Annotated in this window: 54 protein-coding genes (1 of these 54 running past the window's edge); 23 read left to right on the top strand and 31 right to left on the bottom strand. The window is 54.3% G+C overall.

The features are described from left to right. Both mgtA and VLV32_06505 read left to right on the top strand, forming a co-directional pair. Window positions 1-1,531, top strand: the 3' portion of a protein-coding gene (gene mgtA, locus VLV32_06510) for a magnesium-translocating P-type ATPase (protein ID HUL41537.1). It extends 1,082 nt beyond the left edge of the window; the window shows 1,531 of its 2,613 coding nt (coding positions 1,083-2,613); the start codon falls outside the window, past its left edge; the stop codon is at window positions 1,529-1,531. A gap of 71 nt (window positions 1,532-1,602) precedes the next feature. Then, window positions 1,603-2,355, top strand: coding sequence for an outer membrane beta-barrel protein (locus VLV32_06505; GenBank protein ID HUL41536.1), 753 nt, complete (start codon window positions 1,603-1,605; stop codon window positions 2,353-2,355). Between the two features lie 543 nt (window positions 2,356-2,898). Here VLV32_06505 and VLV32_06500 read toward each other — a convergent pair. From VLV32_06500 to VLV32_06485, 4 genes are all read right to left on the bottom strand, one after another. Then, window positions 2,899-3,366 carry a DUF2231 domain-containing protein gene (locus VLV32_06500; protein HUL41535.1) on the bottom strand — a complete coding sequence of 156 codons (468 nt, stop codon included), beginning with the start codon at window positions 3,364-3,366 and terminating at the stop codon, window positions 2,899-2,901. A gap of 418 nt (window positions 3,367-3,784) precedes the next feature. Continuing rightward, window positions 3,785-4,408, bottom strand: a complete 624-nt coding sequence (locus VLV32_06495) for a phosphatase PAP2 family protein (GenBank protein ID HUL41534.1) — start codon at window positions 4,406-4,408, stop codon at window positions 3,785-3,787. A 227-nt stretch (window positions 4,409-4,635) separates the two neighbouring features. Then, complete coding sequence (locus tag VLV32_06490) at window positions 4,636-5,274, bottom strand: response regulator transcription factor (protein HUL41533.1); 639 nt, start codon at window positions 5,272-5,274, stop codon at window positions 4,636-4,638. Continuing rightward, window positions 5,261-6,769: an ATP-binding protein gene (locus VLV32_06485; GenBank protein HUL41532.1), complete on the bottom strand. Its 1,509-nt coding sequence runs from the start codon at window positions 6,767-6,769 to the stop codon at window positions 5,261-5,263. The genes VLV32_06490 and VLV32_06485 overlap by 14 nt, the downstream gene beginning before the upstream one ends. 157 nt (window positions 6,770-6,926) lie before the next feature. Between VLV32_06485 and VLV32_06480 the strand changes: the two genes are divergently transcribed. Together VLV32_06480 and mltB are read left to right on the top strand one after the other, a co-directional pair. Then, window positions 6,927-7,085 carry a hypothetical protein gene (locus VLV32_06480; GenBank protein ID HUL41531.1) on the top strand — a complete coding sequence of 53 codons (159 nt, stop codon included), beginning with the start codon at window positions 6,927-6,929 and terminating at the stop codon, window positions 7,083-7,085. A 23-nt stretch (window positions 7,086-7,108) separates the two neighbouring features. Next, window positions 7,109-8,113 (top strand): lytic murein transglycosylase B, encoded by a 1,005-nt coding sequence (gene mltB / locus VLV32_06475; GenBank protein ID HUL41530.1) that lies wholly within the window; start codon window positions 7,109-7,111, stop codon window positions 8,111-8,113. A 193-nt stretch (window positions 8,114-8,306) separates the two neighbouring features. On the opposite strand, the gene VLV32_06470 is transcribed toward mltB, so the two are convergent. From VLV32_06470 to pqqB, 6 genes are read right to left on the bottom strand one after another with little or no spacing between them, the layout of a single operon-like run. Further along, window positions 8,307-9,116 carry an ABC transporter permease gene (locus tag VLV32_06470; protein HUL41529.1) on the bottom strand — a complete coding sequence of 270 codons (810 nt, stop codon included), beginning with the start codon at window positions 9,114-9,116 and terminating at the stop codon, window positions 8,307-8,309. A gap of 14 nt (window positions 9,117-9,130) precedes the next feature. Then, on the bottom strand, window positions 9,131-10,084 hold the full coding sequence (locus tag VLV32_06465) for an ATP-binding cassette domain-containing protein (protein ID HUL41528.1): 954 nt from the start codon (window positions 10,082-10,084) through the stop codon (window positions 9,131-9,133). Then, a complete protein-coding gene (gene pqqE / locus VLV32_06460; GenBank protein HUL41527.1) occupies window positions 10,081-11,250 on the bottom strand; it encodes a pyrroloquinoline quinone biosynthesis protein PqqE in 1,170 nt (389 codons plus the stop codon). Before pqqE ends, VLV32_06465 begins: the two co-directional genes overlap by 4 nt. Further along, window positions 11,213-11,506, bottom strand: coding sequence for a pyrroloquinoline quinone biosynthesis peptide chaperone PqqD (pqqD, locus tag VLV32_06455; protein HUL41526.1), 294 nt, complete (start codon window positions 11,504-11,506; stop codon window positions 11,213-11,215). Before pqqD ends, pqqE begins: the two co-directional genes overlap by 38 nt. Then, entirely contained in the window at window positions 11,503-12,219 is a 717-nt protein-coding gene (gene pqqC / locus VLV32_06450; GenBank protein ID HUL41525.1) for a pyrroloquinoline-quinone synthase PqqC, read from the bottom strand. Before pqqC ends, pqqD begins: the two co-directional genes overlap by 4 nt. Window positions 12,220-12,235: 16 nt before the next feature. Then, window positions 12,236-13,150, bottom strand: coding sequence for a pyrroloquinoline quinone biosynthesis protein PqqB (pqqB, locus tag VLV32_06445; GenBank protein HUL41524.1), 915 nt, complete (start codon window positions 13,148-13,150; stop codon window positions 12,236-12,238). A gap of 458 nt (window positions 13,151-13,608) precedes the next feature. Between pqqB and VLV32_06440 the strand changes: the two genes are divergently transcribed. From VLV32_06440 to VLV32_06420, 5 genes are read left to right on the top strand one after another with little or no spacing between them, the layout of a single operon-like run. After that, complete coding sequence (locus VLV32_06440; protein HUL41523.1) at window positions 13,609-14,340, top strand: energy transducer TonB; 732 nt, start codon at window positions 13,609-13,611, stop codon at window positions 14,338-14,340. Next, complete coding sequence (locus VLV32_06435) at window positions 14,318-15,277, top strand: MBL fold metallo-hydrolase (GenBank protein HUL41522.1); 960 nt, start codon at window positions 14,318-14,320, stop codon at window positions 15,275-15,277. The genes VLV32_06440 and VLV32_06435 overlap by 23 nt, the downstream gene beginning before the upstream one ends. Then, complete coding sequence (pip, locus tag VLV32_06430) at window positions 15,274-16,239, top strand: prolyl aminopeptidase (protein ID HUL41521.1); 966 nt, start codon at window positions 15,274-15,276, stop codon at window positions 16,237-16,239. The genes VLV32_06435 and pip overlap by 4 nt, the downstream gene beginning before the upstream one ends. After that, entirely contained in the window at window positions 16,236-17,963 is a 1,728-nt protein-coding gene (locus VLV32_06425; protein HUL41520.1) for a PAS domain S-box protein, read from the top strand. Before pip ends, VLV32_06425 begins: the two co-directional genes overlap by 4 nt. After that, window positions 17,963-18,610 carry a response regulator transcription factor gene (locus tag VLV32_06420; protein HUL41519.1) on the top strand — a complete coding sequence of 216 codons (648 nt, stop codon included), beginning with the start codon at window positions 17,963-17,965 and terminating at the stop codon, window positions 18,608-18,610. The genes VLV32_06425 and VLV32_06420 overlap by 1 nt, the downstream gene beginning before the upstream one ends. Before the next feature lie 583 nt (window positions 18,611-19,193). On the opposite strand, the gene VLV32_06415 is transcribed toward VLV32_06420, so the two are convergent. Both VLV32_06415 and VLV32_06410 read right to left on the bottom strand, forming a co-directional pair. Then, entirely contained in the window at window positions 19,194-20,621 is a 1,428-nt protein-coding gene (locus tag VLV32_06415) for a sigma-54 dependent transcriptional regulator (protein HUL41518.1), read from the bottom strand. Then, window positions 20,621-22,078 carry an ATP-binding protein gene (locus VLV32_06410; GenBank protein ID HUL41517.1) on the bottom strand — a complete coding sequence of 486 codons (1,458 nt, stop codon included), beginning with the start codon at window positions 22,076-22,078 and terminating at the stop codon, window positions 20,621-20,623. Before VLV32_06410 ends, VLV32_06415 begins: the two co-directional genes overlap by 1 nt. Window positions 22,079-22,608: 530 nt before the next feature. Between VLV32_06410 and VLV32_06405 the strand changes: the two genes are divergently transcribed. The 5 genes from VLV32_06405 (at window position 22,609) to VLV32_06385 (ending at window position 27,625) form a co-directional block, all read left to right on the top strand. Further along, window positions 22,609-23,886: a hypothetical protein gene (locus VLV32_06405; protein ID HUL41516.1), complete on the top strand. Its 1,278-nt coding sequence runs from the start codon at window positions 22,609-22,611 to the stop codon at window positions 23,884-23,886. A gap of 146 nt (window positions 23,887-24,032) precedes the next feature. Beyond that, entirely contained in the window at window positions 24,033-25,061 is a 1,029-nt protein-coding gene (locus VLV32_06400) for a beta-propeller fold lactonase family protein (protein ID HUL41515.1), read from the top strand. Window positions 25,062-25,224: 163 nt separating this feature from the next. Beyond that, a complete protein-coding gene (locus VLV32_06395) occupies window positions 25,225-25,758 on the top strand; it encodes a cytochrome b (protein ID HUL41514.1) in 534 nt (177 codons plus the stop codon). Window positions 25,759-25,794: 36 nt separating this feature from the next. After that, a complete protein-coding gene (locus tag VLV32_06390; protein HUL41513.1) occupies window positions 25,795-26,739 on the top strand; it encodes a patatin-like phospholipase family protein in 945 nt (314 codons plus the stop codon). Between the two features lie 31 nt (window positions 26,740-26,770). After that, window positions 26,771-27,625 carry a secretin N-terminal domain-containing protein gene (locus VLV32_06385; GenBank protein ID HUL41512.1) on the top strand — a complete coding sequence of 285 codons (855 nt, stop codon included), beginning with the start codon at window positions 26,771-26,773 and terminating at the stop codon, window positions 27,623-27,625. Window positions 27,626-28,048: 423 nt separating this feature from the next. Here VLV32_06385 and VLV32_06380 read toward each other — a convergent pair whose 3' ends face one another. From VLV32_06380 to VLV32_06350, 7 genes are all read right to left on the bottom strand, one after another. Next, entirely contained in the window at window positions 28,049-28,351 is a 303-nt protein-coding gene (locus tag VLV32_06380) for a cupin domain-containing protein (protein HUL41511.1), read from the bottom strand. A gap of 2 nt (window positions 28,352-28,353) precedes the next feature. Continuing rightward, on the bottom strand, window positions 28,354-29,286 hold the full coding sequence (locus tag VLV32_06375) for a GGDEF domain-containing protein (GenBank protein ID HUL41510.1): 933 nt from the start codon (window positions 29,284-29,286) through the stop codon (window positions 28,354-28,356). A gap of 307 nt (window positions 29,287-29,593) precedes the next feature. Continuing rightward, window positions 29,594-30,628 carry a methyltransferase gene (locus VLV32_06370; protein ID HUL41509.1) on the bottom strand — a complete coding sequence of 345 codons (1,035 nt, stop codon included), beginning with the start codon at window positions 30,626-30,628 and terminating at the stop codon, window positions 29,594-29,596. A gap of 89 nt (window positions 30,629-30,717) precedes the next feature. Then, a complete protein-coding gene (locus tag VLV32_06365) occupies window positions 30,718-31,476 on the bottom strand; it encodes a hypothetical protein (GenBank protein ID HUL41508.1) in 759 nt (252 codons plus the stop codon). A gap of 14 nt (window positions 31,477-31,490) precedes the next feature. Next, window positions 31,491-32,135, bottom strand: coding sequence for a carbonate dehydratase (can, locus tag VLV32_06360; GenBank protein ID HUL41507.1), 645 nt, complete (start codon window positions 32,133-32,135; stop codon window positions 31,491-31,493). A gap of 286 nt (window positions 32,136-32,421) precedes the next feature. Further along, window positions 32,422-33,828, bottom strand: coding sequence for a serine/threonine-protein kinase (locus VLV32_06355; protein ID HUL41506.1), 1,407 nt, complete (start codon window positions 33,826-33,828; stop codon window positions 32,422-32,424). A 43-nt stretch (window positions 33,829-33,871) separates the two neighbouring features. Then, window positions 33,872-34,345: a DUF2269 family protein gene (locus VLV32_06350; protein ID HUL41505.1), complete on the bottom strand. Its 474-nt coding sequence runs from the start codon at window positions 34,343-34,345 to the stop codon at window positions 33,872-33,874. A gap of 369 nt (window positions 34,346-34,714) precedes the next feature. On the opposite strand from VLV32_06350, the gene VLV32_06345 reads away from it, so the two are divergent. Both VLV32_06345 and VLV32_06340 read left to right on the top strand, forming a co-directional pair. Beyond that, the gene (locus VLV32_06345; protein HUL41504.1) at window positions 34,715-36,619 is read left to right on the top strand and encodes an ATP-dependent DNA helicase; all 1,905 of its coding nucleotides are present in this window, start codon (window positions 34,715-34,717) and stop codon (window positions 36,617-36,619) included. Continuing rightward, a complete protein-coding gene (locus VLV32_06340) occupies window positions 36,616-37,176 on the top strand; it encodes a pentapeptide repeat-containing protein (protein ID HUL41503.1) in 561 nt (186 codons plus the stop codon). The genes VLV32_06345 and VLV32_06340 overlap by 4 nt, the downstream gene beginning before the upstream one ends. Window positions 37,177-37,293: 117 nt before the next feature. On the opposite strand, the gene phaR is transcribed toward VLV32_06340, so the two are convergent. Continuing rightward, a complete protein-coding gene (gene phaR, locus VLV32_06335) occupies window positions 37,294-37,926 on the bottom strand; it encodes a polyhydroxyalkanoate synthesis repressor PhaR (GenBank protein ID HUL41502.1) in 633 nt (210 codons plus the stop codon). 248 nt (window positions 37,927-38,174) lie between these two features. Between phaR and VLV32_06330 the strand changes: the two genes are divergently transcribed. After that, window positions 38,175-38,714, top strand: coding sequence for a phasin family protein (locus tag VLV32_06330; GenBank protein HUL41501.1), 540 nt, complete (start codon window positions 38,175-38,177; stop codon window positions 38,712-38,714). Between the two features lie 84 nt (window positions 38,715-38,798). Here the strand turns inward: VLV32_06330 and VLV32_06325 are convergent, their stop codons facing one another. The 4 genes from VLV32_06325 to rluD all read right to left on the bottom strand — a co-directional run bounded on the left by VLV32_06325 (window position 38,799) and on the right by rluD (window position 43,450). Continuing rightward, window positions 38,799-39,545 (bottom strand): beta-ketoacyl-ACP reductase, encoded by a 747-nt coding sequence (locus VLV32_06325; GenBank protein HUL41500.1) that lies wholly within the window; start codon window positions 39,543-39,545, stop codon window positions 38,799-38,801. Window positions 39,546-39,583: 38 nt separating this feature from the next. After that, window positions 39,584-41,329, bottom strand: coding sequence for a class I poly(R)-hydroxyalkanoic acid synthase (phaC, locus tag VLV32_06320; GenBank protein ID HUL41499.1), 1,746 nt, complete (start codon window positions 41,327-41,329; stop codon window positions 39,584-39,586). A gap of 355 nt (window positions 41,330-41,684) precedes the next feature. Next, window positions 41,685-42,431, bottom strand: a complete 747-nt coding sequence (gene pgeF / locus VLV32_06315) for a peptidoglycan editing factor PgeF (GenBank protein HUL41498.1) — start codon at window positions 42,429-42,431, stop codon at window positions 41,685-41,687. Then, entirely contained in the window at window positions 42,428-43,450 is a 1,023-nt protein-coding gene (gene rluD / locus VLV32_06310) for a 23S rRNA pseudouridine(1911/1915/1917) synthase RluD (protein ID HUL41497.1), read from the bottom strand. Before rluD ends, pgeF begins: the two co-directional genes overlap by 4 nt. Before the next feature lie 30 nt (window positions 43,451-43,480). Between rluD and VLV32_06305 the strand changes: the two genes are divergently transcribed. Continuing rightward, window positions 43,481-44,260, top strand: a complete 780-nt coding sequence (locus tag VLV32_06305; protein HUL41496.1) for an outer membrane protein assembly factor BamD — start codon at window positions 43,481-43,483, stop codon at window positions 44,258-44,260. Window positions 44,261-44,315: 55 nt separating this feature from the next. Here VLV32_06305 and VLV32_06300 read toward each other — a convergent pair whose 3' ends face one another. The 5 genes from VLV32_06300 to VLV32_06280 all read right to left on the bottom strand — a co-directional run bounded on the left by VLV32_06300 (window position 44,316) and on the right by VLV32_06280 (window position 50,603). Further along, entirely contained in the window at window positions 44,316-45,176 is an 861-nt protein-coding gene (locus VLV32_06300; GenBank protein HUL41495.1) for a DMT family transporter, read from the bottom strand. A 79-nt stretch (window positions 45,177-45,255) separates the two neighbouring features. Further along, window positions 45,256-46,761 (bottom strand): lysine--tRNA ligase, encoded by a 1,506-nt coding sequence (gene lysS / locus VLV32_06295; protein ID HUL41494.1) that lies wholly within the window; start codon window positions 46,759-46,761, stop codon window positions 45,256-45,258. Then, window positions 46,762-47,866 (bottom strand): peptide chain release factor 2 gene (gene prfB / locus VLV32_06290; GenBank protein ID HUL41493.1). Its coding sequence is split into 2 segments (ribosomal slippage): window positions 46,762-47,784 and window positions 47,786-47,866, totalling 1,104 coding nucleotides; the frame shifts between segments, so codons are not numbered across the junction. Window positions 47,867-47,880: 14 nt separating this feature from the next. Beyond that, entirely contained in the window at window positions 47,881-49,590 is a 1,710-nt protein-coding gene (recJ, locus tag VLV32_06285; protein HUL41492.1) for a single-stranded-DNA-specific exonuclease RecJ, read from the bottom strand. Further along, window positions 49,587-50,603 (bottom strand): hypothetical protein, encoded by a 1,017-nt coding sequence (locus VLV32_06280; protein HUL41491.1) that lies wholly within the window; start codon window positions 50,601-50,603, stop codon window positions 49,587-49,589. The genes recJ and VLV32_06280 overlap by 4 nt, the downstream gene beginning before the upstream one ends. A gap of 132 nt (window positions 50,604-50,735) precedes the next feature. On the opposite strand from VLV32_06280, the gene VLV32_06275 reads away from it, so the two are divergent. The 3 genes from VLV32_06275 (at window position 50,736) to VLV32_06265 (ending at window position 53,107) form a co-directional block, all read left to right on the top strand. Next, complete coding sequence (locus VLV32_06275) at window positions 50,736-51,980, top strand: lipoprotein-releasing ABC transporter permease subunit (protein HUL41490.1); 1,245 nt, start codon at window positions 50,736-50,738, stop codon at window positions 51,978-51,980. Between the two features lie 32 nt (window positions 51,981-52,012). Beyond that, window positions 52,013-52,699: a lipoprotein-releasing ABC transporter ATP-binding protein LolD gene (gene lolD / locus VLV32_06270; protein HUL41489.1), complete on the top strand. Its 687-nt coding sequence runs from the start codon at window positions 52,013-52,015 to the stop codon at window positions 52,697-52,699. A 90-nt stretch (window positions 52,700-52,789) separates the two neighbouring features. Then, window positions 52,790-53,107 (top strand): hypothetical protein, encoded by a 318-nt coding sequence (locus VLV32_06265; protein ID HUL41488.1) that lies wholly within the window; start codon window positions 52,790-52,792, stop codon window positions 53,105-53,107. A gap of 22 nt (window positions 53,108-53,129) precedes the next feature. Here VLV32_06265 and VLV32_06260 read toward each other — a convergent pair whose 3' ends face one another. Further along, entirely contained in the window at window positions 53,130-53,750 is a 621-nt protein-coding gene (locus VLV32_06260) for a DNA-3-methyladenine glycosylase (protein HUL41487.1), read from the bottom strand. Between the two features lie 10 nt (window positions 53,751-53,760). Beyond that, a complete protein-coding gene (locus VLV32_06255) occupies window positions 53,761-54,321 on the bottom strand; it encodes a DUF2062 domain-containing protein (GenBank protein HUL41486.1) in 561 nt (186 codons plus the stop codon). 74 nt (window positions 54,322-54,395) lie between these two features. Here VLV32_06255 and VLV32_06250 point away from each other — a divergent pair, with 74 nt between their 5' ends. Continuing rightward, window positions 54,396-56,792, top strand: coding sequence for a DNA internalization-related competence protein ComEC/Rec2 (locus VLV32_06250; protein HUL41485.1), 2,397 nt, complete (start codon window positions 54,396-54,398; stop codon window positions 56,790-56,792). 76 nt (window positions 56,793-56,868) lie between these two features. Next, on the top strand, window positions 56,869-57,671 hold an 803-nt coding region (locus tag VLV32_06245; GenBank protein HUL41484.1), incomplete at its 3' end, for a class II fumarate hydratase.

Below are 57,671 nucleotides of genomic sequence, written 5' to 3'. Positions count from 1 at the left end.
GCAACACCTCGACGCCATGGGCCAGGAAAGTACGAGGGCGCTGCAGCTCGCCTATTTGACGAGCTATTTTGCGAGCGGGCTGAAGAACCCGCTCGACATCGCCATTCTGGAGCATCAGCATATTGACACGACGACGTGGAAAAAGATTGACGAAGTTCCATTTGACTTTGAGCGCCGCAGAGTATCGGTTTTGCTGGATAACGGCGAGCGCCGGGTCCTGGTTGTCAAAGGCGCTCCTGAAGATGTTATGCGTACGTCGACCCGCTATGAGGAAAGCGCAGGATCAATCCGCGAGCTTGATGCCGCCACACTTGAATCGATACAAACACGATATGGCGCGCTTGGCGGAGAAGGCTTGAAAGCGGTTGCTGTCGCCTGGCGCGAGATTGCACGCGATCGGGAAAGTGCCACACGTGACGATGAAAGCCAACTGGTTTTCGCCGGTTTTGTTGCGTTTTATGATCCGCCCAAAAAAAGCGCTGCCGCGGCACTTGCAGCTCTGGCGCAAAGCCGCGTGCAACTCAAGATCATAACTGGCGACAACGAGCAGGTTACAAAGCATCTGTGCGTGCAACTTGGAATCAAGGTAACGGAAGTGTTGATGGGCGGGCAGATCGCTGCAATGGACGACAGCGCGCTGCAGGCAGCGGTGGAATACGTGAATCTTTTTTGCCGGGTGACACCTGGAGAAAAAAGCCGCATCATCCAGGCCTTGAGAGCGCGCGGCCATGTTGTGGGCTATCTTGGCGATGGCATTAATGACGCGCCGCCGCTGCATTCAGCCGATGTCGGGTTATCCGTGAGCTCGGCCGTGGATGTGGCCAAGGATGCGGCCGACATGATCCTCCTAAAGCGCGATCTGAACGTATTGCACGACGGTGTCGAGGAAGGGCGCAGGACATTCGCCAATATCATGAAGTACATCATGATGGGCACGAGCTCAAATTTCGGCAACATGTTCAGCATGGCGGGAGCGAGCTTATTCCTGCCTTTCCTGCCGATGCTGCCGACGCAGATACTGCTTAACAATATACTTTACGATATTTCGGAAGTGGCGATTCCGCTGGATAGCGTCGATGCCGAGGCAGTCGAAAAGCCGCGCCACTGGGATACCAAATTCATCAGAAATTTCATGGTGGTCGTAGGCGCGGTGAGCTCACTGTTTGACTTTCTCACCTTTTACGTGCTGCTGGAAATCATGCGCGCGGACATGGCGTTGTTTCAGACAGGTTGGTTTGTCGAATCCCTGGCGACACAGGTCCTGGTCATTTTCGTGATCCGCACGCGCGCAAGTCCCTTCGCCAATCGCCCGCACCCGTTACTGGCGGCGAGCTCGATTACAGTTGTTGTTTTGGCCGCTGTGCTCCCTTTCATCCCAATAGGCGCTTATTTTGGCTTTGTCCAGCTTCCCGGTTGGTTCTTTTTGATATTGGGGGGTATGGTGGCTGCCTATCTGTTGCTGGTGCAATGGGTAAAAAGATTCTTTTATTTACGTTTAGTTCCGAACCAAAAGAACGCTGGTTTAATCTAAGTTAAAACAGATTCCGCGAATTGGGCCAATTTTTAAAAGCCTGAGCGGCATCTCAGTTGAGCTGGCAAAGCATGTTGAAATCTTTGCAAAGCTTGTTGCTTGCAGTTATGGCCTTGCTGCTCGTCATGCGGGGCGGGGTGGCTGTGGCCGAAACCACACTATCCGTGTATGGCGGTTCGTCTTGGACCCTCAATAGCGACATTCACCTGCAACAGCCCGCCGTGGGCACCAATGCCACGTTCCACGACGTAAGTTGGGACAGCAAGCCTTTCAGCGCACCGCCCTATTACGGGGCTAGAATCAATTATTTTTTTGAACGCTGGCCAAACTGGGGCTTCGGCTTGGATTACACCCACAATAAGGTTTACGGACAAACCGGCCAAGTGGTGCAGGTTTCAGGCACCATCAAAGGCGTGCCGGTCAATCAATCGGTGCCCATGAACACGTACGTGCAGCAGTTCCAGATTACCCACGGCGTGAATACCATTGCACTCGACTTTATCTACCGCTGGACGGGGAATTTCGCCAGTGCTGCTTACCCCAACGGCCGCCTGCAGCCGTATTTCGGTGTCGGGCCGACTTATTACGTCCTGCACCCGGAAAATACTGTCGACAATATGGAAAACCACCAAATTTACAGGGAATCCGGATTTGGTTATCAGGTGTTGGGCGGGGTGCAATACTGGGTGTTACGGCACGTCGGATTGTTCGCAGAGACAAAATTTAATAGCGGTCGAGCACAGGTGAGCACCGCAGAGAATGGAACAGCAACCACAGATCTGGATAGCTTCCAGCTAATCGGCGGGTTGAGCATTGGATTCTAAGCGGTGCAGGCTCCCACCGCCGGTAGTATTTGGTTTAGGAAATCATTTCGCGGCAGACGTGCTTAGAAGATTTTTTAACTTCCGCGATGAATCCGTGAGGGCAGGACACTCGATACAACGTATTGTCTCGGGAATGGGCGTATCAACCGGTTAGCGTAGCCAGTGCGTTCGAGGACGATCGCAGTTTTAGAGCTGCGGCCGCGACAGCTCTCGACATAACTGAAATCTATTTGCTATCAACAAAGGTGATTAAAAATCGACCCGTACGCCAACCGTGATCCAGGCCCCGGCTTGGCACCTTCCATTAAATGCGGGTCCAAACGAACCTGAGCAGTCGAACCACGGATACGACACAATATGGGACCAGAACGATAGCTGCTAAACTTTCGTAGGTAAAATAGTGCCCCGAACCGGTCCATGCTTCAAATGCAGGGTTGTCGATCAAATAAAATAAACCTGCGAATAACCAGCCGGCAACCAGTAGCGGTACCGCGATGATGATTTCTTTCTATGCGTGAATTCTCGGCTTCATATGCCTTGCAGTCACGGCTTAACTGGCGCAACATTGACGCCGATCTTGTATACGAGTTCACCGCCAAAGTACGCTGCGGTAATAAGAACCGCGACGCCAGCTACTCCAAGACCACACAAGACCCAGCTCGGCCAGCCGTTCAACGAAAAACGGCGCCACCAAGCCACGGCCCTAACGGCTGTAAGACCGATAAAAATCCACATCGTCGCGAGGCCGAATTCTTCGTGCTGCTCCAAAGGAGCGCGGGGGAAACCGAGCTCGACCGCTTTGTCCAGCGCAATATCGCCAAACATCGCGGCGGCCACAGCAAACAACGAGCCCAGAAACAAAGCACCCAACGCGAGCAGCGGAAGGCATTGACCCTCACTTAGATCACCTCGGTGGCTGAGGTTAAAGATATCTAGCACAACGGCCACAATGAAAAGAACAATTGGAAAATGCACGAGAATGGGATGGACGCGCGCAACATCGATAATCATGGTTCGACCTTTATTTGTTTCGCCCTTAGGATATGAGCAGCACGCAGGCCCAATCTAAATATTACCTTTGCAAAAAAATGATTGACTTAGATCAAAACTTGAATAGGTCATTCCAATTTCACTTTTGTTTCATCGATGAATCCCGAATTATTCCTGGAACAACATGGTCGGAAGCGAATTATGCTTAAGGTGCTTGAACTTTTACTTCAGGCATTAAGCGTTCCCTGTAAAAGTCCGACTCAGTCGCGCGAAAATCCGATACACGCCGAGGTTTAAGAGACGACGCGAACAGGCCAGTCGCCGACACGGGTGAAACGTTAAATCCAGGTTGCCCCGGAGTTCGCGCCCCGTTCGATTTCCAATGGAGAGATTCCGGTCGAATGAATGCGCCTTTCCCAAGTAGCATCAGACCTGACAGTTAAAACGATTTTTTGATGCCCACCATAAATCCGTGAGGCAGGACGTTCAGTATCAGCGGATTGTCCCTGGAATGGGCATACCAGCCGGTTAGCGTACCGAGTGCCCAACCGGCGAGCACGTCGGTTTGCCAGTGCGCCTGGGATTTCATCCGCGCAACACCGTCGTAAATCGGAAGGAGCTCGAGCAGGTAAACAGCAGGATAGTCTTTATGGTATTCGAAAACAAAAGGCGTGATGACCGCGCTCACCTCAGTCACTTCGCCGCTAGGAAAGCTGTTGTGGGACCCGCCTTGAAACCAGGCATTGGGGTCGTTTCCCTGACTCGGGCGGGCGCGCGTGAATATCATCTTCATGCTTTGCGCTGACGCTGCGCCAAGCACCTGTGAGTCAAGCGATTGCCAAAACGTCTTGCCAAGCCGGGATTCGCCTCCCAACCAAACTGCGCCAAGAACCGTCCCGCTCGCCAAGGAATAAAGCACGAAATTTTGAACGTCACGGTTATAGATTCCGTGCGCATCGTTGTTCCAGCGGTGGTCGATTCCCAGAAATCCCCCCCCTGCACTCGCAGATGCGCTCCAAAACATCGATAGACAAACCGCTACCGCGATTGCACGGGAAATCATAGCGGAGCAAAGATATCCGGAGATAGCAAAATTTCAACCAGACTAGGATGGATTGTTAGGGCCATAGATCGCGATGCTAATTTCAGACGGCCGTCTTTACTATTGGGAAAAACCCGCAATAGGAAGCAATCGCCAGCCAGTGCATGGCTGCATGAAATGAGAATGATTACAAGCTGCGGAAAACTAGGCGGTGCGGCAGTGCTATTTAGAGGAAACCGTTTCGGCAGTCAAAATCGGTCCTGATGGTCGAGGTTGCGCAGCCGTTCATGGGCGACTAACTGAACCAGCTCAGCAACTGAATTGGCCTCCATTTTATCCATAACTTTGGAGCGGTGCGCTTCTACGGTCTTGACCGTAATGCCTAAGTGCTCTGCTATGAGTTTATTTGATTTGCCCGCGATCACGCACTCCATGACCTCAAGCTCCCTGGCGGTCAGCTTCGCTAAACGCGAGTGAATCATGGCATGTTGACTGTCTGCTTCGCGCCATTGCGCGTCCAGCAGCAGGGCTTTGGCAATAAGCTCCAGCATCGCAGTTTCATTAAACGGCTTTTCAATAAAATCTATTGCACCTCTTTTTACCGCGTTTACCGCCATCGGAATGTCACCATGGCCCGTCACAAATATAACCGGCGTGCGAACTCCTTTTTTATTGAGTGTTTCCTGTAATTCCAGGCCCGTCATTCCCGGCATGCGGATGTCCAGCACCACGCAGCCCGGCTTTGCAGAATTAAAGCAATTGAGGAATTGCTGGGCACTGGCAAAAAGCTCGGTCTCGAAGCCGTTCGACTCCAACAACCAGCGTAAGGAATCGCGAAACGCCTCATCGTCATCTACGATATATATTTTTGGGTCAAGCTCCTGCATGCTGATGGCCTGCGGCAGGTAAAGTAAAATTAAACGTGCTACCGCCCCCAAGATTTGCGCTCGCCCACAGCCTCCCGTCGTGGAACTCAATTATGGAGCGGCAAATATTGAGTCCCATGCCCATACCATCCGGCTTGGTGGTAAAAAACGGCAAGAATAAATTTTCGCGCAACTCTTCGGGCAATCCATGTCCGTAATCGCGGATCGAAACTTCCACAGCGTTGTTTCCGTTTAAGGCCGAGCGAACCAAAATTTTCCGATTACCAGACGGTGTGTCGCCCATTGCCTCGCGAGCGTTTTTCAAGAGATTCAAAATGACTTGCTCGATCATGCCACGGTCGATCGATACCGAGGGAAGGTCCGCCGCGAGATCGAGCAGCAGCTTGATACCGGATTTCTCGTCCTGGAACTCAAGCATGCCGGCCAAGTCGCTAATGATATCGTTGATACGGCTCGGCACCCGATTTGGCTCTCTTCTGTTCACCAACTCCCGCACGCGACGAATAATTCCTCCGGCGCGTTCGGCCTGGGCGCGAGTTTTCTCCATCGCTTCCAGCACATCTTCCAGGTTCCACTTGCCGGAGCACAGCCGCCGTATACTTCCGGTATTGTAATTCGCGATGGCCGCAAGAGGCTGGTTTAATTCGTGCGCCAGCGTTGACGCAATCTCATTCGCGGCAATAAGGCGTGAAGTCAGCTCAAGCCTTTCGCGTTGGCGCCGCGCGAGATCCTCGGCTAGCTTTCGGTCGGTAATGTCGGTAACCACCGAAATAAAGCCTGTGACTACCCGCTGCTCGTTGCGCTTATAAACCCAGTCTACTTGGATGTCGGCCAGCGCACCGTCTTTCTTTTTGATTTTTGTGAAATAGGGTGTTGAGTTGGGTTGCAAGCCGAGATGATCTTGCAAGTCGCGCTTTGCCTTTTCGCACTCGGCGTCGGAAGAAAAAAAATCGTAAATTCTTTTTCCATACAATTCTCCTTCGGCATATTCCAGTATCCGGTGAAAGGCCGGATTAGCCAAGGTAATTGTTCCTGATAAATCAGATTCATATATGCCGTAGGGCACCGCCGTGACCAAAGTTTGATAACGCCCTTCGCTCCGGTGCAGCGCAGTCTGCGTTTTGTTTTGCGCTTCTTTCAGCTTGGCGATGATGATAACCACCACACTGAAAGTGACGATAATGCTTATCCAACTCCAGAAAAAATAAAACGGGAACGTATCATGACCCACATAGCGGTCGGTTAACCACCAAACTCCGCTGGCGGTCAGCGCGGTCACCAATCCGGCGTTACGGCCCGATGCCCACGTTACCAGCGCGATTGGCAGCAGATATAAAACTTCAAGGTCAAATTTATCGCCAGTTATATAATCCAGAGTCCCGATCGCCGCGAGCATGGCAAAAGTACACGCAATGCGTGCCGCTTCGCTCCGGCCCGCAAAGTAAGAGGTAAGTTTGTGAATTTCTGTTGCCAGTTTTCGTTGGTCGTTCGGCATAAAATTATTCTCGCATAAAATGAGAAAAAGTCATGCTGTTTGTAGTAGAAATGACTACACAATGTGGAAAATTGTAAGGCATGGACTTTATGAGCTATATTAGGAAATGCAAATCATCACTAATAGTCAATAATATCCAATTTCCTCGCAGCTCACGGTGAGCATCGGTGTGCCAACCTTCCTGGTGCGCGGCGAAGTGTATTTCTGGGGCTCGCTCATGGGTGCGTGCCTAATAGTGAGGATTCCGATGGCCATACTGTATAATTCCTTTGTCGACCGCTTTGTGGCGGGCTTTACGGTAGGAGCCGTCAAATAATCGCAAAGGTAAAACGTTTCGCCTTGCTGCTTTGCTCGGTGTTGTTTGTACCGGGCATCGGTCATGCTGCGCGTTTGGATCCTGAAATCGAAACCTTTATCCACAAGATGGCCGAAAAATATCATTTCAATCCACGCGAGCTGCGCAACATTTTCAGCCAGGTAAAACCTGATCCAGAGGTCCTTGAGGCGATTTCCATGCCCGCGACCTCAATGTCCTGGGATGATTTCAGCGCACGGTTCATCAATCCGACACGCATCGACGAAGGGGTTAAATTTTGGGACGACAACGCGGAGGCACTCGCGCGCGCGCGCCAGCAGTACGGCATTCCCGAAGAAATCGTCGTCGCGACCATAGGCGTAGAAACGCGCTACGGCAGGAGCACCGGGGCTTACCGCGTGCTGGATAGCCTGACCACATTGGCCTTCGATTACCCGCAGCGCGCCGGTTTTTTCAAACAGGAGCTTGAACAGTTCCTCCTGCTCACGCGCGAAGACCGCATCGATCCACTGGGCATCAAAGGCTCTTATGCCGGGGCGATGGGCTTGCCGCAGTTTATTCCCAGCGTCTATCGGCGCTATGCTGTGGACTTCAACGGCGACGGCACGCTGAATCTGTGGGAGGACCCCGCGGATGCCATCGGTAGCATCGCGAATTACTACAAGGCTTACGGCTGGCAACCCGGTCAGCCGATCGCGGTGGCCGTGGTGGAGAACGGCGATGAATTAGCGCCTTTGCTGTCGCCAGATGTCAAGCCGCGCGTGCCGGTGGCTGAATTGCAAAAGATGGGCGTTACACCCGAGCAGGAAATTCCCGATGAAATTCTGGCAAGTTTATTCGTATTGGGCGACGGTGATGAAGCTCAGTACTGGCTTGCGCTCAACAATTTCTACGTGATTACACGCTATAACCGCAGCGTCAATTACGCCATGGCCGTGTTCGAATTAAGCCGCGAAATCCGCCGGGCACGGGAAGCCCGAACCGCAAACAATCGCGCAGACCGGAATAACCGAGGCACGATAATGTGAGGCAGCTTTTGCGGTTTCGCACGCAATTTATCGGCTCACAAGTGCGGACTTGCGGAGCTCCCCTAACCGAAGGCAAAAGCTATGCTCGATTTTTTTGTGCTTCTGGCCGGGTCTAAAACGGCAGCTGCCGGGAAACACGGTTGAAATTTTCAAACCCGAAATCTGGAGGTTTTTCCGGCGCGCGTAGCCGCGATCAATCCTCGCGCTTACGCGCCAGTATGTGAATCAGCGGCTCGTACGCAGTGTCGCGCGAGAAACGCAGGCATGCGATCACGGTTGAAAGCAGGACAAAGCCCAGCAGTACGGCTATATCGAGCGGAACCCCGAAATCCGGATGGAAGGAACTTTCCTGCAGTGCCGGCACCGCATGTTTAAGGAGATCCACGCCATAGGTGTAGGGATTGATGCTGGCGACAAATCGTAGCACGCTCGGTAAATGCTGCACCGGATAAAGCGAGCCGGATAGAAAAAACACCGGGAAAATCACCAGGTTCATCATCACCGCAAAATTGTCGAGCGTCCGGGTCCAGGCGGCGATCAGCATCCCCAGGCTGGCGCATACCAGCGATGTGCATACGATACCCGAAGCCAGAAGCGGCAGCCTTACGCCATTGCTCAAGTAGCCGAGCAAAAACAGCAGCACCAGAACCATGAGCGCCTGGAGCGCGGCGGCAAGCGCTGCACTTAAGGTCTTGGCTATCACAATCCAATAATGCTCGAACGGTGCAATCACCAGCATGCGCATCACCCCGGACTCCTTGTCGTAAACTGTGGAAAGAGCGGCGAGCATCGCGCCGAACAGCATGGACATTCCTAGTACTCCTGGAACGAGAAAATACTGGTAGCTCAAATTGCCGGAACGGCCAAGCATGGCGTCAAAGCCTGCGCCGATAACCAGCAGCCAGATCATCGGCCGCACCATCGCCGCGAGCAAGCGGGAGCGCTGGCGGAAGAGTTTCAACACTTCGCGTTCAATCACGGCGTAAACGGGGCGTAAAACCATTATCTGGCATTCCTCTAGGTTTTTCTGACCTGCCATAATTCAGTTTCATTGATCCATAAAAACACGTCATTCAGGTTTGGGCGGCGCCAACGCATGCTGATCACCTTGTTGCCCAATTCGATTTGCAGCATGACTAGCGGGCTGATGTCCTTGCCGGTAAAGCGGAAACAAGCCTTGTCGCCGTCGATGAGGCTCGGGCCCAAGCGCGGTGTCAGGCTTTCTACCAAAGCGCGCAGATTTTCACTCTCGATCTCAATGATGTAGGCTCCCAGCCCGTCAATCAGATCATGCGGCGGCCCGATCTTGACGATGCGCCCCTGTTTGATAAATGCCACCTTGTCGCAATCCGCGGCTTCTTCCAAGTAATGGGTGGTAAGAAATACCGTCACGTTAAACTCCGCGCGCAGGCGTTCTATAAAGCGCCATATTTTGCGGCGGTTGGGAACGTCCAGCCCAATGGTGGGTTCGTCCAGGAACAGGATTTGCGGGCGGTGAATTACGCCGCGCGCGATATCGAGAGCGCGGCGTTGGCCTCCGGAGAGGGTTCCCACCGCTTGGTTGCGTTTTTCCTTGAGACCGAAGAGTTCAAGCAACTCGCCGGAGCGCTCCCTGATTTGCGCGACGGGAAGATTGTGCAGCAGCCCTGCAAAACGCAGGTTTTCCGCAGCCGACAAGGTGCGATCCAATGCGGATTCTTGAAACACCACGCCAATCGCAGCGCGCACCTGCAAACCGGCGCGCCTGACATCATGTCCTACGATCTGTGCGCGCCCCTGGCTGGGGCGGATCAGCGTGGAGAGCATGTGAATGGTGCTTGTCTTGCCCGACCCATTCGGGCCCAACAGGCCGAAAAACTGACCGGCAGGGATTTCGAGGTTTAATCCATCTACCGCAAGGGTGCTTCCGTAACGCTTGGTCAAGCCCTCCGCCTGGACGGCTGGCACTGCGTCAACGATGTCACGCCTCATGGCAGCGCGACAGCTTTTTCGCTCAAGGCGCGCGAGTTTTTGTCGTCGCGGAACAGTATTGGGTGTGTAGTTGCCGGTTTAATGCTGGCCCGCTGTGCTTTGGCGACAGCTTCGGCAATCAGGTGGTGGTGGGGCGATAGATCGCAAACCGGGTCCGCATTACGCGCGTCACCCGTGAGCATATAAGCCTGGCAACGACAGCCGCCGAAATCCTTCACTTTTTCCGGGCAAGAGCGGCACGGCTCTTTCATCCATTCATCACCGCGGAAGGTGTTAAAGCCTGGCGAGTCGTACCAAATCCACTTCATGTCATGTTCGCGTACATTGGGGAAGGTGAGCCCCGGGAGCATGCGCGCTTCGTGACAGGGAAGCACCACGCCGTCGGCGGTCACCGTGATGAAAACCGAGCCCCAGCCGTTCATGCAGGCCTTGGGCCGGGTTTCGTAATAATCGGGCACCACGAAGTAAATCTTCATCTTTTTGCCGACCCGCTCACGAAACTTATTGGTGACCTCTTCAGCGCGCTGCAGCTGCTCTTTGCTGGGCAAAAGCTGGTCGCGGTTCACATACGCCCAGCCGTAATACTGGGTGTTGGCGAGTTCGACATACTCCGCCTCCATCGATTCAGCCATTTCCAGGATTTGCTGGACGTGGTCGATGTTGAGCCGGTGCAGTACTACATTGAGCACCATCGGGTACTGGTATTTCTTGATAAGCCCCGCGGTCTTCGACTTGAGTTCGAAGGTCCGAGTACTTGTCAGGAAGTCATTGAGCTCGCGGGTGGAATCCTGAAAGGAAAGCTGGATATGGTCGAGGCCGCCTTCCTTAAACGCCGCGATGCGCTTTTCGTTGAGCCCGACGCCGGAGGTAATCAGATTGGAGTAATAACCCAGCTTGTGCGCCTCGGCGACCATGATCTCAAGATCATCCCGCCCCAGCGGCTCGCCCCCTGAAAAACCGAGTTGCGTTGCGCCCAGCTCGCGCGATTGACGCAGCACGCGCAACCAATCGTCGGTGGATAACTCCTGTCCATAGCGCGTGTAGTCCACCGGGTTGTAGCAAAACACACAGTGCAGCGGGCACTTGTAAGTGATTTCGGCAAGCAGCCACAGCGGATTGCTGACCGGTTTAGCTTGCTTGCTTGGGGTGGATCCAACCGCGTTCATAAGCGACCTCTAGAAAATTTATTACATCTTGATGCAAGTTCGCATTGGGAAATGCTCCTTCCAGATTTTTGACAATTCCGGCAACCGAGAGTTTTCCATCGATGCGTTTCAATATTTCACCTGCGCTCTGCGACAACTTGATCATGCCTTCCGGGTAGAGCAGTACGTAAGCCTGCTGCGCCTGTTCCCATTGCAAACGAAACTGTCGGCCGAGTTCCATCACATCATCCAGACCGAGCGACGTTGCTCCAGTCATGGTTTAAGTCCGCCCTCGCAATAGTTTATCTGCATCGCGTCCAGCATTGACCAAAGCACATCCAGCTTGAATTGCAGGATTTCCAGGGCCCGCTCTTGCTGCTCCCGCGTCGTGTACTGACCAAGCGTGAAGCTTAGGGCGAACTGAACGTCGCGGCGCGCCTGGGCCAGGCGGTTGCGGAAATACTGATAGCCCTCCAGGTCGATCCACGGATAATGCTGCGGCCAGTTGTCGAGCCGTTTCTTGTGGATTTCCGGGGCAAAAAGTTCGGTGAGCGATGACGTCACCGCCTCCTGCCACGGGCGGGACCGGGCAAAGTTGACATAGGCGTCGACCGCGAAGCGCACGCCCGGCAAAACATGCTTTAATGAAGTAATTTCCTGCCGCTTCAAACCCACCGCCTCGCCGAGACGAATCCACGCCTCAATGCCGCCTTCGTCGCCTTTTGTGCCGTCGTGGTCGATGATGCGCTGGATCCATTCGCGGCGTACTTCGCGGTCCGGGCAATTGGAGAGAATCGCGGCGTCCTTGATCGGGATGCTGATTTGATAATAAAAACGGTTGTATACCCAACCCTGGATTTGCTCTCTATTCAGCTTGCCGCTGTTCATCGCCAAGTGGTAGGGGTGATTAATGTGGTAGCGGTCGCCTTTGGCTCGCAGCTGGTGCTCAAATTCCTCTTTACTCCACGGTAATTTTTCAGTTACGCCCATCGTTAACTCCTGATTTTCACAAATCGATCTCCATACCATCATACGCCACTTCAATCCCGTTGGCGGTCAGTTCGGCGCGCTCCTTTGAATCTTCGTTGAGTATGGGATTGGTGTTGTTGATATGGATCAAAATCTTGCGCGGTTTGCTCAGTGCTTTCAGCAGTTCGATCATGCCGCCTTCGCCGCTTTGCGGCAGATGCCCCATATCGCGCGAACTCTGTTTTGAGATGCCGAGGCGGATCAGTTCGTCGTCGGTCCAGCAGGTGCCGTCGACCAGTAGGCAGTCGGCGTTTTTAAGAAACGCTTCGAGATGCGGCTCAATTTTGCCGAGGCCCGGAGCGTAAAACAGGTTCCTGCCCGTGCCTGGGTCCTCGACGCGGATGCCGATATTGTCGCCTTCATGAGGATTCTCGCGATGGGGCGAATACGGCGGCGCCTTGCTCTTCAGCGGTACCGCGGTGAAGCCTAAGCGCTGTGCTCCAATAACCGTAAATCTATTTCCGTTTTGGGTGGGCAATTTGTGCCAATTAGCGGTGCAATAGTGCTCAAGAATATTGAACAGAGGGTTCCCGGTTGTAAGGTCTTCGCGCGCCATTTCGGTGCAGTAAATCTCCAGCGGTTTCCCTTCCCGCAGCATTAGCAAGCCCGTGGTGTGATCGATCTGACTGTCGATCAGGAGGATGGATCGAATTGCGGTATCGCGAATTGAGCGTGCCGGTTGCAACGCGGGAAATGCTTTGATTTGAGTCAGAACGTCCGGTGAGGCATTGAATAGTATCCAGTCCAGGTTGTTTTCGCTGACTGCAATCGAGGACTGGGTGCGCGGCTTGGCCTTGATTTTGCCCTTGCGCACGCCGTCACAGTTAGCGCAGTTGCAGTTCCACTGCGGAAATCCGCCGCCGGCCGATGCTCCAAGAACACGAATTTTCATGTTTTATCACTCTAAACCAATCCCGCCGCACGCGCCTGCAGCGCACCCGCTCATGTTACTTTATCTGATTGGAAAACGCTGTAGGACTCTTGACCTTAAACCGGGGCCGCGTCGCCGCGGCCCCCGGTGTAGCATGATTAGCGATTTGCAATATACATCGTTACTTCGAAGCCGAAGCGCATATCGCTATACTCTGGTTTGCTCCATTGCATGACAGTCTCCTTTAATTAGTAGCTCTACTGTTTCCAGGTACTTTAACCTGACACGATTCCAGACTGATGTTTAAACAAATACCGTCTGAAAACCTTGCTACCATTGTGAACTCGAGCTGATTGTCTAACATCGGAATAATCAGCAAACCCGGATCATGATTATCATGAGTTTGAAATGCATCAATTGCATAACGCTGCGGTTTCCATTAACCTTTAATTAAGGTTTTTTTACCTCTGAATTGTCCCGTGGTTAACGCCCAGTTTCGTATCGAATGGTACAACCAGCGCAGGGTCGTTACGGCCCTGGTGCTTTCGATGCTAATCCATGCGACGGTGCTTTCTCTCGTTCCAGCATGGCGTACCAATCGTTTGCAACCGCAACCGGTCCTGAGCGTTCAGTTGCCGCAATTTGTGCGCCCACAGCCTGCCCCTGTTGCACCACCCGCCAAACCTCAGCCCAAACTCACGCCGGCTCCGATAATAACTGAGCGCGCACCGAGCGCATTCAAGCTTCCGCAACGACCGAGAATTGAAGCCAATGCCGCACCACGCCCGAAGAAGATACCTGCTGAAACCCCTCCCGTAGCCCCGCCGCAGACAACCGCACCTGCTGAAACTGCTCCGCCCGCACCGGTACCTACCGCACCCGCGCCCGTGGCCTTGGCGAAAGCCGTTCCGGAAAGATCATTGCTTGACAGCTACGGAAAGGAACTTTCGAGTTTAATCTCCAAATATCAACGCTATCCGTTTATTGCGCAGTTACGCGGCTGGCAAGGCACCGCGCAAGTTCAGCTGGTCATTTCAGCAAACGGCAAAATGGACGATGCCACCATCCTGCGCTCGAGCGGGTATGAAGTGCTCGACAATCAAGCGCTGGACATGGTACAGCAGGCGGCGCCCTTGCCGTTGCCCCCGGAAGCCTTGCGAGATCGCAAATTTACTGTAGTGGTGCCGATTGTTTTCAAGCTCAACGACTGAGCGAGAAATAAACCGCGTCGTAATCTACCCCTTGTTGCTCGGCTTCGGCCTGTTTCCGGCTGCGCACGGGCGCGAGCTGGTGCCGCAGCAGGTCACCCCGGACGTTTATGCTTTCATAGGCAAATGCGAAGCTCTAGCCCCGGCAAACCGCGGGAACATTTTGAACAGCGGATTTATCGTCGGCGCGACCGGTGTAATCGTAATCGACCCCGGTCCGAATTATGCGCACGCCAAACTCATGATGGCGGCGATACGGAAAATTAGCCCTAAACCGGTGCGGCTGGTGATTGACACCCACCCCCATCCGGAGAATGTTCTGGGTAACGATTTTTTCGCTCGGCGCGGCGTAACTATTCTTGCGCAAAGTCAAACGCTGCTGGCGATGCGCAATCGCTGTGAGAAGTGCTACGAAAATATGTCAAACGTGTTGGGCGACACAATCATGGCCGGCACCAAAATCGCATACCCCGATAGGACGGTGGATAAGAGCAGCGACTTGACTATCGCGGGGCGCCCATTAAGCCTGCTCTACTATGGTTGGGGACATACGGAAGGGGATCTCGCGGTACTTGACCGCAGAAGCGGCGTGTTGTTCAGCGGCGGGTTGGTATCATTGGATTGCATACCGGTGTTGCAGCAAGCCAGGATCAAAGGCTGGATTAGTGCGCTCGAGCAATTGCAGCAGCAGCCGGCAAAAAAGCTGGTTCCGGGCAACGGTCCGGTTTCCAATCCGGAACGTATGCGGGAAACGCTGGATTATTTGCAACGCCTGCTTGCTCTGGTAGAGCGCCAATACAATGCTGGCGTTGGTGTCCTCGACCTGTTGAAGCAAGACGATCTGCCGGCTTATAGAAATTGGGCACTTTATTCCGAGCAGCATCCTTTGAACGTGCAGCATGTGTACAGCGAGTTGGAAAGGCAAGAGTTCGAAAAATGAACCATGCGCTTTTCCCTGAAATTGAGCCGTACGCCGTAGGCATGCTCGATGTAACTGGAGGACACAGAGTTTATTACGAAGAATGCGGCAGTACCGCGGGCAAGCCGGTGCTGTTTTTGCACGGCGGCCCGGGCAGCGGCTGCAACCCGGGACAGCGGCGTTTCTTTAACCCGCAACACTACCGCATCGTTTTGTTCGACCAACGCGGCTGTGGGCGGAGCGTGCCGGTTGCAGAGCTGCGCGAGAACAGCACGTCCTCACTGATCGCAGATATCGAGAGACTGCGCGCCGTGCTCGAGATCGAGCGCTGGCTGCTATTCGGCGGTTCGTGGGGCTCTACGCTCGCGCTTGCATACGCCGAGCAGCACCCGCAAGCGGTGGCCGGTTTGATCCTGCGCGGGATTTTTCTCGCAAGTAAGCGTGAACTCGACTGGTATTGTGATGGCCTGAAATTCTTCGCCCCGGAAGCCTGGGATCGGTTTTCGGGGTTCGTGCCCGGGACGCAGCGCAATGACCTGCTCGGTTTTTATTACCGGGCCATACATCAGCCGGACACTCGCTTGGCGCTTGCCGCCGCGCTTGCTTGGAATGCGTACGAGAGCGAGTTGATGAGGCTGGGTGAGCTACAACAAGAGGCGAAGCCCGCGCTCAATGACAATGACGTCCTGGGGCGCGCCCGGGTACAGACGCATTATCTGGTTAATGGATGTTTTCTTTCCGAGAATCAGTTGTTACAGGGTTTGGCTGCGATCCGCGCTATTCCGGCCGAAATTGTGCACGGCCGTTTCGACATGGTGTGCCCAGTGGGCACCGCGTATACTTTGCATCGCGCCTGGCCGCAAGCGCGGTTTACCATAGTGGAGAATGCCGGCCATTCAGCATCCACGCCGGCACTGGCCTCAGCACTGGTGGCCGCGACCGAGCGTTTCAGATCGATAGTGCCGGGGGAGCGCCCGCGATGAGCCTGAGGTTTCGGATCAACCTTCTGATCAGCATTCTGATGCTGTTGTTCGTGACGGTCACGGGCACCATATACGTGGATGACACGCGCAAGTCGGTGAAGGAAGAAATAGAAGGGACCACCCGCGTCGCGGTGCAATTACTGACCACCGTGCTCTACAGCAGCCAGTTTTTTCCGGGACCGGTGACACAGCGGCGAGTCGTTATCGATTTCCTAAATAGTCTGGGGCACGTGCGCGCCAACGACATCAAGCTTTACGACGGTCTTGGAAACCTGGTCTACGAATCGCCTCCCACGCATTACAAAGAAGGGCGCTGGGCTCCAGGTTGGTTTTCCCGGCTGGTTGCTCCCAAGGTCCAGGTCGTGACGCTAAGAATACCCGGAGGCACGCTGCTAATTACTCCCGACGCTTCGCGTTCGGTGCTCGATGCATGGGACGATTTGCGCTACCTTATATGGATCGTCCTGGCATTTTTTGTAGCGGTGAATGTCCTGGTGTTCTGGCTGATAGGGCGCTCACTGCGTCCGCTGAACCGGGTTCTCGATGGATTGTCGCAAATGGAACAGGGCAATTTTGACGTGCGACTGCCGCAGTTTCCACTGCCCGAACTGTCCTCGGTCAGCCATACTTTCAATCGTATGGCAAGCGCGTTACAAGACAGCATGGTGGAGAATCGAAGACTCGCCTTGACTGTCAAGCAATCGAGTGACGCCATAATGATTCACGATCTTAACGGCAATATATCGTTCTGGAATCCTGCGGCGGAACGCCTGTTTGGCTACACTGCTGACGAAATCACGGGTCGTTCCGCGACCCTACTTGCGCCCCCCGGCAGAGAAAACGAAATCAAGGAGAATCTGGAGATAGTCATGCGCCGCGGTCTGATCGAGAACGTCGAGACGCAGAGGCTTGCCAAAGACGGCAAGCTTATGGACGTGTCCCTATCCGCCGCGCCGCTGATTGATCCACGCAATGAATATGTGATCGGCGAAATATGCAGCATGCGCGACAACACCGAAAGAAAGCGCGCCCAGCAGGCCGCGCGCGAACTTGAGGAAAATCGAAGGTTGACACAAATTATTCAGGCCCGTGTCGAGGAGGAAAGGCGCAGCCTTGCGCGTGAGCTACACGACGAACTTGGACAGTATGTCACCGCCATCAAAACCATAGGCGCGTCGATTGCCAACCGCGCTGAAAGCACACCCGAAGTGCGGAGCAGCGCGCGGACCATCGTCAGTGTTGCCGCACTTATTTATGGTGCGATGCATGGAATCATAAGCCGCCTGCGCCCGAGCGCGCTGGACAACCTGGGTCTTTCCGAAACGTTGCACGACAGCATTGCGGCCTGGAGGTTGCGTCATCCCGAACTGAAATTCCAACTCGAGGTCTCGGGAAGTCTGGATAACCTCGGCGAAACCATAACTATTACCGTGTACCGCATCGTCCAAGAATGTTTGACCAATGTGGTGCGTCACGCGCGGGCCGGCAACGTGAAAATTGCAATAACGCGCCGGCCGGCCGAAAAAGGTGCCGGCGACGTACTGCAACTCGAAATATGCGATGATGGCAAAGGCACTCCTGCGGAAGCGACATCGGAGGGTCATTTCGGATTGCTCGGGATGCGGGAACGGGTGCAAGCGTTAAACGGCAGCTTTAGAATCGACAGCGCTCCGGATATGGGTTTCCGCGTAACAGCGAGCTTGCCGCTTGAAGGAAAGACATAATGGCTGCGCCGGCGATTGAAGTCATGCTGGTCGATGACCACGCAGTCGTGCGCATGGGATTCCGCATGCTGCTTGAAAGCGCCGCTGACATGAAAGTCGTAGCGGAATCCGAGAGCGGCGAGGAGGCATACCGTATCTATCAGGAGAAGCACCCCGATGTGGTGGTCATGGATATCTCCATGCCCGGGATCGGGGGCCTAGAGGCGGTCAATCGTATCATTGCAAAAGATCCCGCGGCGCGTATTCTGGTATTGTCAGCACACGAAGACACTATGCATCCAAGACGCGTATTGAAAGCGGGAGCGTTGGGTTATCTTACCAAGCGCAGCGCGGCGGAAGAGCTGATACAGGCAATACGTCAAGTAGCCCAGGGCAAGACTTTTATCGAGCCGGGAATTGCGCAGCAACTTGCAATGCAGCAGCTCTCCGGAGAGAAAAGCTTGGTTGACGTGCTTAGCGCGCGAGAATTCGAGGTATTTATGCTGCTGGCCCAAGGCAAAACCGTAGCCGAAATCGCAGACATGTTGCATTTGAGTCCGCGCACCGTTGGTACGCACTTATACAATATAAAACAAAAGCTTAATGCATCAAACTCGGCGGAATTGGCGCTCATTGCGATGCGCGCGGGGTTGATCCAAAACTCATGAAAATCATTAGGCCGGATTCAGTTTTTTCTGCTTGGCGCCTGAAGCACGGCTAGGCCACAATGGAGCCGTTGTATTGTTAAATAAGCAATTTTTATATAACGGAGAGAACCATGGCCTGGAGCAAACCCGAGTTTACCGATCTGCGTTTCGGTTTCGAAGTAACGATGTACATTCTGACCCGCTAAAACGCAAAGAAGATTGAAAGAAGGGCTGCTGAGTAAGCAGCCCTTTTTTATTGCAGCGCCGGGGCGAAACGAGTCTAATCATATGGCACCAGATCCCAGCTCTTCAAACATAGCTGAAGGCTGAAATCAACCAAGTTGGTTCACTACAAGCACCAGCTGCACACGATTACGTCGCATAGCCGGATAAAAGCCACAGGACCCTCGATTGACTGTACGCAGCTAGACGTTTAAATAGTAAAAAAAAACCGGGACTTAGGTCCCGGCGCAGAGAGGAAGTTGGAGGAATACCAAGAGCATGAATGATCAGTAGATACGATACGAGCCCTTATGCAGCAAGTCCCGTGCCAGATATCCATCGTCTCTTTGGGAATTCTCAGCGGTGAAGAAGAGGCGCCGCATTAGGTTATGCCTTTCAGGGCGTATTTCTCCATACGGTAACGCAGCGTCATACGGCTTACTCCAAGTCTGCGCGCCGCTTCCGAAACGTTGCCACCCGTATCTAGCAAAGCACGCTCGATGAGCAAGCGCTCCGCGGCTTCCAGGGTGAGCCCTTGTAATGGCTGGTCGCCCTGCGGCGGGACAAATGTTTGCGACAAACCGAGATCGGCAACGTAAATCGCCCCGCCCCGGCTCAATAGCACTGCGCGTTCCACTAAATGTTTAAGCTCCCGTACATTGCCAGGCCAGGAATATGCTCGCAGCGCATTCAGGGCTTCGTCACTGAACGAAGCATCAGGTAGCCCGTAACGCCGGCTCATCTGCACCGCGAAATGGCGAGCAAGAAGGATTGTATCCTCGCCGCGCTCGCGCAATGGCGGCATATTCAGCGTTACCACGTTGAGGCGGTAATAGAGATCGGCACGAAATAGACCCTGCGCAATCATTTCCGGCAATTGCCGGTTGGTTCCGGCGATAATGCGCGCAGCGAATGGCCGTTCCATGACCGATCCGATGCGCCGCGTCTTGCGCCGCTCAATGACGTTGAGCAATTTGGCCTGCAAGTCCAGTGGCAGCTCGCCGATTTCGTCGAGAAATAGCGTGCCATCCTCAGCCGCCTCGATCAGGCCCGCGCGTGCTCCGTGGGCACTGGTGAACGCACCTTTTTCGTGTCCGAACAATTCTGCTTCGATTAGATCGCGCGGCAGCGACGCACAATCAACTTGCACGAAGGGCCGCAAAGAGCGCGGGCTCAATAAATGAAGCAGGCGCGCGGCGACGTCCTTACCGCTGCCAGTTTCGCCGAGTATCAGTACGGTAGGGGGAGGCTCTGCTCCTTCTCCAGCTAGTTCGGCAAGGCGCAGGATTTGCTCGCGTACCCGCTGCATTGCCGCGCTGTCACCCAATAACTGCGTGCCTTCGACAGCGTGGCTGTCGCGTTCGCGGGAATAATCGAGCGCATGGCGCAGACGGGATGTCTGCAATACTTTGTCTACCGCAAGCAACAGTTCGTCAAGATCAACCGGCTTTTTTAGATAATCCGCCGCACCGAGTTTCATGGCGTGCACCGCGTCGCTGATTTCTCCATAGGCGGTGAGCACGATCACTGCCGGCTGCCGGCTTTCGCCTGCGGCGCGCAGCTCAGTTAGTAGATCCAACCCATTGCCGTCGGGAAGCCGCAAATCCAGCAATACCAGTTCCGGTGCGGCATTACGCGCGAGTTCGCGGCCTTCCGCAAGTGTCGCGGCCATCAAACACTCATGCCCGGCTTTTTCCAGGCGTTTTTTTACCGCGCGGCCGAACAGATTTTCATCTTCAATGAGCAAAACGCGCGGCGCGCCCTGCAATTCCTTAGCGAGGGTCTGAGCCGTCATTACGTTCTCTATCATTAATCCTCCTGAGCCTGTATCGGCAGGATAAGTGTCACAGTCGTGCCGTGAGGGTTAGCAGTACGATATTCAATTTTGCCTCCGTGCGCATCGCATACTTTCATCGCGAAAGGTATTCCCAGGCCCGTGCCATATCGCTTGGTGGACGGACCGGGACTCAGATCGCCCGCCGTAGGAACAAATGGCATGCCACTGCCCTGGTCTGCGATCGTTAGCATGACTTCTTGTGACGTTTGGTCAATGTGAATTTCAAGTTTTCCTCGTTGTGGCGATGCATCTATTGCGTTGGCGAGCAGGCCGTGAAGCGCCTGTTCGATGAGCTGTACGTCGAGGCCGATCTCATTAGCGCCATTCCATCCCCTGCGCACGACGCGTATGCCCCTTTCCGTGAGCCTGGGCTTGAGCAGCTCCAAAACATTGTCCACGACCTGCGGCAGCTTGCAAAGCGAGCGTTGGGCCTTGAGCGGGTGCAGGTACGAAAGCAGCGAATGCGTCCAGCGTTCGAGCCGGTCCGCAGTTCCGATTATTCCCGACAAACCTTCTCGTAGTTCCGCCGGCAATTCAGTGTCGTTAATGACCTGTGCGGTGGCGCGTATGCTCGCCAGGGGGTTGCGGATATTGTGTGCCATCACGGGCACCAGGGCACCAAGCGCGGCCTGTTTTTCCGCGCGCAGCAATGATTCGCGACTTGCGGCGAGATCTTCCGCCATTTGATTGAGCGCTTTTGCAAGATTCACCAGCTCCAACGCGCCTTTCTCGGGGACCTTATGCGAGAGGTCACCTTGGCTCATGATTAACGCGGCTTGTTGAACCGTGGAAAGGGGCTGCACGATGGCGCGCTGGGTGAAAAGTCGAGACAGTATCAACAGACCAACCGCGAGGAAAATCGGCAACAGCAGTAGCAGCGGCGCAAGCTGGGAAAGGATTTCCAATCGCTTTTGCAATTCCTCCTGTTCAAATTGTAACAATTGTTCAAGCGCACCAAACGCCTCTTCATAGCGGCCGAAGCCCGCCATTTCCAGATCGGTATCGAAGATCTTGCGCTTCTGCTTGAGCGACATTCCGGCGCGCGCGCGGGCGATATCCTTGGCTTGGTCTTCGATCAGGTAATAGGCTTGGCGCATGCGGTTAATGGCTTCGTGCTCCTCGTTGTACGCAGCAACATTGTCCAAGTTATCGAGATGCCGCTCGATGCGCTTCTGGTACTCCTGGTACTGTCTTGCGGCGTCCGTGTCGCTTAAAAAAACCGCATCGAACACCTCTTTGACTTGGCGATAGAGGTTGCCCCGCATTTCCTGAATTTCTCCCACCATGGAATTGATGCGCAGCGATTCTTCAGACGACTGGTGCCAAAGGTATAGCCCGGCACCGCCGAGCGCGCCGCTGGCAAGCACGAGCAACAAGTAGCCGAGCGCATAGAAGAGCATCAGGCGCTTGAGTGATTTTGGCTGGGACATGGTAACTGTTTTCCTTAAGTCATACGTCTCCGCGTCCCGATTCCCGAAAGTGATTCATGCTTACTCCGATCGTCCCGAGCTCGTTAAATGACGTTAGGATTTCGCGCAGATCAGGCTTTCCCAAGAGAGTTTATTAACTGGTTTCCCGCCTGATGAGTGATTCCCAGATAACAAGCCGGTTTATCAGCTTACGCCACTATGGTATCCACTAACAGTTACACAATGTCACGCTCCTTGAACGCCATCCCGAGCCCTTGCAGCATTGGCGCAAGGTGGATATATTTTTTCTTTGTTTCCACAAATGCCTAGCAAATCGGCGATCTGCATTATCCACGGAAAAATTATGGCATGAGAATTGCTAGCGAGTATCAAGCTAAGCCAAAGTAACATAAGGATTATTCAATAAAATGTATCTTTTTCGCAACAATAAATTTAGTCTGTTGCTTTTGGACTTGACATCGTGATTTCAAATAGAGCACGATTGCTCTAGTAATTAAGCGCGAGTCATTCAACTTTTAAGGAGGAAGAATATGGTAAAGCATAAGAAGCTAAGCATGGCCGTAGCGGGTGCCTTCGCGTTGTGTGGCGCGAGCGCTGCACATGCCTTTAATGTTAAGGCAGGCGACTGGGATTTGTCGTTTAGCGGCGAAGTCAATGCGTTTTATACCTACACTCATTGCGATAACAATGCCAACGTGGTCGTGGGTGGCTTGGCATGCGCGGCTCCGATTCCGTCTTCGCAAGGCTCTAATGCCTCCCAGGTCAACAGCGGGTTGTTGCCTTCGGCATTTGTATTCTCAGCCAAGACCATGCAGGAAGGTTTTGATATCGGAATTACCGCCGGTTTCTACCCCGGTATTTCTAACTCTCCCGGTAACAGTGCCCTGTCGCTTTCGCAAATCAACATGCGGCAAAACTTCCTGACGTTCGGCGACAAAGACATGGGGACCTTCAAGTTTGGTCGCGACCTGGGTCTTTTCGCCTCTGACGCGATATTGAGCGATATGACCTTGCTGGGTGTCGGTGGCAACTCCACATTTACTACCGCGAACGCGCCGGGAACCACCACTTTGGGGCGTATTGGTTTTGGTTACATCTACGCCGACTGGATTCCGCAAATCACTTACATTAGCCCGAGCTGGGACGGAGCCCAGGTTTCAGCAGGTATCTTCCAGCCCCTCACCATGTATTCAGGTCTTCTCGGGGGACAGACTGCTTCCGGCCATACGTTGCCCATGTTCCAAGCGAAGGGCACGTATGATTTCAATGTGAACGAAGATATAAAAAGCATTCACTTATGGGTGAGCGGTATGATGCAAAGATCCACCCTTAACAGTGCGGATGGCGTAGGTCCAACCATCAATAATGGTTTTACCGCGCTTGCGGGCGATATGGGTATCAAAGGCAATGTTTATGGCTTCGAGCCGGTGATCTATTTCTATCAGGCGAGAGGCGTGGGTACAACCTGCCTGTTTTGCCAAGGTATCGATGCTGCCGGCAACAAGCGCAACTCGGATGGCGGTTATATCCAGGTGCAACACGCTTTCGGCAAGTGGAAACCCGGGTTTAGCTATGGCTTCAGCCGTTTGACGTATGCGGCGGACGAAAACGCCGCAAACGCCGCGACGCTGGTTAACTTCAACCGCATGCGTACGCAAATGCTGCAATACAGTCTGACCAAGTCGATCACCCTGGTGGAAGAGTATGACGACATCCACTCAAGCAGCCAGGCGACCGGAGCGACGGCAGCTGGCGGCGGCAAGAACGCGTCGCACCAGTTCTCACTTGGCGCGATTCTGTTCTTCTGATCGAAGTTCGACTCTGTAAATTTGAGCGGCGCTCCCCAAAGGCGCCGCTTTTGTTTTGTAAGCGGAACTTTTCCCAAAGCGGTTGTCGTATTATTGGCGCGGCTGATGCTTTTAGCCGCGTCTGTTTATGATAAGGGGTCTATCGCATGCTGAAAACAGTTGTGCTGTTGGCTGCATTCATCACCGTCCCGGCATTCGCCGCGCCTTTTGCCTATGTATCGAATCAACAAGACGGCGTTACGGTGATTGATCTTGATACTTTGGAGCCCGTCGCGACGATCGATATTCAAGGCAAGGAGCCGCGCGGAATTGGCATAACGCCAGACGGAAAATACGTACTCACCGCCAACAAGGATAGCGGCAACATATCGGTCATCGATACTGCGACGCGCGAAGCGGTAAAGCATATAGCGATAGGTAAAAATCCGGAGTTCATTCGTGTGTATCACAATCGCGCATATGTGAGCTATGAGCCCAGTGCGGGGGAAGGCGCCCCAGAGGGCGAGCAGGGCGAAAAATCCGGGAAGGAAGAGCAGAAGAAGCCTGCCGGAATTGCGGTTCTCGATCTTGAAAACTGGCGGCTCATCGAAACCATGCTCAGCGGCCCCGAAACGGAGGGCATTGAATTTTCGCCTGACGGGAAGCTTATGTTGGTGACGAACGAAGGGGATAATACTGTTACGGTCTACAATATCTCAAATGGCAAACTGGTCAAGACTATCGATACAACCAAATATGGCAACCGGCCCCGAGGTATCAAGGTATCGCCGGACGGGAAAATGTATGCCGTTACTTTGGAGTTTTCTAACAAACTTCTCATTCTTAGCCGCAAGTTGGATATTATAAAGACCGTGCCGACGGGCGACGCACCCTACGGACTCGCTTTTGACCGTCAAGGCAAACGGCTATTTGTGGCCGCCGCGCGCTCCAAGCAGCTGCAGGTGTTCAACACCAAGAACTTTTCTCTCATCAAGAACATTCCGATTGGGGCCCGATGCTGGCACTTCAGCTTTACTCCCGATGATGCGCGGATTCTTGTCGCATGCGGCCGATCAAATAATCTCTATGTCGTCGACGCAAAAACCTATGAGCCCGTAAAGATAATTTCAGGGCTGAAAATTCCGTGGGGCGTCGTGACCTATCCGAAGGCTGTCGGAAGCTTGGACAGGCCTTAGGCTGCTGATTGGCGCGCCCATTAACTCTAACGATACCAATTGGCCGTTTTATCTGTTTTCCAAGCAGGGTCGAAGTCGGCGTAAAAATAACGGCATCGCACCATTAGGTCTGTACAATTGCAAATGACTAAATTTTCGCCTTCGGCTCTTATTAAATTCTCAAGTGAATTCGGCTCCGGCTAAATATCCGCCAACTGCAATTGCGCTGCATTGGTCGCTTGTGGTTCTGGTCTTCACGCTTTACGGTGTTGGCTGGCATATGGTGGGAATTCCCAAAGGCACCCCGCCGGTGGCCTATTTTTATAATTTGCATAAATCCATAGGGCTGGTCGCTGCAATACCCCTGGTGTGGCTCATCTGCTGGCGACTGACCCATGCGGCACCCCCGTTGCCGGTCATAATTGCTGATTGGCAAGTCAAGGCCATAAAGGCCAATCATTTCATGTTCTATATTTGCTTGGTGGCGATGACGCTGAGCGGTTTTATTGAATCGAATTTTACCAAGTACGGAATCCGATTTTTTGGCTACCTGCTGCCGGTTCTTGGGTGGGACGACAAAGCCATCTATTATTTGTTTAACCGAATCCACGTCTATACCTCTTATTTATTCATAACCTTGGTCGCCATCCATATTGCCGGCGCGCTGGGGCATCTGTTGTTGGAAAAGGACGGAGTGTTTCAGCGCATGCTGCCTTAATGGCGGTTGACCTGGTGAATTGTAACTACCCGGGCGATGTTTTATTCCGTTAGATACCCGGCCCTGGTTCTCTCGTGTCTGTTATGCGGCTGCACCCTGTTGCAGCAGGCGCCTGAAAAACCAAGCGCCGCAGAAACCAAGCCGGCAGAAACCGCTCCCGAGACCTTGACGCCGCCACCCCCGCGGATAGCATTGGCTCTTGGCGGCGGCGCTGCGCGCGGATTTGCTCATGTCGGTGTCATCGAAACATTGGTAGCGCAGGGCATCATGCCTGAAATTGTGGTGGGAACCAGCGCAGGCAGCCTTGCCGGCGCATTATATGCCGGCGGTTACAGCGGCGACGAACTGCAGAAAATCGCTATGAAAATAAATGAGGACAGCGTGGGCGATTTGGTTTTTCCAGACCGCGGATTCATTAAAGGTGAATCCCTGCAAAATTTTGTGAATAAGGCGCTGAATAACCGGCCAATTGAAAAACTCGACAAGACATTCGCGGTGGTGGCTACCGATTTGCACTCGGGCCAGGAGGTGGTATTCCGCACCGGCAATACCGGTATTGCGGTCCGTGCCTCAAGCAGTATCCCTGGGGTGTTTCAACCGGTTCGCATTAATGGACGGGAATATGTGGATGGCACGTTGGTCAGCCCAATTCCGGTACGGGCGGCGAAAAGTCTAGGTGCGGATATCGTGATTGCCGTGGATGTCGGCAGCCAGCCCAGAATCACCAAAGTCGACGATACCATTGATATCCTGCTGCAAACATTCAGCATCATGAGCCGCTCCATGAGTGCCTATGAACTCGCTGAGGCAGACGTGGTGATTCGGCCCAATGTCGCAAATATCGGCGCAACGGACTTCGACCAGAAACAGGCCGCTATAATTGAAGGTGAGAAAGCCGCGTTAGCCGCAATTCCGGAAATCAACAAAAAGATCAGCGAATATGAAACCCATTGGCTGCAAAAAGCACAACACAAACATTGAGGCGGTCACGAGGCGCATCAGGGGTAAATTGTTGACGGGATTTTTTACGGCTTTGATCTTGTGCCCGCCGCTTTCAGTTTGGGCGGAACAGCTTGAGCTTGAAGTCATTACACTCAAGCACCGCACTGCCCAGGATGTGTTGCCCGTCGTGCAGCCGTTTGTCAACCGAGCAGGCGGCACGGTTACCGGTCTGCAGAATCAGCTCATAATACGCACCACTCGCGCCAATCTCGCTGAAGTCAAGCAAATGCTCGCAGCTATTGATACTATCCCGCGCCGGCTGCTGGTCACAGTGAAGCAGGATAATGGCTTGTCGGCTACACAGGGTTCAGCGCAATTGTCCGGTACTGCGGCAAGCGGCAATGCTCGCGTGGTCGTACCGCCTGCCACGCGCTCGAGCCGTGGACTGATCGTCGAGCGACAGCAAAGCGGAAATAGCCTGCGCGCCGAAGTTCAAGGCAGCGTATCCCACAGTGACGAAACTAACGTACAGCAATTACAAGTGTTGGAAGGCCGTGAAGCCTATATTCAAGTCGGGCAATCGGTACCTATGCCGGTAGAAACGGTCGTCCAAACGCCGCAAGGAGCACAGGTCATAAAAAGTTCGCAATTTCGCGAAGCCGCAACCGGCTTCTATGTGAGGCCGCGTGTTTCCGGCGAACTGGTGACACTGGAAGTCAGCCCGCAACGCGAACGCGTCGGACCGGATGGAACCGTGATTGCCCAGAGAATCGCCAGTGTGATATCCGGGAGATTGGGTGAATGGATGGGACTGGGCGGAATCGCAGAAAGCCAAACGCTGCAAAACTCGGGACTGGCATCGCGCGATTCAGAGCGCAACAGTATCCAAAATAGAATCTATATCAAAGTCGATGAAATCCGCTAAGGCTATGATTGGGTGAACCAAATCTGCATTTTTTGCCGACTGACATGACGGTTGCATCAGTTCGCTTTAAAAGTCTAAAGAAGCGCACGCTCGCGATCAACCGCTATCTCGAAGGCGCTTCGCCATGAATCTAGCAACGAGACTTTCGAGTACCGCTTTGGCTGTTGCAGCTGCGGCTCTATTTGTCGCAGGTTGTTCAACCGCGGATCCCCACTTTAACCAAACCGGGCAGGTGAAGTGCATGGGCGTGAATGGCTGCAAAGGCTTAAGCGAGTGCAAGACTGCGAAAAACGACTGCAAGGGGAAGAACAGCTGCAGAGGAGAAGGTTTCCTGTACATGAGCCCTTTGCAGTGCTGGAGGAACCAACTCCCGCTTTAAGGCAATCTGGCTCTTTAAATACTTGCCGGATCGCTGAGTGTTTTTTATCTATTCTTGTAGCCGTAATACCAGCAGTTGGCCGAGTTACCGATATTGCGAACGGTGTGGCTCACTCCGGCAGGAATCAAAACTTCCTCCCCAATTTTGGGGCTAAAGGATTCACCGAGAAAAGCAAGCTCGATTTGGCCCTCCACGAGAAGCAACAGCTCGTCAGAATCGTGTACGTATCCTTCCCATACTTGCCCGGGTGGATCGATCCAGACGCCGAAGCTGTAGCCCCTCTTTGACCAGTCCGATTGGATTTTGCGCTCGTCCATGTTTCGCAGACATGCCTGGAAATCAATCACCGTCAAGCTTCATAACGTCCGAGTTCTTTGGCAATAGATAGGCGCTGCGTCGGGTGAGTAGCAAAGGTGATATTGTTCTTGCCCTTATTTTTCACCGAGTACATCATTTGGTCCACCATATGAAGCGCTTCCTTTACCGAGGACGGCGTCTCGGTGAACGTCAGTACGCCGATGCTAAATGTCACGGGCCAATTGTTCTTTTGCATCTCTTCCAGAAGCTTGTTGTGCATTTTTGAAATGACCGGCTTAGCTAAAGTCGATCCGATCTCGGGTAAGAAAATGGCAAACTCGTCGCCGCCGATTCGAGCGACGATATCCGTTTTGCGCAAATGTCGTTGCATGCAATCCGCCACCGAACAAAGAACCTTGTCGCCGGCCGCATGTCCGAGCGAATCATTGACGGCTTTGAAATTGTCGAGGTCAATATAGGCCGTGGTAAAGGGATTTCGGGATCGCGACGAGCGGTTGATTTCCCTTTGCGCCAAATCGTGAAAGTAGCGCGTATTCAGCAGGCCCGTTACGTAGTCAATGCGGGCAATGTTCTTTTCACGTTCCAGAGTTTTTATCAAGTCCAACGAACCAACCGTGAGTGCGAAGAAGCCCAAGCGTATCGCGCTGTTCCAAATATAAACAAATGGGGCTGCGTGCAGCGAGCCCGCGGCCAAATCCGCGATTAACCATACGATGGCACCGGCGAAGGCGAACATTATTCCGAGGCGTGCCGTTGTAAACCAGGTAATCAGCGCAATCGGAATCAGATAAAAGAGGGAGAAGGAAATCTCAATTCCCGTCAAAAAGTCGGCAATGCCTATGCTACAGAGAAGCGCAGATCCGACTATGACCCAAAAAGACCTCGGCTCCTTTTCCAGAGCCGAGAGCATTTCCATGGCGCTACTTTTCATCTCGGCTTGAATTTGTGAAACGTGCAATAGCATGGTTCGCTCGTTTTGGCCAACTCGCCTCAAGACGGATTTTGCCGGAAGCCCCACACCCGCTTAATCCAGGTCGCCAGACAGATTAAAGCAAGCCCGCAAGTCAAATCAGCCAACAATCCTGGACCAACCGGATTGGGATCGCACCCCAAACCGAGCTTAGCCGGCACGCTAGCTCCTGGGGACGGCCCTGAACCGACAAACAGCGGCAGACGCCAAACTGTGCAGTTTTTGATCATGGATTTTCACCCCTGCAAAAGGATTATAGTATTTTCCGAAATGCAAGGCACCTGATTGCTAACAATCCGCGCTATTTGTGGGCGATGCCTGCGCTTGCTGGGCCCGCCAGAGGGATAACCTCCATCTCGCGGAAACCGACGCTGCGGCACCATCCGAAAAAATCGGCTGCACTATAGTCAAACGCGTCCCCGAATTCAATCAGCATATTGAGCGACATCATGAGGCCAAACGCATTCTCGCGTCTAGCATCGTCGATGAGGTTTTCAATCACCACTAAAGCGCCCCTCGGCGGCAGCGCGTTGAATGCGGCCCGGATAAGCTGCATCTTCTTTTCCAGGTTCCAATCGTGCAGAATCAACCCCATCGTAATCACGTCCGCGGCCGGCAGCGGTTCAGAAAAAATATCGATGGACTCTGCTGAAACCCGACTCGAAAGTCCCGCCGCGGCAATTTCGCGCTTGGCGATCGGCGTCACCACGGGAAGATCCACCGTAATGCAACGCAGATGCGGGTGCCGCCTTGCAACAATAATGGACAGCTTGCCCGCAGCGCCGCCGATATCGCAAAGTATATTGTACCGGGCGAAATCGAATTTCTCCGACAGGGCGCGAAAATTGGGAGTGGAAATGCTACTCATTGCGTTTATGAAATGTTCCAGTCGTTTGGGATCGCTGTAAAGCCTGCGGAACATGGACTCGCCCGTATGTTTGATTTCATTCTGGGGCTTGCCGGTCTTGAGCGCTTCTGTGAGATCGCCCCAAAACCGGTAAAGGCGCTCGTTGGCCATTTCGAGAATACCACCCATGTATTCGGGGCTGTTGCGGACGAGAAAGAGCCGAGACTCTTCGGTATTTCGGTACAATGCTTGCGGACCCTCGCCGTCGCGATCCAGAAGGTGGAGCGCCACCAACGCGTCGAAAAAATCCGGAACTGCTCTTGGGTGTAGGCCAAGGATATCCCGCAGTTTTTCTCCGGTTAACGACTTGTTGTTCAACGTGGTGAAAAGCCCGAGTTCCACTGCGGACAATAATATCTTCGCAGGCCAGAAACCCAATCCAAGGTCGATGATTCGCGCGGAAGACAGGCTTTTTTCGGAGGCTCTCATGTAGAAGGTTTTGCTTTCCGGGGTTCGGCTAGAAGCAATTCCCAAACAATAGGCGTTCGATCGGTAGACTATCGCTTGGCGGATGCCCTTCAGTTATTACGTTGTGCCCGCTCGATTTCCTTTGTTGACGCGCAGACTAATCTCTGCGCTTTGCGCATCTCGCTGCGGTGGCCGCGACGGTCCTCCCGCGCAAAGCGTTTCTTTTTCGACGCAGAGCCGAAAATCTGGGTCCACCTGCCATTCTTGAAGATAATTTGATATCCCCCGGAAAGAATCTGAAACGGCTTCGTAACTTTCTTGAGACGGTCGAACTGCACTGAGCCCGGCTTATGGAAAGCTTCGAAATAGGCGGGATATACAAAGTCAGTCATCGGAATTCCGCCGACCGGGAAACTTAGCGCCTCGACCGGATCCGCGCTTTCATATGCGTAGATCGTCTTGGGATCAGGACCCGTCGTCATCAGGTTGATGGCTGGATCCACCAGCATTTCTACCAATTCATGAGATGCCGAAACGCTGACCAGGTCGTTATTTTGCAGGGTGGTCTTGACAAACACTTTGGCCTCGGGTAGCCCGTCAGGTGTGAGGTCGTGATAAGCAAGCGCGCCAGGCTGATCGGCATTGTCGAGGAAAACCATGGCCCACGCGCCTTTCACGAATCCTTTGGACTTGATGAGCTTTGCTGGCGTGCCCCATACCGGCACCACATGTTTATCCACGAACACCTGCATGGCCGCAATTAAGGCATCGAAGCTGACGCCGAGCGCAATCGTGGCCTTGTTGAAGCACGCGATTTTGGGGATCTCACCTTGGTTGAATGCGCCGAAAGTCGGTCTGGTCATCCGCATATGACCTCCTTGAATCAAGACAAAGCGGCTATCGCCGCACGGTAGGTCGGGGCGGTTTCATGCAGGTTGGCCGTCGTTACGTTCAAGTCGCGCAAAATCCCGTCGTGCAGCCCGTAAATCCAACCGTGCACCTCCAACTCCTGCCCACGCGCCCATGCATCCCGCACTATGGTGGTTTGGCAGACATTGGTGACTTGCTCAACGACGTTTAACTCGCACAGACGGTCGCAACGGACCGCATCATCCGACAAACCGGCCAGCCGTGCCTCGTGCTTCTGACGTATATCCTGAACGTGGCGCAGCCAGTTGTCGATTAAGCCCAGGCGTTCCTGGCGCAGCGCCGCCTTTACTCCACTGCAACCATAGTGGCCGCAAATAATAATATCTTTTATTTTGAGGACGTCCACGGCGAACTGCATTACAGATAAGCAATTGAGATCGGTATGTACCACGATATTCGCGACATTACGGTGCACGAACAGTTCCCCTGGCAGGAGTCCGACGATCTCATTTGCGGGCACGCGGCTGTCGGAACAACCAATCCAGAGATAGGCGGGAGACTGCTGCCGCGAAAGCTTTCTAAAGAATTCCGGGTCCTGCCGCGTGATGCGGCTGGCCCATGCCTTATTGCTCTGAAACAGGTGATTCAGTGTTCCCATATAGGAGATATGTTCTGCGCTGTCATTCGCGGCGCCGGGCGGCGCGCGGGCTTAAAGCCAATGCCCCTGCCCAACTGAGCAATTGTACCCAGCTTTTCATGATTGATACATTGATCGCCGAGCGCTCGGAACGCTTTGCATATCAGTCAATTGTTTGCAAACCAACGGATCATATTTGCTAACGCAATTTGCGCCGCAATTAAACTCATCGCGAAAATTATGTCGTAAATAACGATATATGGAGCTCCTATTACAGTCACTTGGTGCGCAGCCTTAATGAAGCCTTTCACACGCCTTTTAGGGACGCTGCGCGGACGTCGCGCAAAAACAGCTGCCTGTCGTTCTCGCTTCTGAGGTGCTCTGCAAGCATCGAATAGAACCCTTTTCGGCTGGTGGCATCGGAAGCAGCCTTTTTTACTACGATTCGGGCAATTGGTCCAAGATATCTTGCCAGCTGGCGTGTCGCGTGTTCGATTTCCTGCGCGGTGAGCGGTCCAGAGACGTCGGCTCCCTTATCGGTTGCGCTTTTTTCTTTCGACGATGGGACGCCCTCGAGGCGCTCTTTCCAAGCGAGAAAATCCTTCTTGTCTTGCGCACTCCCGAGTTCTTCCGCCAGCACGGCGTAAAGAGCGTCAAGTTCAGTGGTCGTCTTCGCTTCCCGCTTGACTATGATTTTTGCCACAGGTCCCAGATAACGAGTGAGTTGCTGCTCGATTTGCTTCAGCAGGTCCGGGTTCCAGCGTGCCGGAGAAGCAGAAATGGTGCCAGGCACCGAATCGGTCTTGGGTCCTCTCGAATGCGAACCGTGGGAACTGGCTCCAGTCGGGAGGGTCACGTTAATAACCGTCGGGGGCTCCGTGGAGCCGACCAGCGCGGAATAGGCGTCCTCAATCGATTCGAGAAACTCCCGTGCAGTCTGATATCGCTCGTCGGGTGCCTTTGCCAACGCTTTGCCGACCACGCCGTCAAACCTCGTCGGCTCCAATTCTGGAACGAACTTGGACGGTTGGATATGGGGTTCAAAGCAAATCTTGTAGGCAACTATCTCGGTAGTCCCGGCAAACGGCTTGACACCCGTCAGAAGCTGGTAGAGTAGGACGCCCGCCGAGAAAATATCGGCGCGTCGGTCCACGCCCGATCCAGTGTACAACTCCGGCGCCATGTATCCGGGCGTCCCCATGATTGTCCCGACTTGCGTCAAATTCGACGAGTCGAGATGGGCAATGCCGAAATCGGCCACCTTCAGCCCGCCGTTGCCCATGATTATAATGTTCGCAGGCTTGATGTCACGGTGAACCACACCTGCGTCGTGCGCGTAGGCAAGCGCATCGAGAAGCCGGCTCATGATGCTGACGCTGTCGCTCAAACCGAAACGCGTGCCGCCCTGAAAATAATCACGCAGACCTTTGCCCTCTACGTACTCCATCGCAATATAGGCGACGGCGTCCTCCTCACCATATTCGTAGATTGCGACAATTCCCGGGTGGCTGAGTCGGCCTGCCGCCTGCGCTTCGTTCTTGAAACGGGCAATCATCGTCACCCCCTGGTCGTCCTCCGTAAATTCCTTGCGGATGACTTTGAGCGCGACAATGCGGCGAATGTGCGGATCAAAGGCTTTGTAGACGATCCCCATCGCGCCCTCACCGAGCACTTCCTGAATCGCGTACTTGCCAAGGCGTTCCGGGAGTGTCATCGGGATTGGCGAGCGAGCCCAGTGGAGTGCAAGGTTAGCGCGCTCATAAGGGTTTGAACACCATCCAATACAGGTTGGCCAAAGGAATAATTGTGGCCAGCGTTCCGAAAAACACCCAGAGGCGCCCAAGTGTCCAATACTTTTGCGGGATTTCACCGCCACCCGCGAACCGGCGGGCAATCTTCGCCTGCACGATCTGCAGCGGAATTAAAATTACTGCCCAAATTATGCCGGATATGACAAAAAGCCAGAATCCCCATGACAGCCACCGGGTGTCCAGAAGCGCCATATTATGGAGCATGGCATTACCTAAGCCCGTGGCTAGAATAAGAGCGGCACCGCCGGAAGTGAAAATATAATCCGTAAGCGTTACCTGCCGCTGCGCAAACGCAATGATCACCGGATTTCGTGTCCTATCTGCCATCACTTTCCACCAGCCTGTGACGATTATGTTTCCCAAGAAAATCACTGCGCCAAGGATGTGCAGGCTCTTCAAGGTTAAATAGGTACTGTCCATATTGAACCCGAGTGAATGCGAGTCAGCCAGGGGGTGCCATTAATAAGTCGGCTATCACAACTTGCGAAACCGAAAGCCCTTTTTAACCGCGTAGGCTGGTTCAATTATAGAGCAGTATTGCGGATTTCAGGCTGCATCGCTTGAACCCAATTTGAGCGGTGACTGATAATCTGGTTCTATACGTTGCGTGTTCTTTACTGTAAATTTTAAACTTACTGAAAATGAAAAACTACAAGCCTCGGTGGGCGACGGCGAAGTGCATCGAACTCGTTGATTATTGATAGGAGAGTGGATTCAAATTCCGCCGCCATCTGATTGACTGATATTCTGCATTCGATATTTTCCAATAGCGGTCCGCTAGCGCAGGCCGTGCGCAATTTTCGCGTGCGTCAGGGTCAGGTTGAGATGGCGCGCGCCGTCGCGGAAGCACTCGAACACAACTCGGTGCTGATCGCGGAAGCCGGCACCGGCACCGGTAAGACCTTTGCTTATTTGGTTCCGGCGCTGCTTTCGGGCGGCAAGGTGATAATTTCCACCGGAACGAAGACACTACAGGATCAGCTGTTCAACCGCGATATTCCAACCGTACGCGGCGCGCTCAAGTTGCCGGTCACCGTAGCGCTGCTTAAGGGGCGCGCCAATTACGTCTGCCACTACCGATTGAATCAGGCGATGAACGAAGGCAGGTTCATTAGTCGCGAGGAAGCCGGGTATCTGGGCTTAATCGCCAAATATGCGCGGGCTTCTTTGTCAGGCGACAAAAGCGGTGTAAGTGATGTGCCAGAGAATGCGGGTGTCTGGTTGCATGTGACCTCCACGCGGGAAAACTGCCTCGGCCAGGAATGCCCCAACTATCGCGAGTGCTTTGTGATGAACGCGCGCAAGGAGGCGCAGCAAGCAGACGTAGTCGTGGTGAATCATCATTTATTTTTTGCAGACGTAATGTTGCGCGATGAGGGTGTGGCGGAATTGCTGCCTGCATGCAACACGGTCATTTTCGACGAAGCTCACCAGTTGCCTGAAACTGCCAGCCTGTTCTTCGGCGAGAGCGTAAGCACGGGACAAATCCTAGAGCTCGGGCGCGATTCCAGAAGCGAAGCGCTGGCCAGTGCGCGCGAGTTTGTGGCATTACCCGAGGCTGCTGCCGCTTTGGACAAAGCCGCGCGAGATTTGCGGTTGGCTGTGAATGAGGATAGCGCGCGCTTGACACAACAATCATTACAGGGGAACGCCGAATTCAATGCGGCCATCGAAGGCTTATGCGAAAAACTCGGCGCTTTAGCTGAATTGCTTTCAAGTCAGGCGGAACGCGGCGAAGGACTGCGTAATTGCTTGCGGCGTTGTCTTGAGATGCTGGGCAAAATACGGCGATGGCATGGCGCCGAATCCGGGCAAGTGTGCTGGGCCGAGGTTTTCAACCAGGCGCTGCAGCTTAACTGTACACCTTTGTCGATTTCCGAAATTTTCCGCAGGCAAATCGAAAGCAGTGCGCGTGCGTTAATTTTCACCTCCGCGACGCTTTCAGTACACGGCGATTTCCGGCACTATCAGGAGGAAATGGGCTTGCAAGACGCAAAGGCCGCTTCGTGGGACAGCCCTTTCGACTACGCCAAGCAGGCCTTGCTCTATATCCCGGAAGGCCTGCCCGATGATCCCAACCGCACGGATTATACCGAAGCGGTGATTCAGGCCGCGCTGCCGCTTCTGCGTGCGAACCATGGCCGCGCCTTTTTATTGTTTACCGCCCTGCGCGCCATGCGAGAAGCTCAGGCGCTATTGAAAGTGGCGTTCGAAAAGCAGGAGCTTACATACCCTCTGCTGGCCCAAGGGGAAGGATCGCGCAGCGAACTATTGGAGCGCTTTCGCAGGTTAGGCAACGCTGTCCTGGTCGGCAGCCAATCGTTTTGGGAAGGCGTTGACGTGCGCGGGCCCTCGCTTTCGCTGGTGGTGATTGATAAACTACCGTTCGCGCCCCCCGATGACCCGGTGCTTGCTGCACGCATCGAACAAATCAATCGTCAAGGGCGCAACGCCTTTATGGAGTACCAATTGCCACACGCGGTAATATCATTGAAGCAGGGAGCGGGGCGTTTGATTCGCGACGAAACCGATCACGGCGTGCTGATGATTTGCGATCAACGCTTAGTGTCGAGGGCTTATGGCCGCAAAATCTGGCAGAGTCTGCCGCCCATGCGGCGCACCAGGGACCTGTCTGATGTTGAAACATTTCTCAAAGAATGTCACACACCAATGCAAAAGGAGAGCGTGAAATGAGAAGTTCAAGTCAGTTCCTGCTAATGCTGGGGTCGGTCTGCACCATGCTGTTCTGGTTTTTTGCGGCTCAAGCCCAAGGCTATACGTGCGATAAGCAGCCCAACAGCGATTGCCGCAAAGCGGACTTGCGGGGAGCCAATCTGCAGTTTGCGCAGCTTTATGAATCAAACTTTGAGGGAGCGAACCTGGAAAAAGCGAATCTGCAGAATGCGTTTCTTTACAATTCCATTTTGCGGGACGCCAACTTGGAAGGCGCTAATTTGACATCCGCCAGTTTAACGCACGTGGTGGCAAAACGTGCCAGACTGAAGGGGGCTACCTTGTATCATGCCAATCTGCTGAGTGCCGACCTGGAAGGCGCGGATCTGGAGGGCGCCAATTTGGTACGAGCGAATCTCAAGGGAGCGGTGCTTACGGGAGCCAATTTGAATTCGGCAAATTTAAAGGGCGCCAATCTTGAAGACGCGGATTTACAGGATGCAAAACTGCAAGGCGCAAATTTCGAAGGGGCGAGTATGGTAAATTGCGCGGGGTGTCCGGGCCTGCCGCTTCGCTGAAAACATCCTCGATTTTCTTGAATCTCCTTCCCGACGAGTTTTTTATTTCCTGCGATTCCGTGGCGCTCCTAGCACGCGCCTTACCCAGGCGTGCGTTGGAACAAAGCCCTCTTTCATTCAGGAGGATTTTTTGTCTCCGGCGCGCTTATCTGATTCTGCCTCAGGCGCCGCTGATTTAGGGGCCTCTTGGGTTGCAGAAGCCTTTTGCGGCGCCGTTCCGAAATCGGGGAATCCAAAATTGCCGAATAGGCTTCGCGTTTGTTTTTGCAACTGGCTTTGCATATCCAAAAACATGTTTGCGCTTTGCTCCAGATAGCTTCCTAGCAAACCTTGCATCGCCGGTCCCTGAAATTTGAGAAACTGAGCCCAGGTGTCGGCATTGAGCATCGGGTTGTCGCCATACATGGCCCGCGATTGCTCTTGCAGGCGGCGTTGCATTTCGATGAATGTCTGGATATTTTTTTCGAGGTAGCTGCCCATCATGCCTTGCATTGCATTGCCATAGAAACGAATGATTTGCGACAACATGTCGCTGGAAAACATAGGCACGCCCGCGTTTTCTTCCTCGAGAATAATTTGCAGAAGGATGCTGCGAGTCAGGTCTTCAGTGGTTTTGGCATCGACCACGCGGAATTCCAGGTGCTTGAGTACCAGCCCTTTGACATCATTCAACGTGATATAGCTGCTGGTGGTGGTGTCGTAGAGCCGCCGGTTCGGATATTTCTTGATGATTCTCGGGGCATCAGTCATGTCGCAAACTCCTTAAGATCAGGCCGCGTCGGATAGGCTCGATTATGTTCGGCGCAATAGGCATATGCCATATTATAACCGCATGATTCGGAATAAAAAATATTTAGTTGAATAATGGTCGCACGATACGTCTGTCGCGCTGCAGCAAAAATTCTTGACAAATTGAGAGGCGATCTCTAATATGGTGTTTGTTGCAGTGCAACAAGAGTGTTATGGATTCGTCTTAATTTTTTCAGAGGATTTCCACCATGTTTAAGGGCCCGTATCCCGAACTTAATAAAAATAGCTTAGAGAATGTGCTGCGTTTCACGAAGATCACGATGGAAAGCGCAGAGCGCTTGGTCAAGCTGCAACTAGAAGCGGCCAAGCAAGCAGTTGAAGAGAACGCCAAGAACGCAAAATCATTAAGTGAGTTAAAAGACCTTGGGGAAGTGATGGCATTGCGGGCAAAGCTGGCTGAATCGGGAGTGGAGAAAGCGCTGAATTTTTCTCGCAGCGTTTATGAAGTAGCTTCACAGACACAAGCCGAACTTACCAAATTGTTTGAAGAAAGTTTATCCGCTTACACCAAGGATTTGGTGAATGTCATCGAGAAGACAACCAAGTCGGCACCCGGCGGCTCAGACCTGGCGCTCGCTGCGCTCAAATCCACCATCGCGGCGACTCAAGCCGCGGTTGACGGCATGACTAAAGCTGCCAAGGAAGTTTCAGAACTTGCAGGCACCGGGATAAAGTCCGCGAATTCTGCGTCCAGTACAACAAAAAGCAGCTCTAAGAAGGGACGCTGATAACAAATCCTCCTCCTTTATCTTTAAGGTCTCCTTAATATAAAGGCTGGCCCCGCCGCGTCCCGGCGGGGCTATTTTTAGTTTTTAAAACATGTGTTGTCCACCGTTGATCGATATGTTGGCGCCAGTGATGAAAGCCGCTTCATCTGAAGCCAGGTAAATTATCAACCCGGCAACTTCTTCAGGCTTCCCTAGCCGCCCTACCGGGATTTGCGGCAGAATTTTTGTATCCAAGATTTCCTTTGGAATCGCCATTACCATTTTGGTGCCGATGTAACCCGGAGAAATGGTGTTGACTGTGACGCCTTTCTTCGCCACTTCCAACGCAAGCGCCTTGGTGAAACCGTGCATCCCTGCCTTCGCAGCAGAGTAGTTGGTTTGACCGAACGCGCCTTTTTGACCGTTCACCGAAGACACGTTGATGATTCGTCCCCAGCCCCTTTCGACCATGCCATCCACTACCGTCTTGGTCATGTTAAACACGCTATCGAGGTTGGTTTGCATAACGACGTCCCAGTCCACCTTGGTCATTTTCTTGAATGTAACGTCACGCGTGATTCCGGCATTGTTGATCAATATATCTACGGGCCCGACCTCCTTCGCGACTTTCTCCGTCAGGCGTGCGCAGGAGTCGAAGTCTGAGACGTCAACTTGGGCCGTATAGAACTGGTAGCCAAGCGACTTCATTTCGGCCTTCCACTGTTCAGCCTTTGTGTTGTGCGTCGAATAAGTGGCGACCACTCGGTAGTCCTCGTCCGCCAATTTGGTGCAGATGGATTCACCCAGCCCGCCCATCCCGCCAGTAACTAAAGCGATTCTTTTTTCTTTCATGATTGCCCCCCGAAAATAGTCAATTCACAAAACCCAAATCACGCATGTCGCCGGGATTCGGGCATTTCACAATTTTCTTTTACATACCGTCCTGGTGCGACCTCGATCACCGGATACTTTTCGCTGCCGAGCTTAGCCGGTGCCGGCACTTGCTTGCCACTTTTGCGCTTAAGCCAGTTGGCCCAGTGTGGCCACCAGCTGCCTTGGCTGAATTGAGCGCTGCCGAGCCACTGTTCTGGATCGTCGCCGATCGCGGGCCCGCTCCAGTAGCTGCGTTTGCTGTTTGCAGTCGGGTTGACTATTCCCGCGATATGGCCGCTGGCGGTCAACACGAATTCTATATTACCTTTTAGCAACGGAACGCTGGCATACGCGGATTTCCACGGAACGATGTGGTCCTCCTTTGCGGCCACTATATACGAGGGCAGATTGATCTTCTCCAAATCGATCGGCACACCGCACATCGTCAGTTTGCCGGGCTTTTTCAAATTATTTTCAAGATACATGCTGCGCACGTAGTACACATACATCGGACCGGGCAGGTTGGCACTGTCGCAATTCCAGAAAAGAAGGTCAAACGCAAATGGCGTTCTGCCCTTTAGATAATTGTTGACTACGTAATACCACACCAGCTCGTTGGCTCGCAGGCTGGCGAAGGTCAGCGCTAGATCTCGGCCGGGAACGAGGCCTCCGTTACCGATCTCCGCCTCGATTTTTTGTACGTAGCTTGAGTCGACATAAACGCTGATCTCGCCGGTATCGGCGAAATCCAGCATGGTCGCTAGCAGCGTCAAACTCGCCGCCGGGTTTCGCCGTTTGGCCCGCAGTGCGGCTAGGGCGCAGGCGAGCAAAGTGCCTCCAACGCAAAAACCGAGCATATTGAGTTTCTTGGTTTTCGTAATCGCCAAGCAAACCTTGATGGCCTGAATCACTCCCTGCTCAAGATAATCATTCCAGGTAAGGTGGTCGAGTGCCGCTGGAATATTGCGCCAGGAAATGATAAACACATTGTTGCCTTGCTCGAGTGCGTAGCGCACGAAGGAGTTTTCCGGTCGCATATCAAGCACGTAATATTTATTAATGCAGGGCGGTACTATGACCAAGGGGTATTCGCCCACTTTTTCGGCCAGCGGACTATACTGGATGAGCTGAATCAGGTCGTTTTCAAATACCACCGCGCCGCGAGTGGTGGCTAAATTGCCGCCCACTTCGAACGCCGACTCGTCAGTCATTGATATGTGGCCTTTTTGCAGATCCTCCAGGAAATTCCTCAGACCTTTATTGATTGATTCTCCCCCGGTGTCGGCGGCAAGCTTCAATACCTCAGGATTGGTCGCCGGAAAATTCGCAGGCGACATGGCGTCTATATATTGTCGGGTGAGGAAGCGCAGTTTTTTCTTGACTTGGCAATCGAGCTTGGCTGATTCGACCAACTCTGTCAGCCACTGCGAATTCAGCAGGTAATATTGCTTGAGATAGTCGAAATAAGGAAGCTCATTCCATTCAGCCGACTGAAAGCGGCGGTCGTGTTTATCCGGCTGTGCGATAGGCTCGCTTGATTCCCCCGGTTTGCGACTCAGCATCCGTAACCACAGGTCAAGCTGCTTTTGGTAATAGCGGTTATTGATTTCTATCAACCTCTCCCGGTCAATGGCAGCGCTTAGCTGTTGATAAACGTCCGCCGCATCGAGGCTGTACCCGATTGAAAGATTCTTCAACACGTCCTTCAGCAGCGTTTGATTAGCTTCGGCGAATAACGGGTACGATTGCGGTTGCGAACTCATGCTGGAAGATAAAGCATCTTAATTATGGAGACAGTATTACTTTGCGCTGTCGCCAAATGCCCTGTCAAGCAAGTGCTTAAGCCGGCGCCGGTTGGCTGGAAAGACCATGCAGACCGGATCGAACCAATGCCCGATCCTATGGGTAAAACTTGCGAGGGTGGGGCGCAATTGTGAATGCTTGTACAGCCCGTGATTCAGACCGGCATTCGTGATCGGCGACGGCGGTCGCTGTAAAAGCAGCGTTCCGCAGCGCGCTGGTGAAGGTGCCGACTCAAAAATGCAATTTATCGAGGCGCGTATGGGACGTCATTGAATACTGAGAATGTTGGAGATTTAATTTTACCGTAGCCAGTGCTTAATTGCTTTTCCCTTCCAGCCAAATCAGGGATGCCATGCGCCCGGTCGTGTGGTCGCGTCGATGAGAAAAAAACCTGAGTGAATCGGTGTACGTACAGAAATTGCCGCCATAGATTTCTTTTACTCCAATACGGTTCAAGCGCGTTCGCGCCAGTAAATATAGATCCGCAAGCCATTTTCCGCGCGCACGTGCGGCAAACGCCTGTTGCGTACATGCATCTTCGTGGCCGAACGCGTCACGTACCTCGGCCCCCACTTGGTACGCTTTGGCGCTGATTGCTGGGCCGAAGTATGCAAACAGCGATTCCGGCGCTGCGTGCATTTCGCTTACGGTTTTTTCTATGATTCCAGCGGCAAGTCCGCGCCAGCCGCAATGCGCAGCCGCAACGACTGAACCGCGGGCATCACACAGCAAAAGCGGAAGGCAGTCGGCGCTCAATATTGCGCACGGTTTGTTTTGGTTGCGCGTGATGCAGGCGTCAGCCTCCGCCGACGTATCCGGGGCATCAGCGTTTGCCACCCTGGTGCCGTGCACTTGCTTCAGCCATTTCGGTTCGTCCGGAAGGTAGTTGCGGAGGAGTTCGCGGTTCTGGCGCACCAGCAAAGGCTCATCGCCAACATGATCGCCGAGATTGAAGCTGGCATAGCGGCCGCCGCTGAAGCCGCCAACGCGCGTAGTGATTAGTGCCTTGACGCAAATCGGTGCCGGCCATTCCGGGACAATCCAGTGTCCGGGAGAATTCAACGCGGGTCCTTATCGGTAGATTCCGCTTTGAGGGCGCTCAGTAACTGCCGGAAATCCTGCGGCGCCTCCATCTGCCAACACATGGTTTTTTGTGTTTCTGGATGGACTAAAGAGAGCCTGAAGGCGTGCAGTGCCTGCCGTAAGAAAGCCGGCTTTTTGCTTCTTCCGGAATATATCGGGTCGCCTACCAGCGGGTGTCCAATCGATTGCATATGCACCCGGATTTGATGGGTGCGGCCGGTATCAAGGCGGCAGCGCAATAAAGTACAGTCCACGAATTGATCCATGACCTGATAATGCGTCAGCGAATGCCTGCCGCGTGCTACCACCGCCATTTTGGTGCGCTTCGCGGGGTGCCGGCCAATGGGCGCTTCGACCTTGCCGTCTCGCTCGACAATCCCGTGCACGAGTGCGAGATATTCACGTTTGATTGTTCGTGCCTGAAGCTGCCTTACAAGTAAGGTGTGTGATGCGAGTGTTTTCGCTACCACCAATAGGCCGCTCGTCTCCTTGTCCAGGCGATGCACGATGCCGGCGCGCGGAATATCAACAAGCTGCGGCGCATGCTCCAGCAGTGCGTTGAGAAGCGTTCCGTGCCAATTACCGCTTCCCGGGTGCACCACCAATCCAGGCGGCTTATTTACGATCAGCAGAGCAGAATCTTCGTACACAATATCCAGTGGAATTTTTTCCGGCAGATGCGCCAGACTTTCCGCTGCGGGATAGGCTGCGACGCGGATGCTTTCACCGCCCCGCACTTTATGTTTGGCTACTGCCGGACGGCCGTTTTGCCATACATGGTTGGCGCGAATCCAGTTTTGCAGCCGGCTGCGCGAATATTCCGGCAACAATCGCTGCAGAGCCTGGTCCAGCCGCAAGCCCGCGAAATGGCGCGGGATTACCAGCTCGATGTTCCTCGCTGCGTTTGCGTTATAATCGGCAGACGGCAAAGAGTGAGGGATAAGGGGTAAGCGCTGAGACCCCTCGACCACGGATCGACAACTGGTTTTTTTCCTCACTCGTCACTCCTTACTCTTCGCGCAATGAATATGAAACACAGTTTAGCTTTAATTCTCGTACTGTTGCTAAGCGGCTGCTCCCTTTTCGCAAAGGAGGATGACACCAACCAATCCGCCAGTCAGCTATTTACCAAAGCCATGGCCGACATGGATGACAGCAATTACGAGCAAGCGATCAAGCAGTTTGAGACTCTGGAGGCGCGCTATCCCTATGGCAGATATGCTGAACAGGCGCAGCTGGAAGTGGCTTATGCGTATTACAAGCAGGAGGATGCGGCGTCCGCGACAGCGGCTTGCGACCGGTTTATCAAATTGCATCCGACTCATCCCAATGTCGATTACGCCTATTATCTGAAAGGGCTTGCCAACTTCAACGAAAACCTAGGACTGATCTCCCGGCTTGGCGCGCAGGACATGACCGAACGCGATCCCAAGCAGGCGCGCGAGTCGTATGATACGTTCAAGGAACTTGTGGCGCGTTTTCCCAACAGCAAATATGCAGAAGATTCCGCGTTGCGCGCGCGTTATCTGATTAACGGCTTGGCAAACCACGAATTACAGGTGGCGCTTTATTACATGAAACGTAAAGCTTACGTGGCTGCATTAAACCGCGCCAAGTCCATAATTACCAACTATCAGGAGACGCCGTCTACGGAACCGGCACTGGCGATCATGGTCGAGTGCTACGAGGCGCTGGGCATGCCTCAGTTGCGAGATGATACCGAGCGCGTTTTGCAGCACAATTTTCCCAACAGCAAATTCGCGTCGCAATCGTCGCAGGCCGGCAGGTCGTGGTGGAAACTTTGGTAACAGCCTCTAAATAAGTCCTCCACCCGGGACTTAATCAGTGCTTCCCCGGCAACAGCTACCCGACAGCGAGCGCGATTACCCCGATAACCATCGCCGCGGACGCGAGCAGTCGCCTCGCGAGATTACCTTCTGCAAGAAAATGGCTTCCCATCAATGCCGCGATGAAAATGCTGATCTCGCGCGACGGAGCCACGTAACTGACCGGCGTGAATGCCATTGCGCTGAGTATCAGGATATACGACGCCGGGCCCATAATTGCCACCATAATCACTTCTTTGCGAAAATTATTCCAGGCCTTCTTGACATTGCCAAAATTACGTGCGGCAAGCGGAATCATCATAAATGTCCGCCCCAGGTTTGTGCCCCAGTCCTGCAGCAGCGGCGGGATCATCAGTGTGCTGACCGCAACCTTGTCCCATAACGTATAGGCGGCGATAAACGTACCGGTTAGCAGCGCAAAGCCTACCGCGTGCAGCGCACCGCTTTCCCTAAGCTTGCGTGGATCGCCGGTGAGCGTAAATGCGCCTATACCGATCATAATGGCGCCTGCGATCGCGAGCGGGCTGGGACGTTCGCCGAGCACAAGAATTGCCGCAGCTACTGCTAACAGTGGCCCGCTGCCGCGCGCGAGGGGATAAACGAGCGACAGATCGCCCGCGCGATAACCCCTGTCGAGCAGCAGGTAATACACGGTGTGAAGAATCACGCTGCCGCAGATAAAGGCAATCTGGATAAAAGCCAAATGCGGTTTTTGCCAAATGACCAAACCGAAGGCCAGCGGCGCGTAGATCAGCGTGGAGAATAACGCGAACAGCCATATGAATCCGATGCCGCCTCCGGTTCGCTTCAGCAAATAGTTCCACGCGGCGTGCAGAAAGGCAGCGGTCAGCACTAGCGCCAGGGCGAGAGCGCTCATGCCGGAATAAACTTGCGGGTGTCAAATTTGCCCGGAGTGAGCAACGGTGAATTCAGTGTTACATTAAAGCTCAAAGCGATTAGTCTTCCGGGCGCATGTGCGGGAACAAAATCACATCTCGAATGCTGGGACTATCCGTGTACAGCATCACCAGCCGATCGATGCCCACGCCGCAGCCTGCGGCAGGTGGAAGACCGTATTCCAGTGCGCGAATGTAATCAGCATCGTAATGCATGGCTTCCGGGTTGCCGGCTTCCTTTTGCTTTGCCTGCTCGAGGAAACGCGCTGCCTGATCTTCTGGATCATTGAGCTCGGAAAAACCGTTGGCGATTTCGCGCCCGGCTATATAGAGTTCAAAACGCTCGACAATATCCGGATTCTTGTCGTTGCGGCGCGCGAGCGGCGACACCTCGGCAGGATAATCTAATATAAAGGTCGGTTGGACGAGTAATTGTTCAGTCGTGTGCTCGAATAACGTCAGTTGCAGGCCTCCGATGCCGTCGCTGGGTTTGTAGGCAATGCCACGTTTTTTGAATTCGCCGACCAGGTACTCGCGGTCGTCGAGTTTTTCGTTCTTGAATTCGGGATGGTACTTCCGTATCGCCTGTGTGACGCTGAGCCGGGAATAAGGTGCGGAGAAATCTATTTCCTGTCCCTGATACGTGATTTTGCTTGAGCCGCTTGCTGTTTGTGCTATTTCGCGCAGCATGTTCTCGGTAAAATCCATCAAGTAGCGGTAGTCTTGGTACGCGCAATAAAATTCCAGCATGGTGAATTCAGGATTGTGCTTGGTCGAAATGCCTTCATTGCGAAAATTGCGGTTTATCTCGAACACTTTTTCCATGCCGCCCACCAGCAGGCGCTTCAGGTAAAGTTCCGGAGCGATTCGCAGGTAAAGCTGCATGTCGAGCGCATTGTGATGGGTGACAAACGGTCGCGCTGCAGCGCCGCCGGGGATTGGTTGCATCATCGGCGTTTCCACTTCCAGGTAACCGTCCCGTGCCATGAATTCGCGAATGGCCTGGATGATTTTCGAGCGGACGGCGAAAACATTTCGGGTTGCATCATTGGTAATCAGGTCCACATAGCGCAGCCGGTATTTCTGCTCCTGATCCGTCAAGCCGTGGAATTTCTCCGGCAGCGGCCGCAGCGATTTTGTGAGCAGACGCAATTCAGTAACGCGCACTGAAAGCTCTCCTGTCTTGGTTTTGAACAGCATGCCCCTGGCGCCGACGATGTCTCCCAAATCCCAATGTTTAAACGCCTCGTGCACCTGCTCGCCGGCCTGGTCGTTGGTGATGTAAAGCTGAATGCGCCCGCTCATATCTTGAATCGTGGCGAAGCTGGCTTTACCCATGATGCGTTTCAGCATCATCCGTCCCGCGACGCTGACCTCGATGTGCTCGGCCTCGAGTGCGTCGTTGGCTTTTTTCCCATGCTGCGCGTGCAGCTCGCCCGCGAGGTGCTGGCGCCGGAAGTCGTTGGGAAAGGCGCCCCCTTTACCGCGCAGCGCTCTCAGTTTCTCGCGCCGCTCCTGGATGATCTGGTTGGTGTCCGGGGATTTTTCGTCCTTTTGCTCCGGCATTTACACTCCCTGTTTGAGGCTCGCGTTGATGAAATCATCCAGATCGCCGTCCAGCACCGACTGAGTATTTCCGATTTCAACGCCGGTGCGCAGGTCTTTGATGCGCGATTGGTCAAGCACATAGGAACGAATCTGGTGTCCCCAGCCGATGTCGGTCTTGGCATCCTCGAGCACCTGCCGTTCCTCAACGCGCTTTCTTAATTCCTCCTCAAACAGCCTGGATTTCAGCATGGCGAAGGCCTCCGCCTTATTGCGGTGCTGCGAACGGTCGTTCTGGCATTGCACCACGATGCCGGTCGGGATGTGCGTGATGCGCACCGCTGAGTCGGTCTTGTTCACGTGCTGGCCGCCGGCACCGGAGGCGCGGTAAGTGTCAATTCGCAAATCCGCCGGGTTGATTTCGACTTCGATCGATTCATCGACTTCCGGGTAGACGAAAACACTGGCAAACGACGTGTGGCGGCGGTTACCGGCATCAAACGGCGATTTGCGCACCAGACGGTGCACTCCGGTTTCAGTACGCAGCCGCCCGTAGGCGTATTCGCCCGAGACTTTCATCGTTGCGCTTTTTATTCCCGCGACCTCGCCTTGCGATTCTTCCAGCAGCTGCACGCCGAAGCCATGGCGCTCACTATAGCGTAAATACATGCGCTCCAGCATTGCCGCCCAGTCCTGCGCTTCGGTTCCGCCCGAGCCCGCCTGGATCATGAGAAAGCAATTGTTGGGATCCATGGGATTGGAAAACATGCGCCGGAATTCAAGATCGGCTATGTCTTTTTCGAGCTTCGCAACTTCGGAGGCGACGCCGGTCATGGTGGCGTCGTCATTCTCGGCACGCGCCATCTCAAACAGTTCGCGTGCATCGCCAAGAGAATTGGCGATCGAAGTGAGCGCAGTGATGGTGGTGTCCAGAGATTTTTTTTCTTTGCCGAGCTCTTGGGCGCGTTTTTGATCGCTCCAGACGTTTGGGTCCGTCAGGAGCCTTTCAACTTCGTGGAGACGCTTCTGTTTTGCATCCAGGTCAAAGATACCTCCCCAGCTCCTCAGATCGGGAGCTGAGATCGGTGAGCCATTTTGCAACTGCGTTGACTTGTTCGGGTTCCATGCCGGGGCATTTTATCATGCGCGGGCCTGCCAATGTTCGAGGTTGAGCTGCAGCGATTGTACGCCGTTGTATTCATTTACAGCGAGCCGGTATACCGCGAGAATGCGCTGCGGCAGCGGGGTATTTTCGAAGAACAACATCGCGTCAAACGCCCGGCCCGGCAGCGCGAGCTTGAGTTTGAGATGTTTCTCCCCGACTATGCGCTGATTTTCCACCGTGAATTCGCTGCAGAAGGTGGGTTGTGGGAAGCCCTGGCCCCACACTTCTTTTTCCAGCAGGCGCGCCAGCTCGATTTGCATGTCCGCGGCGTCCAGCGCGCCGTCAGTTTCGATCACGCGCTCAAGATCCGCGGCGGAAACGAGCGCCGCGGCGGTTTCCTCGAACGCCTGCGAAAATATCTCGAAGTCGTTGCGGCGTATGGTGAGTCCGGCCGCCGCGGCGTGACCTCCGAACTTGAGAATCAAGCCGGGATGGCGTTTTGCCACCAAATCGAGTGTATCCCGCAGATGCAATGCGGGAATTGCCCGCCCCGAACCCTTGAGCTCGTCATTGCCCGCGGGAGCGAAGGCGATAACCGGCCGGTGAAACTTGTCCTTTATGCGCGACGCGAGTAGACCTACGACACCGGGGTGCCAACTGGGATCGAACAGACACATGCTTACACTGTCGCGCGCTTCAACGCGTTCCAGAGCTGCAAGCGCCTCTTGTTTCATGTCAGCCTCGATGTCGCGTCGCTCGCGGTTTAACTGATCGAGCTTGCGCGCGGCAGTTGCGGCAAACAAAGGGTCGTCGCTTAACAGGCAGTCGATGCCGAGCGTCATGTCGTCCAGTCGCCCCGCGGCGTTTAACCGCGGCCCGAGCATGAACGCCAGATCGTACGTCGAGGCGCGCAGGGGATCCCGGCCCGCCGCCCGGAACAATGCTTGAATGCCTGCGTTCGCCTTGCCTTCGCGCATGCGCTTCAAACCCTGGCCGACCAGGATGCGGTTGTTATGATCAAGCCGCACCACATCGGCGAGCGTGCCAAGCGCTACCACATCCAACAACCGGGAAAGATGCGGTTCCGCCCGGCCGTCGAACGCATGACGCGCCCGCAACTCGGCGCGCAAGGCCAGCATGACGTAAAATATCACGCCGACGCCCGCAAGATTTTTGCTGGGGAATCCACATCCGTGTTGATTGGGATTGACGATGCACGCAGCTTGGGGCAGCTCGGTACCGGGTAAATGGTGGTCGGTGATGAGCGTGGTCATTCCAAGCCGGCTCGCCTCCGCGACGCCTTCCACTGCGGCGATGCCGTTGTCGACAGTGATCAGAATATCCGGATGCTTTGTTCGCGCTGCCAGCTGTACTATTTCAGGAGTCAGACCGTAACCGTACTCAAAGCGATTGGGAACGAGAAAATCCACGCAAGCGCCGAATTCGCGCAGCGCCCGCACCCCCACCGCGCACGCGGTTGCTCCGTCGGCATCGTAATCGGCGATGATCAGGAGCCGTTTCTTCGCCGCGATGCCGTCAGCCAGGATTTGCGCCATCTGCGACACATTTTTCAGTTTGTCAGCGGGCATGAGCGAAGCAAGCTCGCTTTTAAGCTGCAAGGGTTCTTCTATTCCGCGGGCCGCATAAACACGCGCGAGCACCGGATGCACATCTCGACTTAACAGCGCTGCAAAAGCGTGTTTGGAGAAAGACCGGGCGACAATTTTAGGTGCTGCTGAACTCATTGTCGTTCAGCGTAATCGGCAAAGGCCCTGCCTCGGCGCCACAACTTCCATAAGTCTTGGCGTGTAACTGCGAATGACCAGGGACCGCTGCTGACAGCGAGCTCTTCCAGATCTCCGCGCTGCAACGCAGTTAGCAGAGGCGCGAACCAGCGCGCTTCCAGTCCGCTAATGTTTTTCAGCCAACTCTCGCCGTTCCGGAATTGGGCCGCGGCCCGCAAGCCGTCCAGCACCAACAGATGAACGCCGGCGTCCGGAGATTGCGCGAGCCATTCATGCGCGCTTTGCGGCAGGCTGCTTGCCGCTACACCGCTTGCCAGCGCCAGACCTTTGGCGAGGCACTCATTGGTCCAGACCTGCGCATACGGCGACGCCGCGACAACCGGCAGGCAACCGCCGCCCCACAGCCAAACGCTGTTTACCGGAGGATTGCCGGCGGCTTCACGTGCTTGATTGACTGCATGATCATGCAGCACCATCTGTATCTCGTTGCTCACGCTGTGCCAGTATATGCCGTCCGGCCCGCTGGGAAGGAATTCGTCGATATTTTTACCCGCGGCTTCGCCCAATTCCCGGGTTCGCAATTGCGGCGGCTTATCAACCTGCAGGTACCAGCGCTCAGGGTGCAATGCATGGAAGACCAAATCCGCACCTTGAAAGTGCACGTTTAATGCCCGGGCCAACTGTTCGGATTCATTCCGGGAAATTTCAAAAGTGCGGCTGTCGGCAAGCAGCAACTGGCCGCTATCAACGTGCAGATATACCGGATCGGCCCGCAGCCAGTAATGATTGCCGGCAGTTCCGCCATCGGCCTCCAGCGTAAGTGCGGCCACCGGCCAGTCCTGTTGCTTTTCGACTTTGAACGCATGGAATAACCATTCTTCCATGCTCTGAGCGGAACTCTGCGTTGCGCGGGCGCGTGCCAGCAGAGTATGCAGCGCGGGCAGATCGAGTTTCCTTAGAGTTTCATCTCCGCCGGGCCAAAAAAGGCCGGGTATCAGGAGGTGACATTTCACTAACGACCTCATGTGCAGGAATTTCACAAACCAACTCGAAGTTTAACATGGCAAAAGTTTGCAAATCGATTCGCCCGGCACTGAATAATATGGCAAACTGCTTGCTGCTTGCCCCGACCCGCATAAGGAAACGTGCAACCTTACGAACTTTTCATCGGCCTTCGTTACAGCCGCGCCAAGCGGCGCAACCACTTTGTATCCTTCATATCGCTGATATCTATCGTTGGCATGGCGCTTGGTATCACGGTTCTGATTTCAGTTATGTCCGTGATGAACGGGTTTCAAAAAGAGATTCGCGAACGCATTCTCGGCGTCGTGGCTCACGTGCTGATTGTCGGTTCCAATTCTCGGCTGCCCGACTGGCAGAAGGTCGCGCAGGAGGCAGAAAAACATCCGCAAGTGGTGGCCACTGCACCGTACGTTTCCGATGAAGCATTGCTATCTTTCGGACATTCGGTAAAAGGCACTGTAGTGCGCGGCATTTTGCCCGAGTATGAAAACAAGGTTGACGACTTGGGCGCGCATATGAAGGTCGGGACGCTTGCAAGCCTGCAGCCGGGGAGATACGGCATCGTTTTGGGTGTGGATCTGGCGCGAGCACTGGGGGTGGCGGTCGGCGACAAAGTGCTGTTGATTGCTCCGCAAGGCCTGGTTACGCCCGCGGGAATCCTGCCGCGCCTCAGGGGGTTCACGGTCGTCGGCATTTTTGACGTCGGCCACTACGAATATGATTCGGGGCTTGCTCTGATAAACCTTGAGGATGCGCAGAAGCTATACCGCTTGGGCAACGACGTCACCGGCGTACGCCTGCGCCTAAAGGATTTATACAAGGCGCCGCAAGTGGCGCGCGATCTAGCAGACACGCTAACCATGGATGCCAACATCCTTGACTGGACGCGCATCAATGCCAATTTCTTTCGCGCAGTAGAGATTGAGAAGCACATGATGTTCTTCGTGGTGGTCCTGATCGTCGCGGTGGCGGCGTTCAATATAGTCTCTACGCTGGTGATGGCCGTGACTGACAAACAAACCGAGATAGCCATCTTGCGCACGCTGGGCGCCCCACCGTCAAGCATCATGAAAATTTTTGTCGTGCAGGGAACCTTGATCGGATTTATGGGAACAATGCTCGGCCTGGCAGCAGGCCTCGCATTGGCGCTCAATATCGATGTCGTGGTGCCTTTTATTGAGCATCTGTTCAGAGTCCAGTTTCTGTCAAAAAGCGTTTACTACATCAGCGAATTGCCGTCCGAAGTGGAATTGACCGATGTTGTGGTGATTGGCGCCGTGTCATTCACTTTGTGCCTGTTGGCAACTCTGTATCCAAGCTGGCGCGCTTCGAGGGTGAATCCGGCGGAGGCACTGCGCTATGAATAGGGATTCGGTATTCGGCGCGCGGAGCTCGCGCAATGCGTGAGACGGTTTTATCCTGCCGCGATCTCAAAAAAACCTTCCACCAGGGCGGGCTGGAGGTTCCGGTGTTGCTTGGCGTTAATCTGGAGGTGGCGGCCGGCGAGCGCATTGCAGTTGTGGGTGCGTCCGGTTCCGGCAAGAGCACGCTGCTGCATTTGCTGGGAGGGCTGGATAGCGCTACGTCAGGCGAGGTTCTCATCAATGGTCAGGATATCCAGCGTATGAGTGAAGCGCAGCGTGGAACACTGCGCAACCGGTCTCTCGGCTTCATTTACCAGTTCCATCATCTGCTCGCCGAGTTCTCGGCACAGGAGAATGTCGCGATGCCGCTTTTGATTCGCGGCATTTCCAGCGAACAGGCAAGCGAGGAGGCTCAGCAAATTCTGGAGCGGGTGGGGCTTGCGCACCGGCTCAAGCACAGACCCGGGGAACTTTCCGGCGGCGAGCGCCAACGCGCGGCAGTAGCGCGCGCACTGGTGACGAAACCGGCGTGCGTGCTGGCGGATGAACCCACCGGCAACCTGGACCGGCAGAATGCCGAGGGCGTATTGGAGCTGATGCTTGACCTCAATAAAAGTCTGGGCACGAGCTTTATCATTGTCACCCACGATCACGGATTGGCGGCAAAGACGGAGCGCATATGCCGGCTGGTCGATGGTGTACTGACTGATTTCGGCGCATGAGCCGGACCAATTCCGCTAGGGTTGCGGTCCGAAATTTTTGCGAGTAGAGTTCTGCCGGAATTAGTGATGGCGCAAGGTAGGAATGCGTAAATGAAAAATCCCGCAGCTCAGGCTGTTATTGCCGTGGTTTATTTCTGCTTGACGATCGCAGGAGTTGCCGGCCTGGCTTATAAGTTATTCATGCCTGGGGGATGGGTGTCGCACGCGCTGGGATATGTATGGAATTTGCAGCTGCACTATTCGCTCATGCTCCTGCCCGTTTTGATTGTTGCAATCGTACTTGGAGTCAAGATATTTACCGGTGTTTTTGATAAGAAGACCAGCACCTTTGGCAACTGGTTAACCGGGGCCTGCATGGCGCTCGGCGCGTACTTTATCACGAGTCTGATTATCTACGGCAAGTTCTGAAACCAGTCGCGTCAACACAATACTAGTATTCCACCGGCACCGGATCGAGGCTTCGCCAGAGATACCAGGTCGCAACCGAGCGCCACGGCACCCAGTTTTTTGCGATGGCGCGCATCCTGCGCACGCTTAACGGTCGGTCGTTGTTGTAATGCTGGCTCATTGCCCGCTGCAGGCCGATATCGCCAAGAGGCAACACGTCAGGACGCATCATATAAAATATCAAGAACATCTCGGCAGTCCAACGACCGATTCCTTTTACCCGCGTGAGCTCGGCGATAAGCTCTTCGTCGTCAAGCCGGTCCCATCGGGAAATATCGAGCGTGCCGTAAACAAAAGACCGCGCCAGATCCTGCAGGTACAGAACTTTTTTGCCGGAAAGTCCGCAATTGCGAAGATCTGCGCCGTCCGCTCCGGCAATATGCATCGGGCTGATTGCCGGGACCGTGCGGAGCAGCTTTTGCCAAACGGTATCGGCCGCCTTGAGCGAGATTTGTTGCCCAACGATCGAGCGTGCCAAAGTCATGAAAGCGTCGCCGCGACCGCGCAGTGAGACACCACTGTGAACTCGAACCAGGCGCTTCAGCACGCGGTCCCGCTGCGCAAGCTCCCGGCTTGCCTGTTTCCAATATGATGGGACGGTCACGGTAGAAAGATCAGAGCGCTGCGGCGCGCCGCATTTTTCTTTTGCGCCACTGCAGTATGACGTATGCGCGCCAAGCGAGTTGCACCGCCGCATAACCCGCAATGGCAAACAGCAACCCCATCAGCAACAGCCCCAACACCAGAGGCTTGCCCATTGACGCCGCCCAATGCAGGAGCGCCGGTACCCATTCGTTGAGCGGCAAATTCCAGACATCCAATTCCTGCTGCGGGATATTGCCGTTTTGGTGTCCGATAAAAAATGCTCCGAGCCTGTAGGCAAGGTAATACAGCGGAACAATGGTAAACGGATTGGTGTACAAGGTCACGAATACCGCGACCGGAAGATTGACGCGGAAAATCATGGACATCAGCGCCGCGGCGGCGAATTGCACCGGGTTGCTGCCCGGGATCAGACCGGTAAACATGCCGACTGCGACCCCGCCCGCTACTGAACGGCGGTTCAGGTGCCAGATATTTTGATTTTGCAGCGCGGCGCCGAATACGCGGGTATAGCGGTTTTGTTTGATGCTATCGGCGTCGGGGAGGTATTTTCTGAAAAACTTGCGCGGCACAATTGCTCAGCAATAAAGGTCCTGGCTGACACTTTACCGTAAACTGTTAGGGCCGTGTAGCGTTTATCCAGATTATGTATTTGGGTCTCAACCTGATTTTATTCGTGGCTGGAGTCTGGCTCCTGCAGCAGCAGCCTGAGTTGCCTGATTTTTCCTGGAGCTGGGTGCTCTGGGGTTTGCTGTTGATTGCCGTCGGACTTGGCTTTAGAAAGCAACGCGCCTCACGCTACCCTCGTGCGGTTTTATTCGGCCTGTTTTTTCTGGGCGCCGGTTTTTTCTGGGCTGCGTGGCTTGCGCAGGCGCGTCTGGCGGATTCGCTCGCAGCGGAATGGGAGGGCAAGGACATCCTGTTAAGCGGCGTGGTGGCAAGTTTGCCGCAGATGAATGAACGCGGAGAGCGTTTTGAACTGGACGTCGAAGATGTAAAAACAGCGCAGGCCGACGTGCCGGAACATATTTCGCTGACTTGGTATCAGGACCGCACGGATCCGGAAAAGTCCCCGCCGCAAGTGCACGCGGGTGAGCGCTGGCAGTTGACGGTGCGCTTGAAGCGCCCGCACGGCAATGCCAATCCGCATGGTTTCGATTACGAGGCATGGCTGCTTGAGCGCAATATTCGGGCTACCGGCTATGTGCGCGAGTCTTCCGCGAACACGCGGCTCGCCGGGATGGTAATGCAGCCTGCGTATCTGATCGAGCGCGCCAGGGAAATCGTGCGCGAGCGCCTGCGATCGGTATTGCCGGATTATCCCTATAGCGGCGTGCTGGCGGCGCTTGCGGTTGGCGACCAGCAGTCGATTACGCAGCCGCAGTGGCGGGTATTTGCGCGCACCGGCGTTAACCATTTGATGAGCATTTCCGGATTGCACGTGACGATGGTGGCAGGGCTCGTGCTCGCTTTGGTGTATGCGCTGTGGAGAACGAGTCGGCGCCTTACGCTGTTTTTGCCCGCCCGCAAGGCGGCGGCGCTGGCAGGAGTGATTACCGCATTTTTGTATGCACTGCTGGCGGGATTCGCGGTTCCTGCGCAGCGTACCGTCTACATGCTCACGATAGTTGCGGCCGCGTTGTGGTTGGGTAAAACGAGCTCGGCTTCTACGGTATTATGCCTCGCATTATTCGCGGTGGTGTTGCTCGATCCGTGGGCGGTGCTTGAGCCGGGCTTTTGGCTCTCGTTCGGCGCGGTCGCTTTAATTTTTTTCGTCACAACGGGGCGTTTGGGGCGGGCGAACTGGTTGCGTGCTTGGGGCAGGATGCAATGGGCGGTGACTCTGGGATTGATGCCGCTATTGCTGATTTTGTTTCAGCAAGTATCTTTAATCTCGCCGCTGGCCAATGCGGTTGCCATACCCTTGGTCAGCTTCATAATCGTTCCACTGACATTACTGGGGGCGGTGCCGCCGCTGGATTTTCTGTTATTCGCTGCGCATCAGATCATGCAATGGCTGATGATCATGCTGGAGTGGATGAGCGCGCTGCCGGATGCGGTATGGCAGCAGCATGCGCCGCCGGCATGGACCCTCCTGCCGGCAGTTGCGGGCGTCGTGTGGCTGCTGATGCCGCGCGGCTTTCCTTCGCGCTGGCTGGGATGGACGGGATTGCTGCCGCTGTTCCTGGTGGCGCCACCCGCACTCGAGGATGGCGCGTTAAGGCTCACCGTGCTGGATGTGGGGCAGGGACTCGCGGTGGTGGCAAAGACTCGAAATCATGCGCTGCTCTACGACACCGGCCCGGGTTTCAGCGCCGACAGCGACAGCGGCAACCGCATCATCATGCCTTATTTGCGCGCTGCGGGAATCAAAAATCTTGACGGCGTCATCGTGAGCCATGCTGATTTCGACCACAGCGGAGGAGCGATTTCAGTGCTGGACGCCGTGCCGGTGAACTGGCTTGATTCTTCAGTGCCTGAGGATCATCCGATTCGAACTCATGCGCGGCAATCGATGGCATGTTATGCAGGGCAATCCTGGGAGTGGGACGGTGTGCGCTTCGAGGTGCTGCACCCCGCACTATCCAGTTACCAGGACGAAAAACTCAAGACCAACGCCCGCGGTTGCGTGCTTAAAATCACGACTGGATTCGGCAGCGTATTGCTGCCGGCCGATATCGAGAAATCTTCTGAGGAAGAATTGCTCAAACGCGCCCCGGGACAGCTCAACGCGGATGTTTTGGTCGCGCCGCATCACGGCAGCAAAACGTCTTCGACTGAAGTTTTTCTCGATCAGGTTCAGCCAAAGACGGTGGTTTTCACGGTAGGCTACCGCAATCCATTCGGCCACCCGAAGCCAGAAGTGGTGGAGCGCTATGAAATGCGAGGTACCAAAATTTACCGTTCCGATTTCGATGGCGCGGTGACTGTCGATTTTGATGCGCGCGGCGTTTCGGCGCAGCCGTACCGCGCAGAACATCGCCGCTACTGGCAGTCTTTACCGATCGGAGAAGCCGGCAAAGAAACCGCCGCATTACTTTAGCGCGCAACGAGCGTTATTTTGAGCGGGCCTGCCCCGCAAACGGTTATAATTCAAAAGCCGTTTAGGGGAGAACGTCATGAGCAAATTCCGCACCGAGCGCGACACTTTCGGCGAAATTAATGTTCCCGCGGAAAGACTGTGGGGTGCGCAGACGCAGCGCAGTTTGCAGAATTTCGAGATTTCCGGCGAGCGCATGCCGCTCGAGTTCATTTACGCGCTGGCGCTGGTGAAACGCTGCTGCGCCAAGGTCAACCGCCAGCTCAAGCTGCTCGACGCCAAAAAGGCGCAAGCCATTATCGACGCAGCCGATGAAATCATCGAAGGCCAACACGACGGTGAATTTCCGCTGGTGGTATGGCAGACCGGCTCCGGCACCCAGACCAACATGAACATGAACGAAGTGCTGGCGAACCGCGCTTCGGAACTGCTCGGCGGCCAACGCGGCGAAAAACGCCTGGTGCATCCCAACGACGAAGTCAACAAGGGGCAATCATCGAATGATGTGTTCCCGACCGCCATGCATGTGGCGGCGGCGCGGGCTTTGGTCAATCGCCTGATACCTGGAATTCAGAAACTGCGCGATACCTTGAAGTCCAAGGCAAAAGAATTCGACGCCATCGTCAAAATCGGCCGCACTCATTTGCAGGATGCCACGCCGCTCACGCTGGGCCAGGAATTTTCAGGCTACGTGTCGCAGCTCGATCACGGCCTGGCGCATATTGAAGCGGCGCTGCCGCATCTTTATGAATTGGCGTTGGGCGGCACCGCTGTCGGCACCGGGTTGAACGCGCATCCCAAATTCGCGGCGCTCGTTGCGAAAGAACTCTCGAGCGAAGCTGATCTTCCATTTGTGTCCGCGCCCAACAAATTCGAAGCGCT

The organism is Burkholderiales bacterium (genome assembly GCA_035518095.1).
GTDB lineage: Bacteria > Pseudomonadota > Gammaproteobacteria > Burkholderiales > JAHFRG01 > JAHFRG01.
This window is presented reverse-complemented; position numbering and strand designations above follow the sequence as displayed.

What these genes read in the sequence shown, in the direction of transcription:
- VLV32_06505 (HUL41536.1), top strand. Translation starts at nt 1,603, where the DNA reads ATGTTGAAATCTTTGCAAAGCTTGTTGCTTGCAGTTATGGCCTTGCTG.
- VLV32_06500 (HUL41535.1), bottom strand. Translation starts at nt 3,366, where the DNA reads ATGATTATCGATGTTGCGCGCGTCCATCCCATTCTCGTGCATTTTCCA.
- VLV32_06495 (HUL41534.1), bottom strand. Translation starts at nt 4,408, where the DNA reads ATGATTTCCCGTGCAATCGCGGTAGCGGTTTGTCTATCGATGTTTTGG.
- VLV32_06490 (HUL41533.1), bottom strand. Translation starts at nt 5,274, where the DNA reads ATGCAGGAGCTTGACCCAAAAATATATATCGTAGATGACGATGAGGCG.
- VLV32_06485 (HUL41532.1), bottom strand. Translation starts at nt 6,769, where the DNA reads ATGCCGAACGACCAACGAAAACTGGCAACAGAAATTCACAAACTTACC.
- VLV32_06470 (HUL41529.1), bottom strand. Translation starts at nt 9,116, where the DNA reads ATGGTTTTACGCCCCGTTTACGCCGTGATTGAACGCGAAGTGTTGAAA.
- VLV32_06465 (HUL41528.1), bottom strand. Translation starts at nt 10,084, where the DNA reads ATGAGGCGTGACATCGTTGACGCAGTGCCAGCCGTCCAGGCGGAGGGC.
- pqqE (HUL41527.1), bottom strand. Translation starts at nt 11,250, where the DNA reads ATGAACGCGGTTGGATCCACCCCAAGCAAGCAAGCTAAACCGGTCAGC.
- pqqD (HUL41526.1), bottom strand. Translation starts at nt 11,506, where the DNA reads ATGACTGGAGCAACGTCGCTCGGTCTGGATGATGTGATGGAACTCGGC.
- pqqC (HUL41525.1), bottom strand. Translation starts at nt 12,219, where the DNA reads ATGGGCGTAACTGAAAAATTACCGTGGAGTAAAGAGGAATTTGAGCAC.
- pqqB (HUL41524.1), bottom strand. Translation starts at nt 13,150, where the DNA reads ATGAAAATTCGTGTTCTTGGAGCATCGGCCGGCGGCGGATTTCCGCAG.
- pip (HUL41521.1), top strand. Translation starts at nt 15,274, where the DNA reads ATGAACCATGCGCTTTTCCCTGAAATTGAGCCGTACGCCGTAGGCATG.
- VLV32_06425 (HUL41520.1), top strand. Translation starts at nt 16,236, where the DNA reads ATGAGCCTGAGGTTTCGGATCAACCTTCTGATCAGCATTCTGATGCTG.
- VLV32_06420 (HUL41519.1), top strand. Translation starts at nt 17,963, where the DNA reads ATGGCTGCGCCGGCGATTGAAGTCATGCTGGTCGATGACCACGCAGTC.
- VLV32_06415 (HUL41518.1), bottom strand. Translation starts at nt 20,621, where the DNA reads ATGATAGAGAACGTAATGACGGCTCAGACCCTCGCTAAGGAATTGCAG.
- VLV32_06410 (HUL41517.1), bottom strand. Translation starts at nt 22,078, where the DNA reads ATGTCCCAGCCAAAATCACTCAAGCGCCTGATGCTCTTCTATGCGCTC.
- VLV32_06405 (HUL41516.1), top strand. Translation starts at nt 22,609, where the DNA reads ATGGTAAAGCATAAGAAGCTAAGCATGGCCGTAGCGGGTGCCTTCGCG.
- VLV32_06400 (HUL41515.1), top strand. Translation starts at nt 24,033, where the DNA reads ATGCTGAAAACAGTTGTGCTGTTGGCTGCATTCATCACCGTCCCGGCA.
- VLV32_06390 (HUL41513.1), top strand. Translation starts at nt 25,795, where the DNA reads ATGTTTTATTCCGTTAGATACCCGGCCCTGGTTCTCTCGTGTCTGTTA.
- VLV32_06375 (HUL41510.1), bottom strand. Translation starts at nt 29,286, where the DNA reads ATGCTATTGCACGTTTCACAAATTCAAGCCGAGATGAAAAGTAGCGCC.
- VLV32_06370 (HUL41509.1), bottom strand. Translation starts at nt 30,628, where the DNA reads ATGAGAGCCTCCGAAAAAAGCCTGTCTTCCGCGCGAATCATCGACCTT.
- VLV32_06365 (HUL41508.1), bottom strand. Translation starts at nt 31,476, where the DNA reads ATGCGGATGACCAGACCGACTTTCGGCGCATTCAACCAAGGTGAGATC.
- can (HUL41507.1), bottom strand. Translation starts at nt 32,135, where the DNA reads ATGGGAACACTGAATCACCTGTTTCAGAGCAATAAGGCATGGGCCAGC.
- VLV32_06355 (HUL41506.1), bottom strand. Translation starts at nt 33,828, where the DNA reads ATGACACTCCCGGAACGCCTTGGCAAGTACGCGATTCAGGAAGTGCTC.
- VLV32_06350 (HUL41505.1), bottom strand. Translation starts at nt 34,345, where the DNA reads ATGGACAGTACCTATTTAACCTTGAAGAGCCTGCACATCCTTGGCGCA.
- VLV32_06340 (HUL41503.1), top strand. Translation starts at nt 36,616, where the DNA reads ATGAGAAGTTCAAGTCAGTTCCTGCTAATGCTGGGGTCGGTCTGCACC.
- phaR (HUL41502.1), bottom strand. Translation starts at nt 37,926, where the DNA reads ATGACTGATGCCCCGAGAATCATCAAGAAATATCCGAACCGGCGGCTC.
- VLV32_06330 (HUL41501.1), top strand. Translation starts at nt 38,175, where the DNA reads ATGTTTAAGGGCCCGTATCCCGAACTTAATAAAAATAGCTTAGAGAAT.
- VLV32_06325 (HUL41500.1), bottom strand. Translation starts at nt 39,545, where the DNA reads ATGAAAGAAAAAAGAATCGCTTTAGTTACTGGCGGGATGGGCGGGCTG.
- phaC (HUL41499.1), bottom strand. Translation starts at nt 41,329, where the DNA reads ATGAGTTCGCAACCGCAATCGTACCCGTTATTCGCCGAAGCTAATCAA.
- VLV32_06305 (HUL41496.1), top strand. Translation starts at nt 43,481, where the DNA reads ATGAAACACAGTTTAGCTTTAATTCTCGTACTGTTGCTAAGCGGCTGC.
- VLV32_06300 (HUL41495.1), bottom strand. Translation starts at nt 45,176, where the DNA reads ATGAGCGCTCTCGCCCTGGCGCTAGTGCTGACCGCTGCCTTTCTGCAC.
- lysS (HUL41494.1), bottom strand. Translation starts at nt 46,761, where the DNA reads ATGCCGGAGCAAAAGGACGAAAAATCCCCGGACACCAACCAGATCATC.
- recJ (HUL41492.1), bottom strand. Translation starts at nt 49,590, where the DNA reads ATGAGTTCAGCAGCACCTAAAATTGTCGCCCGGTCTTTCTCCAAACAC.
- lolD (HUL41489.1), top strand. Translation starts at nt 52,013, where the DNA reads ATGCGTGAGACGGTTTTATCCTGCCGCGATCTCAAAAAAACCTTCCAC.
- VLV32_06265 (HUL41488.1), top strand. Translation starts at nt 52,790, where the DNA reads ATGAAAAATCCCGCAGCTCAGGCTGTTATTGCCGTGGTTTATTTCTGC.
- VLV32_06250 (HUL41485.1), top strand. Translation starts at nt 54,396, where the DNA reads ATGTATTTGGGTCTCAACCTGATTTTATTCGTGGCTGGAGTCTGGCTC.